55 protein-coding genes, 1 tRNA gene and 2 pseudogenes (1 of these 58 running past the window's edge) are annotated in these 56,081 nt (G+C 68.9%); 17 read left to right on the forward strand and 41 right to left on the reverse strand.

The genetic code is table 11. The annotated features are described in order from the left end of the window. Window positions 1–791 (reverse strand): annotated as a pseudogene (locus KVA01_RS00005) (transposase); the annotation flags it as partial. Between the two features lie 20 nt (window positions 792–811). Here KVA01_RS00005 and KVA01_RS00010 point away from each other — a divergent pair. Further along, the gene (locus KVA01_RS00010; RefSeq protein ID WP_233438708.1) at window positions 812–1,330 is read left to right on the forward strand and encodes a hypothetical protein; all 519 of its coding nucleotides are present in this window, start codon (window positions 812–814) and stop codon (window positions 1,328–1,330) included. A 119-nt stretch (window positions 1,331–1,449) separates the two neighbouring features. On the opposite strand, the gene KVA01_RS00015 is transcribed toward KVA01_RS00010, so the two are convergent. The 5 genes from KVA01_RS00015 to ychF form a co-directional block, all read right to left on the reverse strand. Beyond that, a complete protein-coding gene (locus KVA01_RS00015; RefSeq protein WP_141268358.1) occupies window positions 1,450–2,649 on the reverse strand; it encodes a hypothetical protein in 1,200 nt (399 codons plus the stop codon). 85 nt (window positions 2,650–2,734) lie between these two features. Then, window positions 2,735–6,067: a type I restriction endonuclease subunit R gene (locus KVA01_RS00020; protein ID WP_141268360.1), complete on the reverse strand. Its 3,333-nt coding sequence runs from the start codon at window positions 6,065–6,067 to the stop codon at window positions 2,735–2,737. Next, window positions 6,064–7,290, reverse strand: coding sequence for a restriction endonuclease subunit S (locus tag KVA01_RS00025; protein ID WP_141268362.1), 1,227 nt, complete (start codon window positions 7,288–7,290; stop codon window positions 6,064–6,066). Before KVA01_RS00025 ends, KVA01_RS00020 begins: the two co-directional genes overlap by 4 nt. Next, window positions 7,287–8,837 carry a type I restriction-modification system subunit M gene (locus KVA01_RS00030; protein WP_141268364.1) on the reverse strand — a complete coding sequence of 517 codons (1,551 nt, stop codon included), beginning with the start codon at window positions 8,835–8,837 and terminating at the stop codon, window positions 7,287–7,289. The genes KVA01_RS00025 and KVA01_RS00030 overlap by 4 nt, the downstream gene beginning before the upstream one ends. Further along, entirely contained in the window at window positions 8,834–9,937 is a 1,104-nt protein-coding gene (gene ychF, locus KVA01_RS00035) for a redox-regulated ATPase YchF (protein ID WP_141268366.1), read from the reverse strand. Before ychF ends, KVA01_RS00030 begins: the two co-directional genes overlap by 4 nt. A 136-nt stretch (window positions 9,938–10,073) precedes the next feature. On the opposite strand from ychF, the gene KVA01_RS00040 reads away from it, so the two are divergent. From KVA01_RS00040 to KVA01_RS00060, 5 genes are all read left to right on the forward strand, one after another. Further along, a complete protein-coding gene (locus KVA01_RS00040) occupies window positions 10,074–11,000 on the forward strand; it encodes an ABC transporter ATP-binding protein (RefSeq protein WP_141268368.1) in 927 nt (308 codons plus the stop codon). Between the two features lie 104 nt (window positions 11,001–11,104). Beyond that, window positions 11,105–11,866 (forward strand): ABC transporter permease, encoded by a 762-nt coding sequence (locus KVA01_RS00045; protein WP_141268370.1) that lies wholly within the window; start codon window positions 11,105–11,107, stop codon window positions 11,864–11,866. Continuing rightward, window positions 11,863–13,203, forward strand: a complete 1,341-nt coding sequence (locus tag KVA01_RS00050) for a sensor histidine kinase (protein WP_141268372.1) — start codon at window positions 11,863–11,865, stop codon at window positions 13,201–13,203. Before KVA01_RS00045 ends, KVA01_RS00050 begins: the two co-directional genes overlap by 4 nt. Beyond that, window positions 13,200–13,811 carry a response regulator transcription factor gene (locus KVA01_RS00055; RefSeq protein WP_141268374.1) on the forward strand — a complete coding sequence of 204 codons (612 nt, stop codon included), beginning with the start codon at window positions 13,200–13,202 and terminating at the stop codon, window positions 13,809–13,811. The genes KVA01_RS00050 and KVA01_RS00055 overlap by 4 nt, the downstream gene beginning before the upstream one ends. Window positions 13,812–13,881: 70 nt before the next feature. Continuing rightward, window positions 13,882–15,084 (forward strand): DNA recombination protein RmuC, encoded by a 1,203-nt coding sequence (locus tag KVA01_RS00060; protein WP_233438709.1) that lies wholly within the window; start codon window positions 13,882–13,884, stop codon window positions 15,082–15,084. Between the two features lie 85 nt (window positions 15,085–15,169). Here the strand turns inward: KVA01_RS00060 and KVA01_RS00065 are convergent, their stop codons facing one another. After that, window positions 15,170–16,249, reverse strand: coding sequence for a 4-hydroxy-3-methylbut-2-enyl diphosphate reductase (locus KVA01_RS00065; protein WP_068466934.1), 1,080 nt, complete (start codon window positions 16,247–16,249; stop codon window positions 15,170–15,172). Further along, entirely contained in the window at window positions 16,233–17,159 is a 927-nt protein-coding gene (locus tag KVA01_RS00070) for a hypothetical protein (RefSeq protein ID WP_068466932.1), read from the reverse strand. Before KVA01_RS00070 ends, KVA01_RS00065 begins: the two co-directional genes overlap by 17 nt. Window positions 17,160–17,217: 58 nt before the next feature. Between KVA01_RS00070 and xseA the strand changes: the two genes are divergently transcribed. Together xseA and KVA01_RS00080 are read left to right on the forward strand one after the other, a co-directional pair. After that, window positions 17,218–18,531, forward strand: a complete 1,314-nt coding sequence (gene xseA / locus KVA01_RS00075; RefSeq protein WP_068466930.1) for an exodeoxyribonuclease VII large subunit — start codon at window positions 17,218–17,220, stop codon at window positions 18,529–18,531. 150 nt (window positions 18,532–18,681) lie between these two features. Then, window positions 18,682–18,975, forward strand: coding sequence for an exodeoxyribonuclease VII small subunit (locus KVA01_RS00080; protein WP_141268378.1), 294 nt, complete (start codon window positions 18,682–18,684; stop codon window positions 18,973–18,975). A 114-nt stretch (window positions 18,976–19,089) separates the two neighbouring features. Here KVA01_RS00080 and KVA01_RS00085 read toward each other — a convergent pair whose 3' ends face one another. The 3 genes from KVA01_RS00085 to KVA01_RS00095 all read right to left on the reverse strand — a co-directional run bounded on the left by KVA01_RS00085 (window position 19,090) and on the right by KVA01_RS00095 (window position 21,936). Continuing rightward, complete coding sequence (locus KVA01_RS00085) at window positions 19,090–20,307, reverse strand: pyridoxal phosphate-dependent aminotransferase (RefSeq protein WP_068466926.1); 1,218 nt, start codon at window positions 20,305–20,307, stop codon at window positions 19,090–19,092. A 79-nt stretch (window positions 20,308–20,386) separates the two neighbouring features. Continuing rightward, entirely contained in the window at window positions 20,387–21,415 is a 1,029-nt protein-coding gene (locus tag KVA01_RS00090; RefSeq protein WP_068466924.1) for a glycine betaine ABC transporter substrate-binding protein, read from the reverse strand. Next, window positions 21,412–21,936, reverse strand: coding sequence for an NUDIX hydrolase (locus KVA01_RS00095; RefSeq protein ID WP_141268380.1), 525 nt, complete (start codon window positions 21,934–21,936; stop codon window positions 21,412–21,414). Before KVA01_RS00095 ends, KVA01_RS00090 begins: the two co-directional genes overlap by 4 nt. Window positions 21,937–22,070: 134 nt before the next feature. On the opposite strand from KVA01_RS00095, the gene corA reads away from it, so the two are divergent. Next, entirely contained in the window at window positions 22,071–23,186 is a 1,116-nt protein-coding gene (gene corA, locus KVA01_RS00100) for a magnesium/cobalt transporter CorA (protein ID WP_141268382.1), read from the forward strand. 35 nt (window positions 23,187–23,221) lie between these two features. Then, window positions 23,222–24,301: a mechanosensitive ion channel family protein gene (locus tag KVA01_RS00105; protein ID WP_141268384.1), complete on the forward strand. Its 1,080-nt coding sequence runs from the start codon at window positions 23,222–23,224 to the stop codon at window positions 24,299–24,301. A 106-nt stretch (window positions 24,302–24,407) separates the two neighbouring features. Here the strand turns inward: KVA01_RS00105 and KVA01_RS00110 are convergent, their stop codons facing one another. Next, window positions 24,408–25,457 (reverse strand): LysR substrate-binding domain-containing protein, encoded by a 1,050-nt coding sequence (locus KVA01_RS00110; RefSeq protein ID WP_141268386.1) that lies wholly within the window; start codon window positions 25,455–25,457, stop codon window positions 24,408–24,410. A 122-nt stretch (window positions 25,458–25,579) separates the two neighbouring features. Here KVA01_RS00110 and KVA01_RS00115 point away from each other — a divergent pair. Together KVA01_RS00115 and KVA01_RS00120 are read left to right on the forward strand one after the other, a co-directional pair. Further along, window positions 25,580–25,652: transfer RNA gene (locus KVA01_RS00115), tRNA-Ala, on the forward strand. Window positions 25,653–25,674: 22 nt separating this feature from the next. Further along, a complete protein-coding gene (locus KVA01_RS00120; RefSeq protein WP_141268388.1) occupies window positions 25,675–26,097 on the forward strand; it encodes a hypothetical protein in 423 nt (140 codons plus the stop codon). 354 nt (window positions 26,098–26,451) lie between these two features. Here KVA01_RS00120 and KVA01_RS13185 read toward each other — a convergent pair. The 8 genes and pseudogenes from KVA01_RS13185 to KVA01_RS00160 form a co-directional block, all read right to left on the reverse strand. Continuing rightward, window positions 26,452–27,294: pseudogene (locus tag KVA01_RS13185) on the reverse strand (recombinase family protein); the annotation flags it as partial. 164 nt (window positions 27,295–27,458) lie between these two features. Continuing rightward, window positions 27,459–27,656 carry a hypothetical protein gene (locus KVA01_RS00130; protein ID WP_218023591.1) on the reverse strand — a complete coding sequence of 66 codons (198 nt, stop codon included), beginning with the start codon at window positions 27,654–27,656 and terminating at the stop codon, window positions 27,459–27,461. Window positions 27,657–27,669: 13 nt separating this feature from the next. Then, window positions 27,670–28,263, reverse strand: coding sequence for a hypothetical protein (locus tag KVA01_RS00135; RefSeq protein WP_218023588.1), 594 nt, complete (start codon window positions 28,261–28,263; stop codon window positions 27,670–27,672). Window positions 28,264–28,278: 15 nt separating this feature from the next. Then, the gene (locus KVA01_RS00140) at window positions 28,279–28,758 is read right to left on the reverse strand and encodes a single-stranded DNA-binding protein (RefSeq protein ID WP_141268393.1); all 480 of its coding nucleotides are present in this window, start codon (window positions 28,756–28,758) and stop codon (window positions 28,279–28,281) included. Between the two features lie 87 nt (window positions 28,759–28,845). Continuing rightward, window positions 28,846–30,636 carry a type IV secretory system conjugative DNA transfer family protein gene (locus tag KVA01_RS00145; protein WP_371858557.1) on the reverse strand — a complete coding sequence of 597 codons (1,791 nt, stop codon included), beginning with the start codon at window positions 30,634–30,636 and terminating at the stop codon, window positions 28,846–28,848. Then, the gene (locus KVA01_RS00150) at window positions 30,633–31,103 is read right to left on the reverse strand and encodes a hypothetical protein (protein ID WP_233438711.1); all 471 of its coding nucleotides are present in this window, start codon (window positions 31,101–31,103) and stop codon (window positions 30,633–30,635) included. The genes KVA01_RS00145 and KVA01_RS00150 overlap by 4 nt, the downstream gene beginning before the upstream one ends. Window positions 31,104–31,203: 100 nt before the next feature. After that, complete coding sequence (locus KVA01_RS00155) at window positions 31,204–32,691, reverse strand: putative type IV secretion/conjugal transfer ATPase (RefSeq protein ID WP_141268397.1); 1,488 nt, start codon at window positions 32,689–32,691, stop codon at window positions 31,204–31,206. Beyond that, the gene (locus tag KVA01_RS00160) at window positions 32,688–33,452 is read right to left on the reverse strand and encodes a hypothetical protein (RefSeq protein WP_141268399.1); all 765 of its coding nucleotides are present in this window, start codon (window positions 33,450–33,452) and stop codon (window positions 32,688–32,690) included. Before KVA01_RS00160 ends, KVA01_RS00155 begins: the two co-directional genes overlap by 4 nt. A gap of 104 nt (window positions 33,453–33,556) precedes the next feature. Between KVA01_RS00160 and KVA01_RS00165 the strand changes: the two genes are divergently transcribed. Then, window positions 33,557–34,618 (forward strand): CHAT domain-containing protein, encoded by a 1,062-nt coding sequence (locus tag KVA01_RS00165; protein ID WP_141268401.1) that lies wholly within the window; start codon window positions 33,557–33,559, stop codon window positions 34,616–34,618. Window positions 34,619–34,621: 3 nt separating this feature from the next. On the opposite strand, the gene KVA01_RS00170 is transcribed toward KVA01_RS00165, so the two are convergent. The 14 genes from KVA01_RS00170 to KVA01_RS00235 all read right to left on the reverse strand — a co-directional run bounded on the left by KVA01_RS00170 (window position 34,622) and on the right by KVA01_RS00235 (window position 48,438). Further along, on the reverse strand, window positions 34,622–36,088 hold the full coding sequence (locus KVA01_RS00170; RefSeq protein ID WP_141268403.1) for an SCO6880 family protein: 1,467 nt from the start codon (window positions 36,086–36,088) through the stop codon (window positions 34,622–34,624). A gap of 3 nt (window positions 36,089–36,091) precedes the next feature. Then, window positions 36,092–37,435 (reverse strand): conjugal transfer protein TrbL, encoded by a 1,344-nt coding sequence (locus tag KVA01_RS00175; protein ID WP_141268405.1) that lies wholly within the window; start codon window positions 37,433–37,435, stop codon window positions 36,092–36,094. Window positions 37,436–37,471: 36 nt separating this feature from the next. After that, window positions 37,472–37,741: a DUF6112 family protein gene (locus tag KVA01_RS00180; RefSeq protein WP_094429400.1), complete on the reverse strand. Its 270-nt coding sequence runs from the start codon at window positions 37,739–37,741 to the stop codon at window positions 37,472–37,474. Window positions 37,742–37,879: 138 nt separating this feature from the next. Then, window positions 37,880–38,146, reverse strand: coding sequence for a DUF6112 family protein (locus KVA01_RS00185; RefSeq protein WP_141268407.1), 267 nt, complete (start codon window positions 38,144–38,146; stop codon window positions 37,880–37,882). Continuing rightward, on the reverse strand, window positions 38,146–39,801 hold the full coding sequence (locus KVA01_RS00190; RefSeq protein ID WP_141268409.1) for a M23 family metallopeptidase: 1,656 nt from the start codon (window positions 39,799–39,801) through the stop codon (window positions 38,146–38,148). Before KVA01_RS00190 ends, KVA01_RS00185 begins: the two co-directional genes overlap by 1 nt. A 9-nt stretch (window positions 39,802–39,810) precedes the next feature. Next, on the reverse strand, window positions 39,811–40,479 hold the full coding sequence (locus tag KVA01_RS00195) for a hypothetical protein (RefSeq protein ID WP_141268411.1): 669 nt from the start codon (window positions 40,477–40,479) through the stop codon (window positions 39,811–39,813). Between the two features lie 73 nt (window positions 40,480–40,552). Then, window positions 40,553–41,578 (reverse strand): ParB N-terminal domain-containing protein, encoded by a 1,026-nt coding sequence (locus tag KVA01_RS00200; protein WP_141268413.1) that lies wholly within the window; start codon window positions 41,576–41,578, stop codon window positions 40,553–40,555. Then, the gene (locus tag KVA01_RS00205) at window positions 41,578–42,447 is read right to left on the reverse strand and encodes a hypothetical protein (RefSeq protein ID WP_141268578.1); all 870 of its coding nucleotides are present in this window, start codon (window positions 42,445–42,447) and stop codon (window positions 41,578–41,580) included. The genes KVA01_RS00200 and KVA01_RS00205 overlap by 1 nt, the downstream gene beginning before the upstream one ends. 99 nt (window positions 42,448–42,546) lie before the next feature. Continuing rightward, complete coding sequence (locus KVA01_RS00210; protein WP_141268415.1) at window positions 42,547–42,927, reverse strand: hypothetical protein; 381 nt, start codon at window positions 42,925–42,927, stop codon at window positions 42,547–42,549. Beyond that, the gene (locus tag KVA01_RS00215) at window positions 42,924–43,745 is read right to left on the reverse strand and encodes a DUF2637 domain-containing protein (RefSeq protein WP_174805686.1); all 822 of its coding nucleotides are present in this window, start codon (window positions 43,743–43,745) and stop codon (window positions 42,924–42,926) included. The genes KVA01_RS00210 and KVA01_RS00215 overlap by 4 nt, the downstream gene beginning before the upstream one ends. Further along, complete coding sequence (locus KVA01_RS00220; RefSeq protein ID WP_141268417.1) at window positions 43,742–44,671, reverse strand: bifunctional DNA primase/polymerase; 930 nt, start codon at window positions 44,669–44,671, stop codon at window positions 43,742–43,744. Before KVA01_RS00220 ends, KVA01_RS00215 begins: the two co-directional genes overlap by 4 nt. Continuing rightward, complete coding sequence (locus KVA01_RS00225; RefSeq protein WP_141268419.1) at window positions 44,671–45,750, reverse strand: ArdC-like ssDNA-binding domain-containing protein; 1,080 nt, start codon at window positions 45,748–45,750, stop codon at window positions 44,671–44,673. Before KVA01_RS00225 ends, KVA01_RS00220 begins: the two co-directional genes overlap by 1 nt. Window positions 45,751–45,964: 214 nt before the next feature. Continuing rightward, window positions 45,965–46,819, reverse strand: coding sequence for a helix-turn-helix domain-containing protein (locus KVA01_RS00230; protein ID WP_233438712.1), 855 nt, complete (start codon window positions 46,817–46,819; stop codon window positions 45,965–45,967). Window positions 46,820–46,974: 155 nt separating this feature from the next. Beyond that, window positions 46,975–48,438 (reverse strand): MFS transporter, encoded by a 1,464-nt coding sequence (locus tag KVA01_RS00235; protein WP_141268421.1) that lies wholly within the window; start codon window positions 48,436–48,438, stop codon window positions 46,975–46,977. A 118-nt stretch (window positions 48,439–48,556) separates the two neighbouring features. Here KVA01_RS00235 and KVA01_RS00240 point away from each other — a divergent pair, with 118 nt between their 5' ends. Continuing rightward, entirely contained in the window at window positions 48,557–49,426 is an 870-nt protein-coding gene (locus KVA01_RS00240) for a helix-turn-helix transcriptional regulator (RefSeq protein ID WP_141268423.1), read from the forward strand. 77 nt (window positions 49,427–49,503) lie between these two features. On the opposite strand, the gene KVA01_RS00245 is transcribed toward KVA01_RS00240, so the two are convergent. From KVA01_RS00245 to KVA01_RS00265, 5 genes are read right to left on the reverse strand one after another with little or no spacing between them, the layout of a single operon-like run. Beyond that, a complete protein-coding gene (locus tag KVA01_RS00245; protein WP_141268425.1) occupies window positions 49,504–50,421 on the reverse strand; it encodes an MsnO8 family LLM class oxidoreductase in 918 nt (305 codons plus the stop codon). Then, the gene (locus KVA01_RS00250; protein ID WP_141268427.1) at window positions 50,418–50,939 is read right to left on the reverse strand and encodes a hypothetical protein; all 522 of its coding nucleotides are present in this window, start codon (window positions 50,937–50,939) and stop codon (window positions 50,418–50,420) included. Before KVA01_RS00250 ends, KVA01_RS00245 begins: the two co-directional genes overlap by 4 nt. Next, window positions 50,936–51,754, reverse strand: coding sequence for an alpha/beta hydrolase (locus KVA01_RS00255; protein WP_141268429.1), 819 nt, complete (start codon window positions 51,752–51,754; stop codon window positions 50,936–50,938). The genes KVA01_RS00250 and KVA01_RS00255 overlap by 4 nt, the downstream gene beginning before the upstream one ends. 11 nt (window positions 51,755–51,765) lie before the next feature. After that, the gene (locus KVA01_RS00260; RefSeq protein ID WP_141268431.1) at window positions 51,766–52,551 is read right to left on the reverse strand and encodes an SDR family NAD(P)-dependent oxidoreductase; all 786 of its coding nucleotides are present in this window, start codon (window positions 52,549–52,551) and stop codon (window positions 51,766–51,768) included. A gap of 12 nt (window positions 52,552–52,563) precedes the next feature. After that, window positions 52,564–53,814, reverse strand: coding sequence for an MFS transporter (locus tag KVA01_RS00265; protein WP_141268433.1), 1,251 nt, complete (start codon window positions 53,812–53,814; stop codon window positions 52,564–52,566). A gap of 176 nt (window positions 53,815–53,990) precedes the next feature. On the opposite strand from KVA01_RS00265, the gene KVA01_RS13080 reads away from it, so the two are divergent. From KVA01_RS13080 to KVA01_RS00275, 3 genes are all read left to right on the forward strand, one after another. After that, on the forward strand, window positions 53,991–54,275 hold the full coding sequence (locus tag KVA01_RS13080; RefSeq protein ID WP_267899907.1) for a tetratricopeptide repeat protein: 285 nt from the start codon (window positions 53,991–53,993) through the stop codon (window positions 54,273–54,275). Window positions 54,276–54,279: 4 nt separating this feature from the next. Further along, entirely contained in the window at window positions 54,280–54,468 is a 189-nt protein-coding gene (locus tag KVA01_RS13085; RefSeq protein WP_255314043.1) for a tetratricopeptide repeat protein, read from the forward strand. A 390-nt stretch (window positions 54,469–54,858) separates the two neighbouring features. After that, entirely contained in the window at window positions 54,859–55,560 is a 702-nt protein-coding gene (locus KVA01_RS00275) for a hypothetical protein (protein WP_141268436.1), read from the forward strand. A 78-nt stretch (window positions 55,561–55,638) separates the two neighbouring features. On the opposite strand, the gene KVA01_RS00280 is transcribed toward KVA01_RS00275, so the two are convergent. Together KVA01_RS00280 and KVA01_RS00285 are read right to left on the reverse strand one after the other, a co-directional pair. Next, window positions 55,639–55,833, reverse strand: a complete 195-nt coding sequence (locus KVA01_RS00280) for a hypothetical protein (protein WP_141268438.1) — start codon at window positions 55,831–55,833, stop codon at window positions 55,639–55,641. A gap of 107 nt (window positions 55,834–55,940) precedes the next feature. Further along, on the reverse strand, window positions 55,941–56,081 hold the 3' end of the coding sequence (locus KVA01_RS00285) for a helix-turn-helix domain-containing protein (RefSeq protein ID WP_307723008.1). The gene runs 690 nt beyond the window's last position; the window shows 141 of its 831 coding nt (coding positions 691–831); its start codon lies off the right edge, out of view; its stop codon occupies window positions 55,941–55,943.

Consider the following 56,081-nt stretch of genomic DNA (forward strand, 5'->3'; position numbering starts at 1 on the left):
CGACGCGGCCGGCTGCCCGGTCGGGGTGACGGTAGGCGGAGATCATGCGCTGGTAGATCCCCCAGGTGCACTCGACTTGCACGTGCCGGTCCCCAGCGAAGAGCTTGTCAAGGCGCTCGTGCTGGCGGTCGGTGAGCAGGTCAGCCCCGGTGTGCAGGGTCCGCCGCGCGGTGTAGAGCGGGTCGCCCTTGCGTCCGCGGTGTCCGTGCAGTTCCTGCTGGACTCGGCGGCGGCACTCATCGAGAGCGTCCCCGGCCAACCGGATGACGTGGAAGGGATCCATAACCGTGACGGCGTCCGGCAGCTCCTCGGTGGTGGCGGTCTTGAAGCCCGCGAACCCCTCCATGGCCACGACCTCGATCCCATCGCGCCAAGCCCGGTCCCGCTCGGCCAGCCAGTCCTTCGGCAACTCGGGCCATCGACAGGTGGCCGACGACGATCCCGACCAGACCCCACCGCAGGCCGGCGCGGGAGATCTTGGCCCGCGGCGGCGCCGCAGCGGTGGTGTCCTGACGCCACACGTGCGAGCACTCCTTGCAGCGGTAGCGGCGCACGGTGAGCACCAGCGTGGTAGGGCGCCACCCGAACGGCTCGTGCGCCAACTCCCTGCTCACCGTGTCACGGGGCACGCCCTGGCAGCCGCACCGCCTGCACCAGTCGTCCGGCTCCACGACCCGGCACGCCAGCACGGACCGGTCAGGCTCGAGCAGCTGGCCGGTGACCTCCAGACCGAGGCCGTCGAGGCGGGTGAAGGTAGTCAGGTCAGGGCGCGTGAAGGTAGCGTCAGGCACGTCGAGGTCTTCCGGACGGGTTGTGTGAGAACTCCCATCATCGGAAGACCTCGACCCTCACCCCGACACCGACGCGCCGCCCCAGGTCGCACCACAGCTACACCCTCATCTGTGAAGAGCCGCTAACCCTCAGCTTCCCCGACCTTGCCGAGCACGCAAACCGAGTCCACCCCGAGCTTAAGACGCTCGTTCAGGAATTTTCCGAGGCCGACCGCGCCCGGTTCACAGAGTCAGCGTCACTGTGCGAGATGTGGATTGACCCCGAATTCAAGAAACTACTCAACACTCTTCAACTCGATGGCCGGCTGCCTAACATCGATACAAACATCGACGCCAACAATGATTTCAAGCGCGTCTTGACGTTTACGTTGCCGGAGGGCGGCGAGACTACGGATGTCCGCGATATCATCCAGCATGCATGGGCGGCAACGGTCGACACATACGCGGGCGCCCTCTGCCACCGAGCGAAAGAGATCGCGGCAGGAAACTCGAACTCGAGCTGGACCCCCGACCGAGCCACGAGCGCCCCCACTCTCTAGAGCGTAGGTCCACGTCAGGGCCTATTTCTCTGTCGAAGCGGTGTGAGGGGTAGAGGAGCTCGTCGAGCGCGCAATGGGCAAAGGCAGCGAAGCCGTCTACTCCGACGGCGACGACATGATCAAGCTCTGGCACGCTCAGCCGACGACATGAGCTGGTCGGCGTAGCCGATGAGACTGGTGATCAGCATGAGAACCTGGATGCAGTTGCACTTACTGAACTGACGCGAGGAGACGCCATGCACGCTCGCGTGGCGCGAGTAGTAGTTCGGCACCTTGTCGCCCTTGTGCTTCCAGAACTGCTCGTGGGCGTTCCAGATCGGCAGCCAGACCATCGCCTCGTGGACACCCATCTCGTCGATGGCGGCCGGCACGTCCGCGTCCTTCTTCCGATTCGTGATGAGGCGTCGGGCGGCCTGGTCGGGGTAGAAACGGTAGATGAGCGTGTCGAGCGTAACGGTGAACATCGCCTGGGCCGAGCGGAAGTGTCTAGAACGCATCGCGCCGAGCCCGTCGAGTACGAACTTCAGCTCGTCGCCGACTACGTCGCGGTTCGCCTGCTCAAGAACGGTAGCGCAGTCGTCGGTGATCGACTCGTAACAGTCGCCCAGCACCCGCCGACGGCCCGAGCGGTCCTGTGCCCGGAGCAGGCGGAGCGCTGTGCGGCCGCGAGGCACCAGGTAGAGCGGGATGCCCTCCTGCTCGAGGAACTCATGCACTTGATAGGCCTTGATCTCGTCTGCGTGGCTCCTCAGATTAGGCGGGAGGAGCGCACGGTTGAACCCGCGCAGCATCTGCGGGTCGAAGAGCGGCTTCAGGGAGCCGCGCAGCCCCTCGAGCATCGCGGCCTGCTGGCTCGCGATCTGCTTGAGCATCGGCTCGATCTCTGGGCTGACTCCGATGCCCTTCAGCGCCGAGAAGTCGATCATCGGAGCCGTGAACGTCGGTAGGCTCGCCACGATCGACGCCACCTGCGACTGGACCCGTTCGTTGTATGGCTCGAGCGCATTCTTGACCAGCACGTCGTAGTCAGGCAGCGCCGACTTCATCTGCTCCTGGAGGCGTCGGTTCAGCAGCCCCATGATGTCCCGCGCGTACGCCGAGGTGCCCGGGATCATTGCCTTCATCTGCTCTCGGATGGGCGCGACCATCTTCGCGACGGCGGCATCCATGCTGGGCATCAAAGACTGCGCGAACCTTGGCGGCAGTCGAAGCCTCGCCCCGACGTCCGCAGCAGAGTCTCCGTCTTGCTCGCTCTCCGAGTTGCGTTCCCTCTCTTGGGCAGGCTTGAGATCGTCCTCACGGTCATCGTTGTGTGTCATGACACTCTCCTGGTCGCCACGCTCGCTCGAACCGACGTTGCATCATCGAGACCGTTGTCGGCACTCTCAGAGACTCTTGGGCGCTCTACATCGCTGAGTCGGTGGCACCCAGTTGTGCGGCCACTTGAGAGGCGAAGGTCGGATCGACGTGGATGCGGGCGACGACGTCGTCAGCGATCTTGTCCACATCAAGAGGCACGTCTGGGCCGTCGTACTCCACCGACTGCGCGGGCCAGTGGAAATCGACCCGCGGGGTGTAGGCGCTCTCTCCGTCGTCGCCGTAGGCAGTGAGGACATGATCAAAGACAAGCCGCACCTTCGAGGAGAAGATGTCGAGCGTGTAGGGAGTCTCGGGCAGCTCTTGGTCCAGGACTCGTCGGATCGTGCTATCGACGTCATTCATCACGTCGACCTTGCGTCGCCAGTCTTGGACTAGTTTGTCATGGAGATGTTCCAGCAACTTCTTTGCGCTGGCCTTCACCGTGTCGCGCTCGTCGTCGGTGAGCACCGGATCGGGCTGGGTCAGCAGGTCGAAGATCGCTAGCTCTTCCTCGGTCATTCCCTCACGAGCCGACCGTTCTTCCTCCTCGGTCAGGTTCTGCGACAGCTCGATCAAGCGCCGCAGGTACTCGTCGATGTTCACGCTGCCGGAGTTGTAGTCGTCGATCAGCTGCTCGATCCGCTCGACGAGTTCGTACCGGGTGGGGTTGCGCGTCGCCGAGGCGATGGCCTGTTGGCGTAGCAGTTGCGCCAGTCGGTCCGTCTCGGCTCGCTTGCGACCAGCGAACTTGGTCGCCAGGCCCTCGAAGTCGATCTGTGACAGGTCAATGAGCGGATCGGGTTTGGTCCCCTCGGCAGCGGCTCGGATGACATATTCCTCTGCACCTACGGAGCGGTCGAGCAGTGCGTCCACCGCATCCGTGACCGAACCGAGGTCCGCCTCGGCCGGCCGTGTGACCTCCGCGATGCGCTCGGCGAGCACCCTGATCGCTGCGACGTTGCGTTGCTGCGCAGCAGCCTTGGGGTCGGGCAGGAGGGCCTTGAAGAGCTTGCGCACCTGGCGCGCCTTCTGCTGGAAGTCGGTGCGTGTGTCCTCGTCGACGAGCAGCGCCTCGACAGCTGCGTCGCGCTTGGCGACGTGGTCGAATCCTTCGGCGTCGCGCATCGCAGCAAGGTCGACTCCGACGCCGGTGCAGAAGGCGAACAGGTCGGCCACGGCAGCGTCCAGCTCGGCGGCGAGGGCGTCGATGATTTCGATCGGTGAGTCGCCGGCGTTCGCGGCCCCGTAGATCGCCAACGCCTTCTCCAGGTTCCGGAAGACACCGACGTAGTCGACGATCAACCCGTTGTCCTTCTCCGGGAAGACCCGGTTGGCCCTGGCGATCGTCTGCATCAACGTATGATTACGCATCGGCCGGTCGAGGTAGACCGTCGAGACACTGGGCGCGTCGAAGCCGGTCATCCACATCGCGCAGACGAACACGAGCCGCAGCGGGTCCTGGGCGTCCTTAAACTTCTCGGCCAGGTCCTCGCGGATCATCCGCTCGCGGTGCGGTCGGATGTCGAGGCCCTGTTCGTCAAGCATCTTCAGCTCGTTCTGGCTCTGCGAGACCACGACCGCCATGTCGGTGGTCTCCATGAGCTCGATCCGCGATGCCAGCCACGGACGCTCGAGCTCTGGCAACGCGTCATGCTCCGCCTTCAGGTCAGCCAGATGCTCGGTCCAGGCTTCTCGGACGAGGTTGTACATCCGCACGGCTGCGGCCTTGTCGAGCCCGACGTACATCGCCTTGCCGGTGAAGCCCCGGCCGACGAAGTGGGTCACGAGGTCCTTGGCGATCGTCTTCAGGCGCTCAGGACGTGTCAGCAGCGTGTATTGCGTACCGAACGCCCGAGCGAGCTGGCCCTCGGCGTCCTCGTCGAGCTCGGCCTCCTCGAGGAGTTCGTTGAGTTCCTCGGAGAAATTCTCGTTGACCAGCTGCAGCTCGGGAATGCGGTTCTCGTAGTACAACGGGACCGTCGCGCCGTCCTCGATCGCGTCGCGGAAGTTGTAGACGCTGACGTAGTCGCCGAACTGCTCGCGCGTGGCCTGCTCCTCACCGGCGATCAGCGGTGTGCCGGTGAAGCCCATCATCGAGGCGTTCGGTAGCGCAGTGCGCATGTTCAGGGCGAGTGTGTCGTACTGGCTTCGGTGCGCCTCGTCGGTGATGACGATGACATCCGAACGGGTTGAGAGAACCGGCATCTGCCGCTCCCCCAACGCCTTCGACGGCTGGAACTTGTGGATCAACGTGAACACGTACCGGTGGTCAGCCGCCAGCAGCTCACGCAGGTGCGCCACGGAGTCTGCGTGCACCCTGGCCTCGGGCGAGATCGCCCCGGCGTCGGCGAACTCCCCGTGGAGCTGAGTGTCGAGCTCGGTGCGGTCGGTGACCATGACAAACGTCCACCTGCCCGGCACCCGTCGCAGCACCTTCTGGCTGAACCACAGCATCGACAGCGACTTGCCCGAGCCCTGGGTATGCCAGAAGACTCCCAGGCGCTTGTCCTGCTCAGCACGCGCCCGGTGCAGGTTCTCGATCGCCGCGTTGACTCCGAGGTACTGGTGGGACCGAGCGATCACCTTGATCAGGCCACCGGGACGCTCCATGTAAGCAACGAAGTTTTCCAGCAGGTCCAGCAGCACCGCCGGGTGGCAGGTGCCGCGCAGCGCGGTCTCCAGTGCGACCGCACCGCGGGTGCCGTGGGCGTCGATGACTTTCCAGTCATTGAAGAATTCGAAGGACGAGTACGTGGAGCCGACCTTGGCCACGGAACCGTTGGAGAGCACCACGAAGCAGTTCGGGATGAACAGCTGAGGGATGGTGTCGCGGTAGTCCGTCAGATTGTTGGCGTAAGCCGCCTTGACCGACTCGTTGGGCTCCTTGAACTCCATCAGTACCAACGGGATACCGTTGATGAACAGCACCAGGTCCAGGCGTCGGCTGTGCAGGTTGCCCTTGACCCAGAGCTGCTGCACGGCCAGCAGGTCGTTGTTCGATGAATCCTTGAAGTCGAGGAACCGTAAGGTCTCAATCTGCTTCGTGCCCTGGTCGTCAGTCCACTCCGCCAGATAGCCGTCACGCAGCAGGTCATGGACTTCCCGATTGGCGCGGACCCGGTCCATGGCTGTGCGGTCCTTCGTCAGCACCTCGATCGCCTCGTTGATAGCGATATCGGGCACGTATTCAGAGTTGATCTTGCGCATAGCAAGCCGCAGCCGGTGAACGAGCACGACATCACGTTGGGAGTCGCGCCCCAGGCTGCCCTCGGGTCCCAAGATCTCCTGGAAGGCGTCGACTGGAGTCCAGCCGAGCTCCGCCAGAAGCTCGATGCTCGGCTTCTCGACGTACCAGTATTCCGGGCCCGTGGGAGTCATTGCGCCACCGCGCTCTCTTCGGTTGAGCCCGTCGAAATCACCGCATCAAGATCGAGCGACGACACGTCGATCTGTCCAGTTACCAACTTCGGCAGCAGAAGATCCCGCACCTCTGCGAGTTTCTCGTTCTGCGACATGAGGCCGGTCGCGTGGGATCCGAGGGGATCGACAAGGGCCTGAAATGAGTCAAGCACCTGCACATCCGGGAGCAGGAAAGGTTGCGCATACGCGGCCTCACGGCTGAGTCCCGGGACGGCGGCATGGGAGTTAGTGAATGCCGTCCGGCGCAACTGCTCGGAAACGAACCTCAACGGCAAGTCAGTCTGCACAAAGTAGGCAGTGTCGATGGGCCAGCAGGGTCCGTCGACCCAGTGAACGCTACCGACGTTGCCCTTGCGTCCAACAACGATCGCAGGACCGTCGACGAACGACTCATCGTGCCAGCCCACGACTCCGGCAGAACTCACAACCGCCACGCCGCCTCCACGTCTGGCGCTAGCCTTGAGCGCCTTGCCGTACTTAAGTTCCAGAGCGTCACCTATTGTCGCTGCGCGCCACCCCTCGGGAATCGGTCCGACGACCGAGTCGACCATGGGCACGTCCTCGTGGCCAGGAAAGCGGAACTTCACGAACCACTCACGGTAGATGGCCCGCGCCATCTCCTCCAGCACCTCCACGCGCCGCCGATTGTTTTCGATGAGCTCATCGACAGACGCGAGGATCTCACCGACTGACTGCTGCACTCGGAGGTCCGGGAAGGCAATCCGCACGCGGTAGAGACGCTCGGGCGCGGTGTGTCGAACAGTTGCACCGGTTGCAGTGGCGCGAACCTGGCTTCGTGCCGTGTCCGAAAGCATCGAGTAGTACAGAAATCGCTCGTCCACCTTCGCGCCCGGCTTTATCTGGACAAGGCCGAGTCGCTGGTTGTGAAGCATGGACGGCTTGGCAGGCACGAACGCTGGCGACCCGAGGATGGGAGCGGACTGTGTGAGGTCGGTCATGACGACGACCATGTCGCCAGGCGCTAGTTCAAACTCCGGCGGGTAGGTGCCGGTGTAGTAGTCGTCCTTGCCGGGGCGAAGCTTGAGCCCGCCCCCGATCGGGAAGTTGCCCGGCTTCAGCACGAGTTTGTCGCCGGTCGCGGCAAAGTGCTCGCCCTTGAAGGCATAGCCGTGCTTCACGTGAATCAACTCGCCCAGCGTTGTCGTCGGCCACTCACTCATGCGTCGAGGATCCCTTGAACCGCAGCATCGACCTTCGAACGCAGGACATCACCCTCGTCGCTCAGCGTCGCGAACTCCTCGTACAGCGCCGTAAGGTCGCCTATAAAGTCGACTTCACGCACGTCGACTGCAACAGTGCCGGTGTAGCGGCCGGGGTTCAGGCTCCAGCCTTGTGCTTCTATCTCGGCGCGGGTGGCGATCTTGCACAGGCCTCCGACGTCGACATACTTCCCGTCGGGGAAGTTCTCGGCCAACAGCGCTTCGCTGCCGTCGACGGTCTCGACGTCCTCGCCACGGTAGAGCCGCACCACATTGGCTAGGAACTCGATCTGATCGGCTGTGAAGTCACGGTGGGCGCGGTCGATCTGCCGGAAGATGTGGCGAGCGTCGAGGAACAATACGGTGTCCTCGCGCGGGGTGCCGACCTTGGCCTTGTCAAGGAACCACAATGTCACCGGCAGGGTAACCGTATAGAAGAAGTTGGAACTAATCGCGACCATCACGTCCACGGTGCCGGACTCGATCAGTTGCTTGCGGATCTCCTTCTCAGAGTGGCCCGCGTCGCCTGCGGAGTTCGCCATGACGAAGCCGGCACGGCCGGTCGGGGACAGCGCGGCGTAGAACTGCTGGATCCACAGGAAGTTGCCGTTATCGGCCCTGGGCAGGCCGAACGGGAACCGCCTGTCACCGGCGAGCTGGTCCTTCTTGATCTTGTCTACGTTGAAGGGCGGGTTGGCCATCACGTAGTCGAAAGCACCCACGGCGCTGTGCGGGTCCTCGTAGTAGCTGTTGGCCTGCCGGATGTCCCCGGACAACCCGTGCAATGCCAGGTTCATCTTGGCCAGCGGGACGGTGTCGTCGGTCTTTTCAACACCGAGAATAGAGAGTTGGCGGCTGGCCGATTCGTTGTGGCGCTCGACGAACTTCGCACACTGGACAAACATGCCGCCCGACCCGCAGGCAGGGTCGAACACGCGCCCCTGGAAGGGCTCGAGGATCTCGACGATGAGCCGGACGATGGAGTACGGGGTGAAGTACTCGCCGCCGCCCTTCCCTTCCTGCGCGGCGAAGTTGGACAGGAAGTCCTCGTAGATGAATCCGAAGGCGTCACCCGAGAGCTGGGTGGGCAACGGCGCGAAGAGTCGAAGCAGCTCGATCAAGGTCGAGCGCTCGAGCTTCCGGTACCCGCGCGGCAGGATGTCCTTCAGCTCCGGGTTGGCTGCCTCGATGGCATTGATCGCATCGTCGGTGGCTTTACCGACGTCATCACCCTCGGGAAGATCGACCAGGCTGGACAGCCGTGACTCGTCGGGGACGTAGAGCACCGATCTGGCCTTGTAGTCGGCGGCCGTCGCCGGGTTCCGAGCACTGGCCTTCGACTCGACCACCCCACGCACGGCCTCGAAGCGGTTCTCCGCGTACGCGAGGAAGACAAGCCCCAGGACGGGGTCGCGGTACTGGACGGGGGTGAGCTTGGAGTTGGCGCGCAACTCGTCAGCTGCAGCCCATAGGGTGCTGCGGACCTTGCCGAGGTCGACCGTCTTCACTTCTTTCCTCCAGAGGTTAGTCCGCTACGGAACTCCACCACATCCCCATCCTGCATCACGTACTCCTTGCCCTCCATGCGCACCTTGCCCGCGGCCTTCGCGTCGGCCATGGATCCGGCGGCCACGAGGTCGTCGTAGGAGACGATCTCCGCCTTGATGAAGCCCCGCTCGAAGTCCGAGTGGATCACCCCGGCGGCCTTGGGCGCGGTGTCGCCCTGGTTGATGGTCCACGCGCGGGCCTCCTTGGGGCCGGCGGTGAGGTAGGTCTGCAGGCCCAGGGTGGAGAAGCCCACTCGGGCCAGCTTGTCCAGGCCGGACTCGTCCTGGCCCTCCATCTCCAGCATCTCGCGGGCCTCCTCCTCGGAGAGCTCCACCAGATCCGCTTCCAGCTTGGCGTCCAGGAACACGCACTGCGCGGGCGCCACCAGCGCCTCCAGCTCAGCCTGACGCTCGGGTGAGGACAGCACGCCCTCGTCCGCGTTGAACACGTAGATGAACGGCTTGGCGGTGAGCAGGTTCAGCTCACGCAGGTTGTCGGTGTCGAGCTTCTCGGGCCCGGCAGCCTCGAAGATCGTGCGGCCCTCCGCCAGCACCTTCTCCGCGGCCTGGTACGCCGCGAGCTGCTCGGGCGAGCCCTTCTTGATCTTGACCTGCTTCTCGAGCTTGGGAATGGCGTTCTCGAGGGTCTGCAGATCGGCCAGAATCAGCTCGGTGTTGATGGTCTCGCGGTCCGAGGCCGGGTCGATCTTGCCGTCCACGTGGATCACGTCCGGATCGTCGAACACACGGATGACCTGGGCGATCGCGTGGGCCTCACGGATATTGGCCAGGAACTGGTTGCCCAGCCCCTCCCCCTCGGACGCGCCCTTCACGATGCCCGCGATGTCCACGAAGGACACCGTTGCCGGCACGATCTTCTGCGAGTCGAACAGCTCCGCGAGCTTGTCCAGCCGCTCGTCCGGCAGGTTCACCACGCCCACGTTCGGCTCGATGGTCGCGAACGGATAGTTCGCGGCGAGCACCGTGTTGCGCGTGAGCGCGTTGAACAGGGTTGATTTTCCGACGTTCGGCAGACCGACGATTCCAATAGTAAGAGCCACGGTCCGCCATCTTACCGGGGCCGCCCGACGACGCCGCCACGCGACTCCGCGGCCCATCCCACCCCTGACACATGTCACGCCCCACTCGTGACAATCAACAGTTCAGCGCCGACCCGCCGCACGGGAATCTGGACCCATGAACACCACACACCCACCGCAGCCCCACTCCCCCGCCATCCAGGCGCAGGATGCCGTCAAGACCTTCCGCACACGCTCCGAGACGGTCCGCGCCGTGCAGGGTGTCTCGCTGGAGATCCCGCGCGGCGGCGTCGTCGCCCTGCTGGGGCCGAACGGCGCCGGAAAGACGACCCTGCTGGACATGGTGCTCGGCATGAGCGAGCCCACCTCCGGGGCGGTGAGCGTGTGCGGCGAACGCCCGCGCGCGGCCGTGGCCCACGGGAAGGTGGGCGCGGTGCAGCAGGTGGGCGGGCTGCTCGCGGACCTGAGCGTGCGCGAGACCGTGACCATGATCGCGTCCCTCTACCCGGACCACCTGCCCGTGGACGAGGCGCTGGAACGGGCGGGAGCGGCGTCGTTCGCGCGCCGGAAGGTGTCCAAGTGCTCGGGCGGGCAGCAGCAGCGCGTCCGCTTTGCCCTGGCCCTGCTCCCGCGCCCCGAGCTGCTCGTGCTGGACGAGCCGACCGCGGGCATGGACGTGCAGTCCCGCACCGAGTTCTGGGACGCGATGCGCGCCGAGACCGAGCGCGGGCTCACGGTCGTGTTCGCCACGCACTACCTCCAGGAGGCGGAGGACGTCGCCGAGCGGATCGTCCTCATGGATGCCGGGCGCGTCACGTTCGACGGCTCAGTGGACGAGCTGCGCTCCATGTCTCGGCACCACACCGTCTCCTTCGTGTGGCCACCGGGCGAACCACTGCCCGAGTTCGCGGGCGCCACCGTCTCGCGCCGCTCGGAGTCCCGCGTGCACCTGCGCACCGAGGACGCGGACGCCCTCGCGCGCGAGCTGCTGACCCGCACCCCCGCGAGCGCCCTGGAGATCTCCCGCGGCGGCCTGGACGAGGCGTTCGCGGCGTTGATCCATCGAGACGACGCCGCCGCGTGAGCCCGCGCGCAGCGCACCGCGGGTGACCGCACCGTTCTCCCGCCCCTCCCCGCGCCCCGCAGCTCGCGCGCCCATAACCGCACCCAGACCCCAAGGAGCCCGTCATGTCCCTGACCTACACCGCCCACGACGTGCGGCGGAACCTCCGCTCGATCCCCAACCTGGTGTTCGTGGCCCTGCTGCCCGCCGTGCTGTTCATCCTGTTCGGCGCGGTGCAGGGCTGGTCCGACGCCCGCCTGCCCGGGGGCAACGTCTCCGCGTACGTGATGGTGTCGATGGCCGTGTACGGGGCCGTCACCGCCACCACCGCCATCTCCGCCGGCGCGGCCGTGGAACGGTTGCAGGGCTGGGGCCGGCAGCTCGCCCTGACCCCCATGGGCACGGGCGGCTACGCGGCCACCAAGGTGGCGGTGGCTCTGCTGATCGCCGTGCTGCCCGTGGTCATCGTGTTCCTAGTGGGAGCGTTCACCAACGCCTCGATGGACGACCTCTGGCGCTGGGCGCTGGCCGCCGTGCTGTGCGTGGTGGTCTCCGTGGTGTTCGCGTTCTACGGGCTGGCCGCGGGCCTGATCTTCCGCTCGGACACCGCAGTGGGAGCCGCCACCGGCGCCCTGGTGGTGTTCGCGTTCTTTGGCAACGTGTTCATGCCGCTCTCCGGCGGGATGCTGGCCGTCGCCCGCTTCACCCCCATGTATGGAATCGTGGGCATTGCCCGCTATCCCGTGACCGAAGGTGAGGTGGCCACCATGGGCGGTGCCCCGCAGACCGACAGCCTGCTGTGGCTCGTGGTCAACGCCGTGGCCTGGGCCGCCGTGTTCGGGATCATCGCGCTGCTAGCAGCCCGATCCTCCATGGGCCGCCGATGAGCGCCGCCACGCGGACCGCCCCGCGCCCACGCACCGAGGAACCCGAGCACCATTGGTCCGACCTGCTGTTTGCCACCGTCTGGCTCGTGTTCCTCGTGATGCCCGCCGCGGCACTGCTGCAGAGTGACGAGTCGGTCTGGGCCACTGCCCTGGGACTGCTCGGACTGGTGCTCTTCGCCGGGCTCTACACGCTCTCCTGGATCCGGCAGATCCTGGTCCCGCGCCTGAGCGTGCTGGGCAACGCCGTGCTGTGGTGCGTGGTCCTGCTGGTGCCGCTGACCCTGCTGCTGCCGGCCTCGCCGTGGGGCATGACCTACACGGCCCCGTTCTTCGTGGCCGTGTGCGCGTTCCGGCTGCCCCTGCGCCAGGGCATCCTGGCCTCGCTCCTGATCGAGGTGGCGGCCCTGGTGCCGCTGCTCATGCTGCTCCCCCGGGAGCAGTGGTTCTGGCCGCTGTTCGGCCTGGTCCTGCCCGGGCCGATCATTCTGCTCTCCCGCTTCGCCGTGGAACGCTCCGAGACCCATGAGCGCCTGGCCCGCGAGCTCGCGGTCTCCCGGCAGCGCGAGGCCGTGGGTCGGGACGTGCACGACATCCTGGGCCACTCCCTCACGGTCATCACCGTCAAGACGCAGCTCGCCCAGCGGCTCGTGGAGACGGACCCGCAGCGCGCCGTCGCCGAGCTGAACGACGTCCTGGCCCTGTCCCGCGAAGCCCTCACCGACGTCCGCTCCACGGTGGGCAGGCTGCGCGACCTGGATCTGGGGGTGGAGCTCGTCCAGGCGCGCGCGGCCCTGCGCGCCGCCGGGATCACCCCGCACCTGCCGTCCTCGGTCCCGCCCCTCGACGCCGTCACCCGTTCCGTGTTCGCATGGATCCTGCGCGAGGCCGTGACCAATGTGGTTCGCCACTCGGGCGCCGCTCACTGCCGCGTCACGGTCACCGGTTCGTCGCTGCGCATCGCGGACGACGGCGCACGGGCTGCGGGTGCCCTCACTCACCACTCAGCCCGGACCGACACCGTCGCTCGTCCGGGCGGCGAGGCGCCCTCGACGAGCCCTCCGCGCCCCGACGACGCCGCGGCGGATGTGCCCGACCGGGCCAGTGTGGGGCACGTCGGCCCGGACTCGCCGCGGCCGGTGCGGGCCGGGGACCGCGGTGAGGCGGCGTCGTCGTGCTCCGGACCCGAGGCGAGCACCGGGGGCGGTGCCGCCGAACCGGAGCTGCGAGAGGGCAACGGCATCCGCGGCATGAAGGAGCGGGCTCGGGCTGCGGGATGTGAGGTGACGGTCGCGCGGGATCCCCGGGGCGGCACGATCGTGGAGGTGAGGCGGGCATGACCGAGATCCGAGTGCTGATCGCGGACGACCAGGCCCTCGTGCGCGCCGGACTGGCCGCTCTGCTGGACCTGGAACCGGACATCACCGTGGTGGCCCAGGCCGCCGACGGTGCCGAGGCGGTCGCTATTGCCGGGGAGCTCCCCGTGGACGTGGCCCTGCTGGACATCGAGATGCCCGGCCTCACCGGGCTGGAGGCCACCGAGCGAATCGTGGCTGCCGGGCGCGGGACGCGGTGCCTGATGGTCACCACGTTCGACCGCCCCGGCTACCTGCGGCGCGCGTTCGACGCCGGGGCGTCCGGCTTCGTGGTCAAGGACACCCCCGCTGCGGAGCTCGCGGAGGCCATCCGGAAGGTGCACGCCGGGCTGCGCGTGGTCGACCCGGCGCTGGCCGAGAAGTCCCTGCTGGCCGGGCCGAACCCCCTGACCCCGCGGGAGCAAGACGTGCTGCGCGAGGCGTCCCACGGGGCTTCGGCGGGGCAGATCGGGCGGGCCCTGCACCTCTCCGCGGGGACGGTGCGCAACCACCTGTCCTCGGCGATCGGCAAGACCGGAACAGCCAACCGGACCGAGGCGGTGGCCGTCGCCGCGCGCAACGGGTGGCTGTAGCCCTCCGGATCCGGTGACGAGCCCCGCCGGGGCGCTTATGCGTGTCGGACGGAATTGTCATGGTGAGCGCATGGATGCTTCGGTGATGGCTCAGGTGTGGTGGTTGTGGGCGCTGTTCGCCCTCGTGGTGGGTGTGGTGCTGGGGTACGTGCTGGCCCACCAGAAGTCCACGGCGCTGGAGACCGAGCTGGAGGAGGCCCGGGGGCAGCGGCTCGCCGCCCTGCAGGACGCTGCCTCCGCTCAGGCCGCGGCCGAGCAGCTCGAGCAGCGTGTGGAGTCCCTCGAGGCGCGGGCCGTGCAGGACCAGGACGTCATGCGGGCGCTGGCACCGCTCAACGACCAGCTCTCCTCCGTAGGACGGCACGTGAACCAGCTGGAGCGGGACCGTGCGCAGCAGTTTGGGGCCGTGGCCCAGGCCCTGGAAGCGGCCCGCACCACGGACCAGCAGCTGCTGCACGCCACCACCTCCCTGGAGGGCTCCCTGCGCTCCACCACCGCCCGCGGTGCATGGGGTGAAATGCAGCTGCGCCGCGTGGTGGAGGCGGCAGGCATGACACGCCACGTGGACTTCACGGAGCAGACGGTGCGCTCCACGGAGTCCGGCACCCAGCGCCCGGACATGGTGGTCAACCTGCCCGGCGCGCAGACCGTGGTGGTGGATGCGAAGGCCCCCATGTCCTCCTACCTTGACGCCCAGGCCGTCCCCTCGGACGGCTCCCCCGAGAACGAGCAGCGCCGCGCCCAGCTGCTCGCCGCCCACGCCAAGGCCCTGCGGGCGCACGTGAACACGCTGGGCACCAAGAAGTACTGGTCCGCGGAGGAGAACTCCCCCGAGCTGGTGATGTGCTTCGTCCCGGTCGAGTCCGCCCTCGCGGCCGCGCTGGACGCGGATGCCTCCCTGCTGGATCACGCGGCGCGTGCGAACGTGGCCCTGGTGTCACCGGTGTCCCTGCTCGCGTCCCTGAAGGCCGTGGCGTTCAGCTGGCGTCAGGCCACCCTCACGGACAACGCCCGGGAACTGTACCGGCTCTCCCGGGAGCTCTACGACCGCATGGGCTCGGTGGGCAAGCACCTGTCCGACATGGGCGGTTCGCTGCGGCGCTCGGTGGAGGGCTACAACAAGCTCGTGGGTTCGCTGGAGTCACGAGTGCTGCCCTCGGCGCGCAAGATCGCCGAGCTAGACCCCACGACCACCGACTCCGAGGCACTGGAGACCAGGACCGTGGACTCGGCGCCCCGTCCGGTCACGGCCACGGAGTTCGTGAACGACTGACCGCCGCCCAGGGCAAGGGCCTGACGCCGGGGCTCAACGTGAGGAGTGGGTGCCGGGGCCCCGTAGGAGGGCCCGGCGCCACAGCTCAGCGCGAGGGCTTGGTGCCGCGGCCACCCAGACCGCGGGTGGTGTCCCCGTCCTTCGCGAGCTTGGCGCGCAGCTCCTTGGGCAGGGAGAAAAGGATGTCCTCCTGAGCGGTCACGACCTCCTCCACGGAGCCGTAGCCGTACTCGGCGAGCAGGTCGAGCACCTGCTGCACCAGCACCTCGGGCACGGACGCACCGGAGGTCACACCCACGGTGGCCACGCCCTCGAACCAGGACTCGTCCACCTGGTTCGCGAAGTCCACCCGCTCGGCGCGCGCGGCACCGTACTCCAGCGCCACTTCCTTCAGGCGCACGGAGTTGGAGGAGTTCGCGGATCCCACCACGATCACCAGGTCCGCCTGCGGGGCGATCTCCTTGATGGCCGTCTGGCGGTTGGAGGTCGCGTAGCAGATGTCGTCGCTCGGCGGGTCGATCATGTTGGGGAACTTGGCACGCAGCCGGTTCACCGTCTCCATGGTCTCGTCCACGCTGAGGGTGGTCTGGGACAGCCACACGACCTTGTCCGGGTCCCGCACCTCGAGGGTGTCCACGTCCTCCGGCGAGTTCACGATCTGGATGTGCTCGGGGGCCTCCCCGAACGTGCCCTCGACCTCCTCGTGGCCCACGTGGCCGATCAGGAGGATCTCGTAGTCGTTCTTGGCGAAGCGCACGGCCTCGCGGTGCACCTTAGTCACGAGCGGGCACGTGGCGTCGATGGTGTGGAGGTTGCGGTCGTGGGCGGACTGCACCACCGCCGGGGACACCCCGTGGGCGGAGAACACGACCAGCGCGCCCTCAGGGACCTCGTCGGTCTCCTCCACGAACACGGCGCCGCGTTCCTCGAGCGTCTGCACCACGTGCTTGTTGTGCACGATCTCCTTGCGCACGTACACCGGCGCACCGTAGTGCTCCAGCGCCTTCTCCACGGCGATCACGGCCCGGTCCACGCCCGCGCAGTAGCCGCGTGGCGCGGCCAGCAGCACCTTGCGCCCGCTGACCGGGGCGGCGTCGGCAATCTCCTGGGGAGTGCGACGCACCCGGGGAACGGTGGGCATGGAGAGGTCAACCACGGTGGACATGTCCTCCATCGTAAGTGACCGCACGGACACGCACCACGGCGCCGGTCACACCCACCACCGCCACCCCGGCAGCCCACATCATCGCCTCCACGCAGCGCGTGACGAACGAGTCCCGCAGCAGGGAGAAGATCTGCTCCGTGACCAGGTGGGCCACGGGATCCACGGCGGAGGCGTCCACCACGGTGCGGGTGGCCACGAGTCCCAGGCACAGCAGGATCCCGGCGCACACCACCCCGGCGGCCCCCACACCGGCGAGCGCCGTCCACCGCCGGGGTGCGCAGAGCACGCAGAGCACCGCGGCGGCACCGGCGAACCACGGCAGCACGTAGCGCCACTGGGCGAGCCGCACGAGAGCGTCCACCACCGGGCCGGTGTGCGCGCCGGGGACCGTGATCCGCAGGGCGTGGGCGTCGATGCCCGGGGAGATGCCCACGGTGTCCTGGACCTGGTGGTCCACCGCCCGGCCCAGAGCGCCGAGGTCCACCACGAGCTCGTCAGGAGCGGCACCGGCCGAGGGGGTGAGGGGGACGTTGGCGTCGTGGGTGTCGTTGAGCACCTGGATCCAGGTGCCCTCTTGCTCCGGCGCCGTGAGCCACGTGCGGGCGGCGTCCACCACGGCCGTGCGGAGCCTCTCGACGGCCCGGTCCACGGGGGCGATGCCGGTGTCCGCGTCCTGCAGCACGCCGAGCGTGGCGCGGTCCAGCACGGTGCCCACGAGCTCGTTCTGGAAGGAGGTCTCCGTGATCACGGCGGCGGCCGTGTCCTGGAACCCGGAGGGCGAGAGCACGTGGTCCTGCAGCCACGTGATCCCCAGCCACAGCGCGAATCCCGCCCCGGCCAGCACGGCCAGCAGCGCCGCGGCGAGGCTGCGGAGGGGTGCGGAAACGCGGGGGCGCGCGGAGGAGCTCACCGCTCCACTGTAGAGAGAACACGCTGTGCGTGTCCCCGGCGGGTGATACTCATGGACCATGGACACCTCGTTCCCCCACGACGCCGCGCCGCACGCCCACGGCGCCCCCGGGCAGCAGGAACCGCCCGCTGAGCTGCCCCGGCTGGCCCGGGACACCTCCCCGGAGAATCCCTGGCCGCTGAGCAAGCTCTCGCACGCTCTGCACGGCTGGGTCCAGAAGGCCCCGGACGCGTGGGTCGAGGGGCAGGTGATCGAGGTCAACGAGCGCGCCCGCGTCTGCTACGTGACGCTGCGCGACCTCCAGGAGGAGGCGTCCGTGAGCGTAACCCTCTTCAAGAAGGAGATGGCCCGCCTGGAGCGCCCGCTCGAACGGGGTTCACGCGTGGTCGTGAACCTCCAGGCGGACTTCTACGTCAAGACCGGTCGGCTCTCCATGCTGGGCCGGGACATCCGCCCCGTGGGCCTGGGGGACCTGCTGGAGCGCCTCGAACGGCTGCGCCGCGCCCTCGCGGACGAGGGTCTGTTCGACCCCGCCCGCAAGAAGCCCCTGCCCGTGCTGCCCCACCGCGTGGGCCTGATCACCGGGCGCAACTCGGACGCCGAGAAGGACGTGGTGCGCAACGCCACCAACCGCTGGCCGGGCGTGCAGTTCGAGATCCGTGAGGTCCCCGTCCAGGGCTCAGGCTCGGCACGCGCCGTCATCGGGGCGCTGGAGGAGCTCGACGCCATGGCCGAGGTGGACGTGATCGTGATCGCCCGCGGTGGCGGCGCCTTCGAGGACCTGCTCTCGTTCAGCGAGGAGTCCCTGCTGCGCGCGGTCTTCGCGGCCCGCACCCCGGTGGTCAGCGCGATCGGCCACGAGAACGACCAGCCCCTGCTGGACCACGTGGCGGACGTGCGGGCTTCGACCCCCACGGACGCCGGCAAGCGGATCGTCCCGGACGTCCAGGACGAGCGGCTGCGGATCCTGCAGGCGCGCGCCGCCCTGGACCGCGCCGTGAGCACGCTGATCGACCGGGAGCAGCAGGGCCTCGCCACCATGCGCTCCCGCCCGTCCCTGTCCCAGCCGGACGGCATGATCCTGGTGCGCGAGGAGGACCTGGACCGCTGGCGCTCCCGGGCGTGGTCCGCCGTGAACTCCCAGACACTGCGCGCGCAGGACGCCGTGTCCCAGATGCGGGCGCGCGTGCGGGCCCTGTCCCCGCAGCAGACCCTGGACCGCGGCTACGCGGTGGTGCAGGCCGCGGACGGTTCCGTCCTCACGGACGCGGACGACGCCGCCGCGGGCCAGGCGCTGGCCGTCCGGCTCGCGCGCGGCGAGCTGGGCGTCCAGGTGACCGGGACCAGCACTCGCCAGCCGGGCGAGCACTGAGCCCGGGGCGTCGAACCCGGCGCACAGGGCACAGCGCCCTGAGCCCGAGCACCGACCCCGAACGCTGAGCCCGACCGCACACCCCGAGCACCGGCACCAGCACCAGCACCAAGAACCGACCCCCGAGAACCCCACCGAAAGGAACACACCGTGGCACAGCAGGACCAGACCAGCGGCACGCAGCAGAACTCCCCCGCGACCGGGCCGGACCTCTCGGACGTGGACCACCTCGGCTACGAGCAGGCCCGTGAGCAGCTCGTGGACGTCGTGTCCCGACTCGAGGCCGGCGGCACGACCCTCGAGGAGTCCTTGACCCTCTGGGAGCGCGGCGAGGCCCTGGCCACCCGCTGCGAGCAGTGGCTCGACGGCGCCCGGGAACGGCTCGACGCCGCCCGCGCCCGTCGTGAGGACCGGGAGCAGGCGGCGTCGTCGTCGCAGGACTGAGGCGCACGCACGCCGCGTGACCCGTGAGCGCCGCCGCGTTCCGCGGCGCGCGAATCCCAGCGGCGTTCCACGGCGCCGCGGTGCGAGCGCGGGAGTGCGAGCGCGCGGCGACCCCTACTGCTGGTAGGTGGAGAGGAACTCCCCGAGCCGGTCCAGGGCCGTGTCCAGCATGTCCACGGCCGGCAGGGTGACCAGCCGGAAGTGGTCCGGCCTGCCCCAGTTGAAGGCGCTGCCGTGGCTCAGCAGGATCTTCTGCTCCTTGAGGAGGTCCAGGGCGAAGCGCTCGTCGTCCACGATGCCAAACTTCTCCACGTCCAGCTTGGGGAACAGGTAGAGCGCGCCGTAGGCCTGCTCGCACGTGACGCCGTCGATCTCGTTGAGCTTCCGGTAGGCGATGTCCCGCTGCGCCTTGAGCCGCCCGCCCGGCAGGATGAGGTCGTTGATGGACTGGTATCCGCCCAGCGCCGTCTGGATCGCGTGCTGCGCGGGAACGTTCGCGCACATGCGCATGTTGGCGAGCAGCTTGATGCCCTCCAGGTAGGACTCCGCGCGCCAGTTCGGGCCAGTGATCGCGAGCCACCCGGAGCGGTAGCCGGCCACGCGGTACGCCTTGGAGAGCCCCGAGAAGGTCAGGCAGAGCACGTCCTCGCCCGTGAGGCTGGCGGTGTTGATCATCTCCGCGCCGTCGTACGTGATCTTCTCGTAGATCTCGTCCGAGAACAGGATGAGGTCGTGCTCCTTGGCGAGGTCCACGATCTTCTGCAGGGTCTCGCGCGAGTAGACGGCACCCGTGGGGTTGTTCGGGTTGATGACCACGATGCCCTTGGTGCGCTCCGTGATCTTGGAGGCCATGTCCTCGAGGTCCGGGTTCCACCCGTTCTCCTCGTCGCACAGGTAGTGCACGGGCGTGCCGCCGGACAGCGCCACCGATGCGGTCCACAGCGGGTAGTCCGGGGACGGGATGAGGACCTCGTCCCCCGGGTTGCACAGCGCCTGCAGGGTCATGGTGATCAGCTCGGAGACGCCGTTACCCAGGTAGACGTCGTCCGTGTCCAGGTTCATGATCCCGCGCGTCTGGTAGTACTGCACCACCGCGGTGCGCGCGGAGTAGATGCCCCGGGAGTCCGAGTAGCCCTGCGCGTTGGGCAGGTTCTTGATCATGTCCACGAGGATGGCGTCCGGTGCCTCGAACCCGAAGGGTGCGGGGTTGCCGATGTTCAGGCGCAGGATGCGCTGACCGGCTGCCTCCATCTTCTCCGCCTGCTCCAGGACGGGCCCGCGGATGTCGTAGAGGACGTTCTGCAGTTTGTCGGACTGGTTCACCTTTGCCATGGGCCCAGACTACTCGCGGGTCTCCCGGCATCCGCTGAGCAACGGGGCCCCGCCGCAGGAGTGGGGACGCACCCCGTCCTCAGCGCGGCTGCTCGCGCAGGTAGGTGGCCGTGCGCTCCGGGGTCATGGCGGGGGTCTTTCCCCCGGCCAGGCGCGTGATGGTGGTGAGGTCGGCGGAGGTCAGGTCCGCGGACACCGCGTTGACCTTCGACACGGCGTCGTCGGACAGGGAGTCCGCGGCAATGGCCACCACGCGTTCAGGGCGGAAGAGGTGGTCCGGGTCGTCCAGGGTGACGAGGCCGTCGTCCTCGATCACCGGTTCCGTGGAGTGCAGCACCGCCGCCTGCACCTTGTCCGCCAGCAACGCGTTCACGAGCTCGTCCGTGCTGCCGTACTCGGGGACGGACTTGGGCGTGCAGTCGTAGTAGGCCTTGAGACCCGGCGAGCCCTGGGCGCTCGACGCGTAGCCCGTGGGCACTCCCACGCTCATCGCCCCGCAGTGCTTGCCCAGGGTGTTCATGTCCCCGAGCGAATACTTGGCGCCGGTCACCGTGGTCACCACCACGCGGTCCGTGCGCTGGGCACCGGAGGAGTCGAGCAGCTCGACGCCGCGCGGTAGCACGTCCGGCAGGGCGCGGTAGACGTCGTCGTCCGAGGGCCCGGTCTCGCCGGTGATCCCCAGGAACTGGCCCAGGGAGTCGAGCAGGCCGCGGGGCGTGTCCGAGGTCCCACTGGGGGCCGCGGTTGCGGACGAGCTCGCGCTGGGCTGCGGAGAGGCCGGCGTCTCGTGCTGACGCGCGTAGACGTAGAGGTCGCCGCTGAAGTCCGGGACCATCGTGGCGCGCCCGTCCTGCAGGGCGTCCATGATCTCCGCGCGCGAGGAGCCCACGTCCACCACACTGGCGGCCACGCCGTCCGCGGCGAGGCGCTGCTGGTAGAGGTGGGCGAGCACGCGGGTCTGGGTGTCGACGCCCGTGGCGATCTTCACGGTGCCACCGGAGGACGACGCCGCCGGGTCCGGTGCATCCTGCTCCTGCGCCTGTCCGCAGCCGCCCAGGACGAGCGCTCCCGCGGCGGCCGCAGCCGTGGCCCGCAGCCGCCGGTTCACCGCTCGCCGCCGCGCCCGGGCTCGGTGGACACGTCCTGCTCGGCCACGGTCTCCGGCGGGGTCGGCGCGCCCTCGACCTGCCCCGCCAGACCGGCAAGACGCAGGGCCTGGTCCACGAGATCCAGCCGCTTGGTCCGGCCGATCTGCGTGAGCGGGATCCAGGCGACGTCGTCCGAGGAGCCGTTCTCCTCCACCGCGAGCTCCCCGCCGGTGATGTGCGCCCGGTAGATCACCCGGCACGCGTGGTTGCCGCGCTGCTGCCCGTCCAGGCGCTGCTCGGGGCTCATCCAGTAGCTGTGGACGTTCACCAGCCCGTCCGAGTCCACGTGGAACCCGGTCTCCTCGAAGACCTCCCGGACCATGGTCTGCTCGGGCTGCTCGCCCGGTTCCATGCCGCCGCCGGGCAGCGTCCAGGCCCCCTCGAATCCGGGGTGGCGGGGGTTCCAGTGCGTGAGCAGCAGCTGCTCGTCACGGATGATCAGGGCGTACGCGCCCACGCGGGAGTCGAAGGGCTGAGTCATGGCCGCCAGTCTACTGACGGGCCCCGGTGCCCGCCGGGCAACGCGCAGAGGCTGCGGGCTTTCGCCGTGCCGCACACTCCTGCCCGGTTCCGGGCCCGCGCCAGCGCGTCTGAGCGGGGACCCATAATGGGCGGATGAGCATCGTGGAGAACGCCATTTACCGTGACGGCCGCAGGGTCGAGTCCCCCGGGTCCCTCGAGGACACCTACCGGCTGCTGCAGTCCGTGCTGGACGACGCGCAGCGCGCCTCCGACCAGGCGGCCCCCGCCGCGGCCCCCGCCGCGGACGACGACGCCTCGCACCCGGGCGCCGAGGGCGGCGTCGTCGCCCCGCGCCCCGCGGAGGACACCGTGGTCGCGTGGATCAGCCTCTACCGGCCCTCCCGGGAGGAGATCGCCTCGCTCGCCGAGCACTTCCAGCTCCACGAGCTGGCCGTGGAGGACACCGTCCAGGCCCACCAGCGGCCCAAGATGGAGCGCTACGGGCACACGCTGTTCACCGTGATCCGCCCGGCGGTCTACCAGGACGAGACCGAGACCGTGGAGATCGGGGAGATCCACATCTTCACCGGCCCGAACTTCGTCATCACCATCCGCCACTCCGAGTCCAGCGGCGTGAGCAAGGTGCGCAAGCGGGTCGAGGCGGACCCGGACCTGCTGCGCACGGGCCCGGACGGCATCCTCTACGCGCTGCTCGACCAGATCGTGGACGACTACTTCCCCGTGCTCAGCGGCCTGGAGAACGACATCGACGAGATCGGGGACGCCCTGTTCGCCGGGCAGTCCAACGTCTCCCAGCGCATCTACGAGCTGGGGCGCGAGATCAGCGACTTCCACCGCGGCGTGGCACCCCTGAGCGAGGTGATGCGCCGGTTCTTCGCCGGGTTCAGCAAGTACCGCACGGACGAGGAGCTGCAGCACCGCCTGCGGGACGTGCTCGACCACGTGATCCAGGTGACCGGCAAGCTGGAGTCCATGCGCTCCTCCCTGGGGGACGCCATGAGCCTGGACTCGACCCTCACCACAGCCCGCCAGAACGAGGCCGCCATGGTGCAGAACGAGCAGATGAAGAAGATCTCCTCCTGGGCGGCCATCCTCTTCGCGCCGTCCATCGTGGGTTCCATCTACGGCATGAACTTCAAGAACATGCCCGAGCTGGACTGGGCCCTGGGCTACCCCATGGCGCTCGTGCTCATGGTGCTCGTGGGCGTGGTGCTCTACGTGGTGTTCAAGATCAAGAACTGGCTCTGAGCGGGCTCCCACCCCGGGCGGTTAGCCTGACGGGGATGGACAACCTCGAATTCTGGCTCGACAAACCCCTGCGCGTGCTCATGGTGATCGTGGGCGCGGTGGTGGTCTCCGCCGTCGTGCGCCTGGTCATCCGCAAGGTCACGCGCGGGATCGCCCGCGGCACTCAGTCGCGTATCGTCAAGCGCTTCGACCACGGGCAGGCGCGCTGGGTGCAGGACTCCGGGCTCGCCTCCGAGCGGCAGTCCCTGCGGGCGCGCACGATCGGTGCGGTGCTCTCCTCGGTCTGCTCGCTCGTAGTCTGGGCCATCGCCATCCTCATGATCATCTCGGAGCTCGGCTTCAACATCGGACCGGTGCTCGCCTCCGCCGGGATCGCGGGTGTGGCGCTGTCCTTCGGGGCGCAGTCGCTCGTGAAGGACTACCTCTCCGGCGTGTTCATCGTCGCGGAGGACCAGCTGGGCATCGGCGACTCCGTGGACCTGGGCGAGGCGATCGGCACCGTGGAGAACGTGGGGCTCCGCGTGACCCAGGTGCGCGACGTCAAGGGCACCCTGTGGCACGTGCGCAACGGGGAGATCCTGCGCGTGGGCAACCAGTCCCAGGGCTGGGCCCGCTGCGTGCTGGACATCCCCGTGCCCTACGACACGAACATCGACCTCATCGCGGACATGATCGCCCACGAGGCGCAGATGGTGCGCGACGATCCGGACATCGGCCCCAGCATCGTGGAGGACCCCGAGGTCTGGGGTGTGGAGAGCGTGACCGGCGAGAACGTCACCCTGCGGCTCGCGGTGAAGACCGCCCCGCTGCAGCAGTGGGACGTCGCGCGCGTGATGCGCGTGCGGATCAAGAAGATGCTCGACCGCGAGGGCCTGCGGATCCCGCTGACCAACCAGGTCACCGTCCGCACGGGGTCCGAGCCGGAGCTGCAGGGCGACGCCCCCACCACGTCCTTCCCCATGCCGCGCGTGCCCACCACGGGCAACCTGCGCACCACCCCGGTCCGCCCGTTCGTGGGCGACGAGGACAGCCACACCCCGGACGGACGCACGCCCAGCCGCGACGAGACCGGCGGCGAGGGCACCACCTCCTCGGAGCGCCGCGGGGACGGCTGAGCGCCTGACATCCGAGGCTGGGCGGGCAGAATCCCTGCGGGATGCGGGCGGGCCCGTCTCGCACGGGGTGAAACGTGTCGGGTGGGTACGTCCGAGCAGGACGTGCTCAGCGCCGCTTCTTGGCGCGCCCGTTCTTGACCTTGCGCCCCGGCTTGCGGCGCAGCCCGGGCTTCGTGCTCGCGCCGGCCTTCGCCCAGCCGCTGGACTGGCCCTTGCCCTTCGGGGTCGCGGCGGTCGCCTCCGCCGGCGCGGCTCCGGTTCCGGTTCCGTTCGCAATCTCGGACGACGACGACGCCCGCTCCGGTCTCCCGGCGCGCGTCCGGTCCCCGTTCTTGGCGGTCCGCCCGGATCCATCTCGGCGCGAAACTGTGGCCTCGCCCTGACGAGACGCCGCGGCGTCGTTGCCACGAGAATCCGCGCCGCTGCCCCGGCCGCTGGACTCCTTGCGGCCACGCACGACACCCACGAAGCGCTGCACGGCGTCCTCGACGGCGTCCTCCAAGCCGCGCGGCCACACCAGGGCGACCGGAACGGTCGGGGCGTCGGTGATCTCGCGGGTGGTGACGTCCTTGCGGGCGTGCAGCCGGGCCACGGACATCGGCAGGACCACCGGCCCCACACCGGCGGCTGCGAGCTCCACGGCCATGGCGGCGTCGTCGATGTCCGCGTGGGCCTGCGGCGTGGCCTCCTCGGTGAGCTGCGCGAGGGTGAGGGTGTCCAGGACGCCCAGGACGTCGTCGGTGCTCAGCACGGCAACGCGCAGCTCGTCGTAGAGGGGAACGGCGTGGTGGGTCGTGCGCAAGGACTCGAGGGACGGGCCCGCCGGGTCCCAGCCCAGGCGCACGAAGCACGCCGTGACCTCGCCGCCGTCCAGGGCCTCGCGCCAGCCGGCCGCCGGGACCAGGGCGTCGCGCAGCACGGGCTTCATGCGGCGCTCACGCCAGCGTCCGAACCACTTGCCGGGCATCACACCGGGGACGTAGCCGATGGTCAGGCTGTCCTCCGCGGGCGTTCCGTCCGCTTCCTGCTCGTCCTCCCCCGCTGCCGCGGGCGTCGTGACCTCGGGCGCGGTGTCCTCAGGAGCGGTCACGTCGTCCGGCGCCGCACTCTCCGGGGCGGGCTCGGACAGGGGCGATGTGGGTTCCGCGGCGGTCATCCCCCCACTGTAGATGCCGCGCCGCAGCGACCCGCACACGGGCTGCGCGGTCGCCACGCAGGGGCTCAGCGAGAAGGATGTGCGAAAAACCGCCGGGCGGGCTAGAGTGTTTCCTGTTGTTCGGGGCTTTAGCTCAGTTGGTAGAGCGTTTCGTTCGCAATGAAAAGGTCAGGGGTTCGATTCCCCTAAGCTCCACGTAAAGTTGAACGTTCGAACCTTGCCCCGCCTGATCGCGAGGCAAGGTTCTTTCGTTGTGTGGCCTGGGGATGGCGGCGAGGATCGTCGCGATCGTCTGGGCCGGTTCGAGGGCGGCTTGGTCGTCGTCATCGATGGTGATGCGGTCGAACAGTGCCCGGTTGAGCATCCGCCGTTCGGCGGGTTCGGCCTTCGCGTAAACGTCGCCGATGTCGGTGAGCAGGCCGAGGATCGCGTCGAGCCCGACCTTCGCGTTGTCGTAGGTCGATGTGAGGGTGTCGAGCCGGCCGGTGATGGCGTGGAGGCTCGCGCGGATGCGGTCCTGTTCGGTTTTGAGGAGGTCGATGGGGATCGCGTCGGCGTAGTGGGCTTGGAGGAGCTTGACCTGTTCGGCTTCGAGCTTGACCTTCTGCCCGGCAAGGAGGGTCCGTTCATCGCTGGTTGACTCGGCGAGGGCGTCGAACACCTGCCCGAGGACGGCCTGGATCTGTCCGGCCTCGTCCTCGGTGACGGAGACGTGCTGGTAGCGGGTCTCGATGCTCTGCTCGACGCGGTGGACGAGGGCGGCGGTGCGCTGGCAGTCGTTGCGCTTGAACCGGCGGCCGGTGCAGGTGAAGTAGTCGTAGGCGACGCCCTGGTGGTTGCGGGGCCGTTCGAACATGAGCTTCTTCCCGCAGCCGCAGTAGATCGAGCCTTTGAGGTAGTGGTCGTACTTCTGCGGCTTGTCGCCGGTGACGTGGTTCTGCTGGAGGATCGTCTGTACCTGTTCGAACGTCTCCGGGGTCACGAGTGGCTGATGGGTGCCGGGGTAGGTGACCTCGCGGAACGTGACGATGCCCTGGTAGTAGGGGTTCGTGAGGATCTTGTGCAGCCCCGTGGTCGTGACCGGCTTCGCGGGGAACGTCGGCGTGGGCCGGGTGACAAGGCCGCGGGTCTCCAGCTCCCGGGAGAGCTTCGATACGGACCAGTCGCCGGTGGCGTAGGCGGTGAACGCGAACCGGATCAGGTCGGCCCGGTCGGGATCGAGCTGCACGTCGCGCACTTCGTGCCCGTTCGCATCGGTGAGGCGGACGTTGAGGTAGCCGATGGACGCTTTCTGCACGAGCCCCTTGGTGACCTCTTGGGCGAGGTTCAGGGAGTAGAACTCCGCGATCGAGGCCATGATGCCGTGCATGAGCATCCCGGAGGGCGTCTCGTCGATGTTCTCCATCACCGAGACGAGCGTGACCCCGGCTTGGCGGAGTGTGGCGTGGATGATCGCGTCATCGAGCCGGTTTCGGGCGATCCGGTCGACCTTGTTGATGATGCAGTACCGGACGGGATGCTCGGCGAGGTAGTCCAGCATCTCCTGGAGGGCTTTGCGGCGGGCGGTCTTGCCGGACTCGCCGGGCTCGATGAACTCCGCGACGATGACCGCACCGAGCTGGTCGGCCTTGCGGGCGGCGGCCTCGCGCTGCGCGGGGATGGACAGGCCTTCTTCGAGGCCGTTGCGGGTGGCTTGGTCCTTGGTGGAGACCCGCAGGTAGGAGATCGCCGGCACTTTCCCATCGGGAAGGGTGACGTCGAGGGCCTGGGTCGCGGGGCCGGCGAGGGAACGCAGGGCGCTGAGGTCGAGGCCGGCAGGAAGGTCGAGGAGCGTCATGGTCGTGACTGCCTTTCGGGCGCTCACCCATTCCCAGAAGGGATGGGTGCGGGCGCCGTCGGGCTGTCACGACACAGATGGGGAGGCCTGCCGAACCGCGACGGGTTCGGGCAACAAAGGGTAAGCCGGTAGCGCCCTGATGGACGTACTACGTACCAGGGATTCTACCGCTCGCTGCTCAGCAGCGCCCGGAGTCGGGTGCCGGCCTGCCCGGCCTTCGTGCCGGTGCCGGCTTCTCGCAGGGCGACGCGGATGAGGACTTCGGCGACCTTCTCCACGTCGATCTGCTCGCGCCGGGTGAAGGTGACGCGCAGGTTCCGGTCCGCGGAGGGCCGCTGGGTCTTGCGTTGATAATTCCGCACCACCGCTCGTCACCTACCCATCGTCTGAGCGCGCGGCATCATCGAGGCGGGCGAAGACGGCGTCTTCGGCGGCCTTGCGGCGGGCGACCTGCGCGATCACGAACGCCACGAAGTCCGCGCGGCGGTCGGTGATCGGGGTGTCCTCGACCGGCGGGGCGGGTGGTTCGCCGGGCCAGGCGGTCTGTCGGGAGGGCCGGTCGCGGTCCAGGCGGGTGCCGGAGGCGGCGACCCAGTCGCGGAGGCGCTGGCGGGCGGCGGTGAAGTCGCGGTGCCAGCCGATCGCGGCGGAGGCGTTCTGTTCGGGGTCGTAGGCGCCGAGCCAGTGCAGGTGCAGAGCGGACAGCTCCCATTGGAGCTCGGGGTGGCGGTGCCAGTAGGGCGGGATCACCGACGCGGGCAGCGCGTAGGTTCGCCTCAGCCATTCGACCCACCGGTTGAGGGCGAGCCATTCCTGTTCCAGGTCGTGAGAGAGCAGCAGGTTCCAGTTCACCGGACGAGGCGGCCCCGGGATGTCATCGTCAGGGTCGAGCCGCCCGAAGTCCTCCTCCTCCCATTCCTCGGGTTCGGAGCCCATGTCGTCGGGTGGGAGCGTGGCGTCGTCGTTCATCATGCTTCGCCCCTCTCACATGGCCCGTGCGGGCTGCTCATAGTCGGGCTGGTCCTGCACGGGCGGCTCGAACGCGACCTGCCGCGCCGGTCGTTGACGGTCCGGGGACTCCATCTGGGAGCGGCGACGCGGGGTGCCGACCTCGGTGTTCATGCGGGCGAGGTCGTGTCCGAACCGGCTTGCGATGAACTCCGTCGATTCGACGCCGGTTTTGGGGTTCGTGCTTGTCTGCGTGCGACCGATCGCGAGGAACCAGTCGCCCTTGGCGAGCTTCACTTCGCCGCTCTCGGCAGCGCCTCGGAACGCCACCACATCGTGGAAGGTCGTGGGGAGCTTGATCCGGGACCCATCGGCTGCGAAGTCGTAGTGCTCCTGCCCGGCCTTGAAATACAGACGTTTCTTGCCCTCGCTGCCTGACGGCTGCGGATCGGAAGCGACGAACCCATAGAAGGCCGTGTCCAGCTCCGGGTCCGGGTCGCGTGGCTGCTCGTTCATCGTGTGCTCCTGACGGTCTGCTCAGGCGGCCACCACTCGTCGGGGCCGCTGCGGCAGGCAGGTGCACTCGCCCTCCCGTCCACCGGGTCAGTCCCAGTGGGCGTCGTGGAGGAGGCGTTCGACCTCGGCCCGGTCGGCTTTGAGCTGGGCGCCGTCGGGGCGGTTGGGCCAGGCGCGCAGGTCGGTGATGATCGGTGGCGCCGAGCGGAGCAGGGTGACGGCGGTGCCGAACGGGAGGGTCCTGATCCGGTCCGGGGGGAGGATCGCGACCCGGCGGACGGAGCGTTGGTTGGAGCGGGAGCCGTAGTCGCCGACCGTGGTCGAGTCTGTCAGCTCGTCGCGTTCCCCGATCAGTGTGGAGAGGTCTTGGAGGTCGCGGCTGTTGGAGGCTCCTCCGAGGAGGATCTTCACGATCGAGGCGTCCCAGATCGCTCCGGCCTGGTGCTCGTTCCACTTGTCCCGCGCCTGCGCGAGCGACTGCAACACCGCGAGCGTCGTGATCCCGGTTCCGCCGCCCTCGGCCATCAACGTCGGCAGGCTCGGCAGCGGGGCGAGGTTGCCGATCTCGTCCAGGGCGAGGAGCATCGGTGGGTCGAGGCGGGCGCCTGTGGAGCGGGCGGCGAGGCGGCGGGCGGTCTCGACCAGATCCTCCACCAGCGCCGCCACCAGGGCGGCACTGTTCCCGGCTCCGGCGCCGGTGGCGAGGAGAAACAGGGTGCCCCGCTGTCGGATGAACGCTTCCGGATCGAACTCCTCGCCCTCTCCCGGGGAGACGGCGTCGAGCACTCGCGGGTCAGCGAGGGCTGCGAGTGAGAGGGAGACGCCTTGCCAGATGGAGTCGCGGGTGCGGGGGTCGGCGTCGATCATCGACGCGAGCGAGTCCGCCCACCCGGTCGCCGCGTCCGGATGGTTGGTGAGGATCGCGACCGCATCCGCCGCGCTCGTGGGGTCGAGCGTCCACCGGAACAGCTCAGTCGGGGTGCGCCGGTCCAGGGCGGCGGCGTGCAGCAGCGCTTGGAGCGCGGCACGGGTTTTCCCTTCCCAGAAGTCGCCGCCTTCGACGCCACCCGCGGACAGTCCGGTGGCCGAGGCGAGGCCGGCGGCGCGGATCATCGCGGTCTGCGGCGACTCGCACCCCCGGATCGGCGACCAGCGGAGCCCGGCGGGCAGTCCTTCGGCGAGGTGCTGTGGATCGAACACCGCCACCGGGCCGATGCGCTTCCTCGCGCGCAGGCAGGCGGTGACGTTATCGGGACGCGTGCTGGTCGTGACCACCGCGCCGGGGGCGTCGAGGATCGCCGGGATCACGAGGAACAGGCCCTTGCCGCTTCTCGGTGCGCCGACGAGGAGGATCGAGTCCTCGATGGAGGCCCAGACCTCGTGCCGGTGCGCGGTGCCGAGCCGGTAACCGACATCCCGGGGTACGGGGCTGTCGAGTGTGGGGCGCAGGGTGCTGGCGCGGCGCATCAACGCTTTGGTGGAGGCGGTCTGGGCGATCTCGTGGCGGGTGGCGGTGCCCTCCTGCCGGTGCGGATCCAGTGCGGCCTGACGCATTGTGCGACGGATCAGACCCCACGCCCAGAACCCGGCCGTGACGAGAGCGCCGAGCATGAGGAGGGCGATCACCCAGTAGACGAAGGGGTTCAGGCCGTCGGCGCCGAGCTGCCCGCCGGGATCACCCGGGTTGAAGAACACCGCGACCCCGCCGGCCGCTCCGGCGGTGGGTTGCGGGGTGCCGCTGAGGAACGCCGCCACGCTACCGGCGGCGCGGAGGACGAACGCGACGCCGAGGAGGCCGCCGACGGCGATGAGGATCAGGTTGGTGAGCTCGTCGCCCATCTGCCCGCTGCCGCCGGGGCGGCCCTGCGGCCCGATCACGACAGGCTCCTGACGGCGATCGTGCCGGAGACCCGCCCGACCAGCACCACCTCGCCCGCCTTCGCCGCCGCGACGAGCGCCGGGTCGAGCAGGGCGCGTGCGCACCCGTCCGGGGTCGCGTCGGTGTGTGCGGTGATGAGGGCGACGGCGACGTCTTCCCCGGCGATGAACCCGTCGCCGCCGTCCACGGAGATCGGATCAGCCGCCCGCTGGCGCTTCACCGCCCGCCGCGGCTCGGACTTCTCCTCGGGCTCGGGGGCCGGGGCGGGGCGTTTCGCGGCGGGAAGGATGTCGGTGAACGTGGTGCCGTCGCTCTCGTGGACGGTCACCCTGACGGCGATGGTCCGGTCGCCCGTGGCGTGGTCGATGATCTGCGCGAACATGGCCCGCCGCCACGCGCCCGCCCCGTCGGGCGGGTCGACGGGGCGGGTGTCGAGGGTGGCGGTGAGGGTGCCGTCGTCGTGCACGTCGAGCACGAGATGCGGCACCGACACCGGAACAGACGAAGGAACAGCGGCAGAAGCAGGGGCGTGTCTCATGCCGCCAGGTGCACCACCCGACCCCGGCCTATGTGCGCGCGGCGGCGCGCGAGCTGGTGTCGAAGAGCCGATTTTCGGCGGGATGGAGCTGGTGCTGGACCACGTAGGAGGAGCCCTTGATCTTCCACAGACCCTGCCCGACCCCGAGCGTCGGCAGTAGCCCCTGCTCAGTGCCCGTCAACCCGAGAGCTGCGGAGGTGGGGCCGAGCTGATCGGATTCCTGCCGGTAGATCACCCGCGTCTCCGCATTCGCGAGAAGCGAGTTGGCGAGGCCGCGCATGGCCGATCCCTGATCGCCCACATTGTCGAGATCGCTGATCTTGTGGAAGATCATCGCGTTCGCGATCCCGTACGCCCGCGCGAGCCGCCAGTGCGCATCCATCCGCCGCAACAACGCCGGCTGGGACATCAGCCGCCAGGCCTCGTCGTAGATGCACCAGCGCTGCCCACCGGCCGGGTCCAGGAGCGCCGCTTCCATCCACGCCGACGAACACGTCATCAGCGCCGAGATCAGCGTGGAGTTCTCGGTGACCTGGGACAGGTCGAGGGAGATCATCGGCAACGACGGATCGAACACCTCCGTCGACGGGCCGTCGAAGAGACCGGCGAGGTCGCCGTGCACTAGACGACGCAGCGCATGCCCGACCATGCGACCGTCCTCCCGGAGGCGGCCGTCGGGGTCGTCGGCGGGGTCGAGGAGGTGGTCGACGACCATCGGCAGGATCGGCACGTCGTTGTCCCGCATCGTCACCGCCAGCGCCGTGTCGATCGCGGTGTGCTCCAACGGCGACATCGGCCGCGCCAGCACCGTCTCCGTGAGGGCGCCGATGAGGTCGCGGCGTCGGGAGATGACCGTCGCGGTCCACTGCTGGTCACTCATCCCGGCCGGCCGGTACCCCTCATCGAGCGGGTTCAACCGGGTCGAGAGGCCGTGGCCGAGCTTGATCGCCCGACCCCCGACCGCCTCCGCGACCGCCGTGTGCTCGCCTTTCGGGTCGCCGGGGATGTAGACGCGCCGCCCGAACCCCAGCGAGCGGGTGTAGAGGGCTTTCGCGAGCGATGATTTCCCGCTGCCGACGATGCCGGCCACCACAATGTTTGGGGCGGTGATGATCCCGTTCGCGTACAGCACCCATGGGTCGTAGACGAAGCTGCCGCCGGAGTAGAGGTCTTGGCCGATGAATACGCCTTGGGAGCCGAGGCCGCCTTCGGCGAGGAACGGATACGCACCAGCCAACATGGCGGAGGTGTCCTGATGCCGCGGCAACCGGAACCGGCCCGGTGACCTGAGCGCGGCGGGGCCGGGTTCGCCGGCGGCGGGCAGATACCGGGTCGCCTTCCGCTCCGCCCGGTCCGCCGTCTTCTTCGCTTTCGCTTCGGCCAGCTCGCGTTGGCGTTGTTCGGCGAGGAGCCGGGCGGCGGCCTGCCGGCGCTGTGTGCGCAGGCGGCGGCGTTCTTTCGACGGGGCGACGAGGACGGCGGTGTGCAGGCGCTCGGCCTCCGGCTGCCGGGTCACAGGTACAGCCCTCGCGAGTCGGCGACCTCCACGATCGCATCCGGCAGGAACCACGACGAGCCATCTGGGCGCTCTGCCCCGCGATGCTGCCCCGCACCCCGCCCCACGGCGGTGTCATTGACCGGCTCGGGTTCGGGGGTGTCGATGCGGCGGGACAGGCCGACGTAGTTCAGGTCGGGGCTGTAGGTGAGGGCGTAGTCGCCGTCGGTGACGAGCCGATCCGCGGGAGTCTGCGGGGCGGTCTCGTAGACGTACCCGTTCTCCAGCGCAGCGCTCACCGTCTCCTCGCCGTAGTCGAAGGCGGCGAGGTATGCGATCGCGGCATCCGGACCCTGCCGGTCGATGATCTCCATCACCGGCTCCGCCTCACTCCCTTGGAGGAACACGACGCTCACCCACCGGTGCTGCGGCTCGTCGGGTCGCCAGGCGATCTGCCCGGCCCGGTTCGTCGCCCGGTCGAGTACCGTGTCGGCCTGCCCGATGTGCGCCGCCGCCTCGTGCAGCGCGGCGGCGGCTTCGAAGGTGAGCTGGCTGCCCGCCTCCCGGTCACCGGAATCGGTCATCGCTCGTCCGGTGTGCTGCTGCTGGGCGCGGGCGAGCTGGTCGAGCACCTGAGACAGGTTCCGTGTGGTCGCCATGAGTTCGCCGATCACCGGATACAGCACCTCGGGGTTCTCGATGCGCTGGGTGGCGTGGGCGAGCCCGCGGATCGCCTCAGAGGCTTCGCGGGCATCGGCGGCAGGGTCGTTGAACGTGGGCATGGTGGACCTCCGTGATCGTCGTGACGAAGGCCAGGTGCTCGCGGACTCTCGGTGTCAGTGGTGCCGGTTACCGTTATCTCGCAGGCAGATCGAGAGGAACCGAGTTGGGATCACAGCAGTACCGGGGCGAGTTGGAGCGCAAGCGGAAGCAGCGCGTGGACGCGGAGAAGAAGGCCGGCGAGTACCGGAACAAGGAGTCGAAGAAGCGCGCCGAGGCCGCCAAAGCTCGTCAAGAGGCTGCGAAGACCAGCAGCGCCACGACGGCCAAGACGAAGCTGAGCCGAGCCAGTCAGCGCGACAAGGAAGCTGCCTCCGCTGGGAGCGAGGCGAACAGATGGCAGACCAAGGCATCCGGATATGCGAAGCAGGAAGCTGACATCCAAGCCAAGTTGGCGAAGGCCGAACGCTCGGAAGCTGTCGCGGCCGAGCAGAAGCGCAAACGAGAGCAGGCCGCCGCTGAACGGCGTGCGGCAGCCGAGCGCGCCGAGACCGACGCTCGATTCAGCCGCACCGAGCACAGCGTCGGAGAAGCCCTGCGGGAACTGCGGGCGCCCAAGCCTGAAAAGCTCCGCGTCCTGCTGCTGGGAGCATCCTCAGAGGGCGACCTGCGCGTCGGACGGGAGCAGAAGCGCATCCGTGCTGCGGTCGAGTCCGCCTTGCACCGGGATCTGATCGAGCTCGATGTGCGTCCCGCCGCGACGGCCAGTGATCTGCTGGATGGCATCACGAAGTTCCGCCCGCACGTCGTGCACTTCTCCGGCCACAGCAACGAAGACTTGATCGTCTTCGAGTACGAGAATGACGATCCGCATGAGGGACACCGCGTCCCTGCTCGTGCTTTCGCTCGGGCCATCGCGGCGACCGACGACCCGCCGCTGCTGGTGCTCCTCAACGCCTGCAAGTCCGCTGGTCAGATCGACAAGCTCGTGGAGGATGTTGTGCCGTTCGCGATCGGCATGGCCGACAGCATCGCCGACGGTGACGCGATCAACTACGCAGCCCAGTTCTATGCCTCGATCGCGAACGGACAATCGGTCCGCTCAGCACATCTGGCCGGACAAGTCGCACTGGAGATGGCCGGACTCGACGGTGCTGAACTGCCCACCCTCGCTTCTGCCGCGGACGTCGACCCCGCCACCGCGATCCTCGTGAAGCCCGCCGCCTGATCGTCAGATACGACGGGCGAGCGGCAGGGCGGCGGCGGTGAACGCGACGGCCTGCTGACCGACCAGCAGCCGGGTTTCGCAGGAGGCCTGGATCGCGGCCTGCTCGATCGCGGCGACCGCCGTATCCAGCTCCTCCACCGTCGGCGCGGTGACCGCGATCAGGCCGGTGTACCGGAGGACGCCGTGGCCGGCGGTGAGGTCGACTTCTTGGCGGAGCACGTCTTCGTACTCGGCGGTCTGGGAGGCGTCCTGGATTTGCCCGATCCGCCGTCGTTGCGCCTGGTCGGAGATGTGCTCGACCTTCTTCTTGCGGATGTCGCGCACGGCCTGGTCGGTGCGCAGCGGGGTGCAGATCAGCGAGATCGACCGCTGAATCCCCGTCGACAGGGCGACCGGGGCGAGGAACCCCGGATACACCATCGACCGCGGCCACTCGCTGATCCAGAGGACGGCGTGGTGGCCGGAGTCGGTGCGCAGCCGATCCCACGTCTCGGTTACCGCGACGGGGCCGGCGGTTGCGAGGTCCTGCCCGAGCTGGCCGTGGCGTTCCAGGGTGGGGCCGATCGCGGGGTCGTAGGCCGTGCGCAGCATCACCGCGATCTCACCCGTGGACAGCCACCCCGACGGGGTCAGGTCTGCGGCCCGGAGCGCGGCGAGCAGGGTCGCCATCTCCTGCCGGAGCACGTTCGCCGCGCCTTTCAGGCCGCCGCCGGCGGTGCGGATCTGCCGGGCCGCCGCCCGCATATCCAGGCTCAGGCTGAGCGTGGTGGCGTGGCGTTCGCCGGCGGGGCCGGCCCGCTCGATGAGCTCGGCGTAGGTGGTCGAGGCCCAGGAGCCGTCATGGGTGCCGTGCTCGGCCCACCACTCCGCCAGCCCCTGCCCGGAATCCGGCAGCGTCCGCTCCAACACCTGGAGCGCGGAGATCCGTCCGGAGCGGCAGATCGTGGCGAGCACCCGCCCCCAGGCGGTGACGCGGCGGTTCTGCTCCGACGGGTCCAGGAGCACGAACGCCGGATGCGTGACCCCGACGGCGACAGTGAGCGTGTTTCCGGTCGGGTCGTGGATCATGCCCGCCCCGGTCTCCGGGTCCGCGTACTCGCGGAGCCGGGCCAGGTCGCCGGGCAGGGCGAGCGTGCCCGCTGGTCTGGGGGCGACGATTCGTCGCCGGTAGAGGAGCTGCCCGCCGGTGGTGCGCCACAGCCACCACGAGCAGACGGGGAGCCATTCGATCAGTGCTCGCCCGCCGATCCTCACCCAGACGAGGGTGATGGCGAGCAGCCAGATGGGTGCGGAGTAGAGGACGAGGATGCCGCCGCCGGCGTAGAGCGCCCCGACCAGAGAGACGCCGCCGATGCCGAGGGCGATCATCTGCGACAGGGACAGGCCCAGGATGAGGCCGCGGCGGGTGAGCCGGGAGAACTTCACCGGGACCAGCTCGCCCCCGGTCTTCGTCGTGTCCGTGCGAGACATGAACTACTCCTTCCCGGTAGGCGGGGCCGGGTTCGGATCGGGCGGGGTGTTCGGCACCGGCGGCGACGGCGGAGGCAGCGCCCCACCCGAACCTCCATCACCGGGGTTGCTGTCGCCGGGGGTGGTGTTGCCGGTGTTCTGTGCGCCGCTGGCGGCAGCATCGGCCTGCTGCCCGACCTCGTTACCTGCCTCCGGACCGGCTTCGGCGGCTTCTTTGACGACGACCGCGCCGGCCACGACCGGGGCGGCGGGACCCGCCCCGGCGGCGGCCTCGGTACCCGCCTCCGCGCCGGCGGCCTCGGTCCCCGCGGGCGGTGGCGTGGTCGGCGGTGTCCCACCACCGCCATCTCCGCCGCTGGAGCCCTCATCGCCGCTGCCGCTGTCGAGGATCTTCCGGGGGCCGTCGCCGCTGGGCTTATTGGGGATCGGGAGGGGCCGGTTCATCGCGCTCTTCGCGTCCTGCTCGGCACCCATCGAGTTGTAGAGGTCGAAGCCGATGAAGCTGATCAGCCGGTAGACCATGTACGGCGCAAACGCCGCAATGCCGAGGAGGACGATGCCGGCGATGGGTTCGGTCACGGCGGTCAGACCCGAGTCGATCGGTGTCGCGACCTGCGTAATCGCCACCAGGAACACGACAACCAGGACGAGCTTGGAGACGATGAGCGCGATCAGGAACGTCGCCCATTTCCCGATCCATCCCTTCGTGACATCCCAAGAGGCGCCGGAGAGGGCGAGCGGGGCGAGGACGACGGTGACGAGGATCAAGGCCTTCCGGATCAACAGGCTGAACCAGACGATGCCGATGGCGGCGATCATGAGACCGGCGAGGAAGATCGAGACGATCGCACCGACCCCTGGGGAGGCGATGTTCAGCCCGGCCAGTGCCTGGCTGAGGAGTAGGAGTTGGTTGCCCATCGACTCGGTGGTCTCGCCGGCGGCTTGGATGAGGCCGATGCAGAGCTGGTCGACGATCTCCAGCAGCACCGTCGTCAGCGTGATGACCACGAACGATCCGAGGATCGACTTTCCCGCCCCGAGCGCGGCGCGGGAGAGGGCGGTCGGGTCGCGGTGGATCATCCCGGTGATGAGCTGGAGGAAGAAGAAGATCGCCACGATGAACAGGGCGATCCCGAACAGCAGGTTGTAGACGGACACGAACCCTGGCTGGGTGAGGTCGACCAGGGTGGTGGTGTCGAAGACGGTCCACATGGTCTCCATCAGCCAGGCCGCCGCCCCGGCCATCGAGGAGGCGAGCCAGTCGAACGGAGCAGCGATCAGGGACGCGGTGCCCTCGCCGACCGCATCGCACACGTTGGAGATGACGGGGATGTCGCACACGCTCACGGCGAACCCCTCCTTTCACACGCAGAAGGGATGAGGTCAGACCTGCTGGCCGACGCCCCAGAAGAAGTTGATGAGCGCGACCGATCCGCCGCAGATGATCGCTGCGCCGCAGGAGATCAGCAGGCCGGTCTTCCCCTTCCCCGCAAGGTGCGGGTTCGAGGAGTTGGAGCCGTAGGCCCAGATGATCGCGGAGATGATCAGGGCGAGGACGGACAGGATGAGGCCGACGGTCATCACGGCGCCGACGATCGTGCGCAGCTGCTCGATGCCCGGAAGTCCGGAGGAGTTGGGGTCGATGTCAATCACGATGAATGCCCTTTCAGAAGACGGAAGACAGTTCCGACCGCCAGGTGCACCCCGCCCCCATCGGGCACAAAAAGGAGGCCCGCCCCGGGGTGCCGAAGCACCCGGAGACGAGCCCAGAGAACGAAGCGGAGCGGGTCGTTAGAGTTGTCTGCCGATGGTGATGAGCCAGTTCAGCCAGGCGACCCCTGCGCCTGCGAGGATCGCGCCGCCGAGGGCGACGAACACGCCGATGCGGCCCTTTGTCGCGACCTGGTAGTTGCCGTTCGCGGCACCGATGGCCCAGCAGATCGCGGACACGATCAGCATCAGCACCGCCACCACGAGCACGAACATGAGCAGCGCGCCGGCGACCTCGCGCAGTTCGCTGATGCCGGAGAGACCGTCGAAGTCCGGGAACACGTCCATCACGCCTCACCCGCTTTCACGGTGATGTGGAGGTGGTCGTAGTGGCCGCCGGTGACATCAGTGGGGTCGTGCATCCCGCCGCCGGTGTAGTCGCGCCATCCCTCGTCGGCGCGGGCGAGGGACCAGATCTTGCCCTGCCAGATCAGGTACTCCACCCCCAGCACCTCGGCGTGGTTTTGCAGCCAGTTCGTGACCTGCCACCCGTACTCGAGCTGCCCGGGGGTCGGGTGCTGGCCGATCGCGTTCCCGAATGCCACATCACAGGCGCGACCGATCGGGTGCTCAGACTTCGAGCCGGGCCGGGGCGAGTAGCACGCCCATGTCGACTCCGGAAACCCCGTAGAGGTCTGTTCGTAGACGCTGAGCATCCGCACCGTGATCTGCCCATCCGACGTCGGGTCGTCCACCAGTTCATCCGGGTCGCCCTCCACCGGTACCGGATCACCCGGCGACCCCGTCTCGGTGTCGCAGCCTTCTTGCCTGGGTGGAGGGATGTCGCTTTCGGGGAGGTCGGCGGCGTCGTGGTCGTTGAGCCACTTCGCGGGGTCGATGTAGTCGCCGTCGGTGCCGCCCTGGCGGACCTCGAAATGCAGATGCGGCCCCGTCGACATCCCGCTGGAGCCGGCGTCGGCGATGTGCTGCCCGGCCCGCACCTGGTCGCCGGTCTGGACGTGGATACCGTCCTCCCACGAGTGCGCATACGCCGTCGCAACCGTGCCCCCGTCGATCTGGTGTTCGATGACGACGAGGCCGCCGTACCCGCCGGAGAACTCCGACACCGTCACCGTGCCGTCGGCGGCGGCAAGGATCGGCGTCCCGTCCGGGGCGGAGAAATCCGCGCCCGTGTGGAAGGACTCTTCCTCGCCCGTGATGGGGTGCGTGCGCGGTCCGAACGGGCTGGTGGCGACCCAGGTGCCCTCGGGCAGCGGGAACACCACCCGCGACGACTCTGTCACCGGCCCCGCGGCGAGCACCGGTACCGGGTCGGCAGTCACCGGGCTGCCAGTGCCGGTGCCTGTGAGGGTGGTGAGGATCTGTTCGGCGACGGGTTCGTAGTTGTCGTACCGCTCCGGATACGCGCTCACTTCCACGGCCTGGGCGGCTTCGCCCTTGCCCATCTGCTCCCACCCCGGAATATCCAGCAGCCCCCGCGGCGAGCCCTCATTCGGCCCGCCGGGGCCGCCGTAGAACGCGGCGGCTTGGTAGTCGGGGTCCATGAGCTCGGCGACCGTGCCCCACCCCGCCTGCGGGCGCATCTGGAACAACCCCAGGCTGTCGTTATCGCTGCCGTTGCCGTCGTTGGGATAGTCGCCGCTCTCGGGGTAGGCGCTCGTGTTGGCGAGCATCCGCATGCGCGACTCGGTGAGCGCGGCCATCAGCGCGATCAGGATGCCGTCGCGCCCTACCCCATCGATGCCCGAGCCGGTCTCGATGATCGTGGCGGCATGGGTGAGCTCGGCACGGCCGAGTGTGATCGTCTCCCCGTTCCGCGTCGTCGCCGTCAACTCCTCCGGCACGTCGCCGACCTGGAACCGGCCGGCGGGGGCGGCGCAGGAGACGGTGGCCGGGTTCATGAGCAGCCCGACCGACACCAGCCCGACCAAAGGGGCCAGCAGGACGAGGGCGGCGAGTGCCGCGATGACCTTCCGCATCATGGCCTCCCGTTAGCGGAGGGGCTGGTCGAGGATCGACAGCCGCAGCAGATAGCAGGGGTCGCTGTCGGGCGGGCAGGTCAGGAAGATCGTGAACGCCACCTCATGCGCACTGGTCGTGGGTTCGTCGTTCCAGACCCCGGCGCGGTGGCGGATACCCTCGATCGTGTACGCGGTGGTGCCCGGCTGCAGCTGCCCCGGCTGCGCCTGCTCCACGGCGTCCGCCCACGCCTCCGGCACGAACACCTCCGTGATCTCCAGGCGCTGGGTCGTGCTGTATTTGCGGAGTTCAGTCCAGGAGTCGCGGGTCGGGAGGTAGCCGACGATATCGGAGGCGAGGCCGGCTTGCTCGATCCCGGTCGGGTCTGCGACCTCCAGCAGCACGCTCGTGTAGTCCAACGGCATCAACCCGCTGGCGGTATCCCACGCGAACAGCGCCGTCGCGACGGAGCGGGCGAACTCCTCCGGATCATCCGTCTCCGGAATCGGGGCCAGATCGCGCGGGTCGCCGCCGGGAGTGACCGGCGCGGATGGCGACGGCGTGGCGGGTGGCGGGTCGGGAGTGCGGGGGCCGGTGACCAGGCCGTAGACGCCGACGCCGACGAGGATCAGCACGAGGGTGGCGGCCGTGACGATCACGACCAGGCGGCGACGGGAACGAGAAGCATCTGTCGGGTTCATGCCACCAGGTGCACCAGACACACATCCGCCCCGACACCCACGCAGGGTCCGGGGCGGCGAACAACCAGAGAGATCAGAGGGCGCGCAGGTGCCGCACCCCACCCTCCCCATCCGCATCTTCGGCGGGATCGGCAGCATCGCTGGGCTCGGTGTTGCGGGCGGCGGTGAGAGCGCCGGCGAACGCGGTCGTGCCGGCGGCGATCGTCAGGAACATCTCGATCTGCTCATCGGTGAGATCCTGTGCGAGCTGGGCGGGGTCGTAGTGCGTCCACCAATCGGTGAGTTCGCCCCAGATCACCAGGAACGACCGCGTGGTCCACACCGCCGGCCCCGCCACCGGAGCCGGTCCGGTCTTGCGGCGCGGCGGCTTGGCCTTGGCGCGGGCGATCGCCACTTTCGCCAACTCGTCCAACTGCGCATCCCGCGACACCCCCGGATCACCGACCAGGCTCCGGACTTCCTCGAAGATCGGATGCACCGGCGCGCCGGCCTCGATCCGTGCGAGCGCGTCCGCGACCTGGGTGCGGGTGTCGTCAGGGAGGTCGTCGCGGGCGGCGGCCTGCTGGACGTACTCGATCTTGTCCAACGTCCGATAGGACGCGGCGCCGGGGATCATCGCTGCCGCCTGCTGCCTGGCCTCACCCGCAGGCGACGAGGACGGTGCCGGAAAATTTCCGCCACCGTCGGGAGACGCATCGGCGGGCTGGTGGTCGCTGGTGAACCGCGACTGGGCCTGGCGGCGGGCCGCGTCCTCGGCCAGGAGGGCTTTGAGTTCGCGGTAGAGGCTGGCGGCTTCCAGCGGGGTGAGGGCTTTGTGCAGCAGGTTGTCGTCCTGCTCCGCGAGCAGATGCCCGAGCCGGTCGGAGATCCCTTGCCGCACCCAGACGTTCACCACCCGCCAGTTCAGCTTCTGGATCGCGGCCAATCTGCGCCGCCCGCAGACGAGCACGCCTTCTGGGGTGATCGTCGGGGGCTGGAGCAGTCCGTCGCGGTCGATGGACGCGGCCAGGGCGTCGATGTCGCCCAGGTCGGTGCGGTGCCGGGTGCCGATGATGATCGAGGACACCGCCCGCTCCAGCTCGATATGCCCGCCAGTCATCACTGACCGCCCCGGTGTTTCGGGGCCGCGAGGGACACGGTGAGGACGAGGTCGTCGTCGTGCAGCAGCACCGGCAGCGTCTCACCGATCAGCAGTCGCAGCAGGATGCCCCGGCCCGCGCTCGTCGCGGACAGGCCCGGTGCGGGGTTGCCGAGCAGGACTCGCAGGAGCGCTGTCCAGGAGGTGCCGGGGAGGTCGAGGAGGGCGCGGGAGTGTTGGTCGCGGCGCAGCACCTCGAACGCCGATTGCCTGGACCCCGCCCGAGCCAGCGCCTGGCAGACGTGCTCGACCGCGGCGCGGGCGGTCTGCGGCGGCCACCCCAGCACGGTGATGAACGCGATCGCATCCTCCACCGCACCCGCCGCCGACGGCCGCACCTCCGCAGGCCTCGCCTCCGTTTCCGCATCCTCTTCGTCCGAGTTGGTGCTGGGGTCGGTGGTGTGGAACGCGGGGTGGTAGTCATCGAGGGGGTTCTCGCGGTCGGAGAGGCGTTCGGCGTCGTGGAAGACCGAGTAGTGCGGGCGGCGGGCCTGATGCGTCGAACAGAGCAGGCCTTGGCCGCGTTCCTCGGCGATGCAGGTGATCCGCACCGCGTGCGTGACCACCGCCCACGGGTCCTCCGCCTCCCGCGCCGAGCGGGTGCGCATCACATCGAATGCCGCAGACGCCGCCTCCCACGGATCAAGCCCATGCTTCCGCGCCAGAGCCGCGTACTTGTCGGCCGCGTAGGTCATGAGCCGTGCGGCGGTCGGGTCGGTGCGCCACGCACCCTGCCCTTCCTTGTGCAGCCGGCCCAGCAGCGCGCGGAGCCCTTCACCGGTCGTGTAGTCCTCACCGCCGGGATCGGCGGTCATCGTGTGCGGAATCATCACGGCACCTCCTGACAGACAGATGCACCGCGCCTCCCACGAGCGGCGGAGCGGTCAGGGAACGCACGTCGGATCGTGTGCATGATCGATCACCCCGTCTCATTCCCGGCCCAGGGTTCGCGTCTCGACCGCGGGGTCTTCCCGGCCGAACGCGGACAGCGGCGGCAACCGCTTCGCGGACGCGACCAGGTGCTCGGCACCCGAGGCGATACCGGCCCGGGCTCGGTGGGACAGGTCGGCTTGGAGGTCGATCCCGCGCCGCGACAGGGCGCCGCCGGCTCGCGGCATCAGTTCCGAGGGGCGCACCCAGTCGACCCCACGGGTCGGCTTCTCCGTGTCGAGCTCGGCTTGCTGGTCGCGGTCGACGTCGGCGGCCTGGATCGCCTCCGGCGCCATCCCCGCCGACGCCTCGGGCCGTTCCGGCGTCGGGGACGGATCGGGCGTCCGCTGCGGGTCGTGCGGATGCTGTTCGGCGTTCATGATGATTCCTCCTCAGAGCGTTCGGATGGGATGCCGACCCCTGTCGGGTCGGACGACGCAGACGACCCCTGCGAGTCGGGATCGAGTTCGGGGTCAGGTGGGCGCGGCAGCCACCGGCCCACGGTCGAGGGATGCACGCCCATGGCGCGGGCGATCTGCTTGTTCGACCACCCCTCACCCCGCAACCGCGCCGCACGCTCACGCCGCCCCGTGCTGGCCTCCACCACCGGCGGCGTATCGGCCTCGGATAGTTCGGGCGCGACTGGGTCAAGCGGCACCGGGGCGCCGAGCTCCGCCAGGCGCTCAACCAGAGCCGGGGCTTCCAGAGACTCCGGTACGGGACCTTCGGCGTCGGAGCTGGTTGCCGCGGGCAGGATGGGCGCCGGCGACTCCGCGGCCGATGTGTCGGCGGTGCGGGTGGAGCGGATCAGAACGACCGTGAGGTGGGTGGATGCCAGGAGCACCAGGGGTGGGACGGCGGCGACCGTCGCGGCGAGCACCCCGGGCACGGTCACCTCGGCGGTGACGAGGGCGTGGGCCGCGTTCGCGGTCACCGACACCAACGCACCGGCGATCAGCAGCGCCCAGGGATACCAGGCGGCCCGGTGCCCGTCGAGGGCGACGACGGCGACCGTGGCGACCACGATCAGCCCGTCCACCAGCAGCGGCCAGATCCACGCCTGCCCAGCCGCGATGCCCGACCGCATGGCGAGATCGGCCAGCGCGGTGAAGCTCAACCAGAACGCACCCGCCCCGATGAGCACGGTGCCCGACGCAGCCGTGACCACCGCCCACCCGCGACGATGCACCGGGTTCATCGCAGCCCCCTCGACGGGACATGACCCTCAGGGATCGCATCGAGATCGTGTACGGGGCCGGCCCGCGCGGTGCCGGCTTCTCTGGGGCGGGGCGTGTCGACGTGGATGCGCTTGTAACCGGAGGCGACGGTGCGGGCGATCTCGCGCTGCCCGAAGTCGGGCTGGGAGACGGTGAGCATCGCATCGAGCGCATCCCGGTAGGGCACGCCCTCCTCGGCGAGCACGCAGGACGCCCAGAACAACTTGTGGTTGCGATCCGTATGCTCACCGCCCAGCCACTTCGCGAGCTTCAACGGATCAGTCCGCCCCGCCGAGGAGCCCCGCTCCGGGAGCCGGCGCGGCGGGCGCGGCGGGTCCAAGAACGTCCGCAGCGCTGACGCATCCAATGCCCGGCCCGGCGTCGGACTCAGCGACGCCAGGCGATACAGGCTCGTCTCGCCGTCGATGATGCGGCGCGAGGGCGGCACGATGATGTAGCCGCGATCCCCACGGAAGTCGATCCCCACACGCCCGGCCTGCCACGACGGCTGCTCACTCGCCAGGGAGGCTGGGTAGTAGACGTGCAGGCCACCGGTCGGTGAGCGCACCAGCGCCTCCCACCCATTCACCAGCCCGGCCCGGCGCGCTTGGCGGAAGGCGTCGTAGCCGTTGACGCCGTGCACATCGACGTCCACGACCACCACGCCGGAGGCGGCGCCGGTGGGCATTCCGATGTTCGCCGCCGGGAACCGTCGCCACCACGACTCCACCTGGCCGGGGCTCGTGGTCGCGTCGTGGAAGCCATGCTCGGTGAGCGGGTTCTTCCCGCCCGGCGCGCACGGGAACACCGGCACCCCGGCCTGCGCGAACAGGCGCGCGGTGACCGGCAACGGCGCGTCCTCACCGAGCCCGGCGAGGGCGGTGGCGAATGCGGTCCGGGCAGCCATCACAGCCTCCGTGCACTCGCCGGCTCCGGGGCTCGGCTGTGCTCTGGTTCGGCCACGGTCGCGGCGGTGCGCTCTTTCGGTCGCGCGGGCCGTGGCGCGTCGCGGTCAAGGCCGGGCGGGGCGCCGTCGGGCACCTGAGCGGTGTCGAGCTGATCGAGAATCCCGGCGGCGGTCTTCCGCACCCGCTCACCGGTCGCTTTGACGACGTCGACGGGTTCCTTGCCGTCGACGTTCGCGGCCCACCCGGCCACGTACGGGATCGTGTAACCGGTGGTGTCCATTCCGTGGGCGGCGCCGATCATCAGCGCGACGGACTCGGCTTCGACCTCCCCGATCCCGCGATGCAGGCGGGCATCCTCCCGGTCCGGGTCGTGCATCAGCACATGCACAAGCTCGTGGGCGAGGGTCTTGACCTGGGCGGCGGGGTCCATGTTCTCCCGCACCGCGACCGTCTTCGCCTCGAAATCAGTCAGGCCGTTCGCGCCGTGGATCATCCCCTCATGCGGCACCCGCAGCAGCTCGTACCCGGCCGCCCGTACCTGCTGCGCGAGCCCGTCCCACAGCCCGTCGGGGGCTTCGCCCTCCAACAAGGTCGGCGACGGCGGTTCCGGGATCGGCTCCCCGGCGGTCTGCGAGACGTCCCAGACGTAGGCGGGGCGCACTCCGACCATCTGCGAGCGCACCACCTCGCCCGGCTTCGGTTTCTCACCCCGGCCCAGCCGGTACCAGGAGGCCAGGTCCGAGGGATTCGCGGACGCAAACCGGCCCGTGACCGGGGCGAGGATCTGATATCCGGGCTGGCCCTTCTCGACCTGCCGGCCGAGCTGCTGCCACTGCTTGTACCCGGCGACATAGGTCGGGAACGGTTCAGACACCCGGCCCTGCTCGAACGCCGCCTGATGCTGTTCCCAAATCAGCAGGACATTGTTGAACGAGCGCGATCGGAACCGGGCGGCGAAGCGCAGCGCGTCGGCCCAGTCCTCGCCCGTGACGAGCTGCTCGACCGCACCGGTGAGCTTCTCGTGCAGCTCATCGAGCCTCTCTTCCCGCTTCTGGCGGGCCTCTTCCCTCGTCGCCATCGTTCGGCCTCCTCCCGGTAGACCAGCCACCAGGGGTGTGGGCGGCTGGTCTTGCACCTGCGAGGTGAGCCAGGTGCATCCGGAGAGTGTCGAGACGGTCAGCGAACGAATGGAGCGGTAAGTTGGCCGTCAGGAACACGGAGGCACCTGACGTAGAACAACGGCCTACCAGCGAACCCGCGCCCGCGGGCGCGTCGCTCCGGGATGGGGTCGTTTAGGTGGGCACCGATGTCTCATTCATGTGCATGCTGCTGCCCGCGAAGCGCATCGCTCGATACCGGCTCGGCGTGATCCCGACGCACTCCCGGAACGCCGCCGACGCCCGGTTGCGGGACCGCCAGCCGACCCGTCGCCCGGCCTGCTCGATCGTCACGTCGGTCTCGCGCAGCAGTCGGGCCATCTCCTCGACCCGCAGCATCGTCAGATACGTCAACGGCGTCTTCCCGTAGGCGTCCACGAACACCCGACTGAGTTGCTTCGTGGACAGATGCACCATGCCCGCCAGCTCCGGCAGCCCCCAATTGCGGGCGATGTCACTGCGTAGAGCGTCGCGTACCTGCCTGACTTCGGCCCGTAGCGGCGTGAACCGGCGATCCCGAGGCAGGGCCGGTCTGATCCGTGCCCGCTGGTGCGGCGAGGCCCGGTATGGCGAGATACGGATGAACGGCGCGATCTGGTCGATGACCGCGTGCCACAACGCCTGTATCCGATGAAATCGCTCCCTGTAATGCCCGTCGACGCTGAGAGCGACGAGCTCATCCAACCAGGGCATCAACATTCCAGAGCGGTCTTCCCCGAGACGGAGGATCTGGGCTGGTTCGGTGTAGATGGTGTCGGCGAACCCCTGCGCGTCGAGACGATCCTGGAGCACATCAGCGTACTGCCAGAACAACTGATCGAGCAGGAAATCCGGGTCGGCGTAGATCGTTGTGACCGTGACGCACCCTTCCGGCTCCGACCCGCACAGCACGTTCGCGCCCAGCAACACCACGTCACCGGGCTTCACCGGTCGCTCACCGAACTCGCTGAACAGGATCGCGGACCCATCGCGCACGATGATGAGCTTCACGCAGTCATAGGCGACCGGACCAACAGGGCGATGGATCGTGCTGGTTCGCGCAAGAACGGACTCGAACACCGCGATCAGTCCGGCAACAAGCGGACGCCCCGCGAGCTTCCAGTGAGGGTAGGAACTCGCGGGGCGTCCATGATGAGGGAAGGGTGTTAGACGGTCATGTCGGCCGGTTCCGGTGTTGCGACCGGTGCGACTGCCTTGGGTAGACGCAGGAACACCGCGATGAGGATCGCCGCACCGATCGCGATCACAGCGTTGACACCGATCGCGAGCTGCAGCCCGGGCAGCAACGTCGCGGCGACCATGCCGGTCGCGATCGCCGACATGACCGGGGTGCCGAGGGCGATGCCGACCTGCTGGCTCATCGTGACCAGGCCTGTCGCCAGGCCCTGCTGGTTCGCAGGGACGCCGGAGGTGGAGGCGACGACGTAGCCGACGATCGCGACAAGGTTCGCGATCCCGCCGACGAAGGTGAGGATCAGCACCGGTACCAGCCACGCGCGGGTGTCGCCCGCGAACGCGAGCGGCGCCGTGGCGGCGGCCTGCACGATGAGGCCGGCGACGATCGCGGTCTTGGCGCTGGTCTTGCCGATGATCTTCGGGGCGACGAGGCCGCCGATGACCGTGCCGATGCCGAGCACCCCGAGGATCAGGCCCGCGGTGATGGCGCTGTAGCCGAGGATCTGCTGGAGGTACAGCGTCAGCAGGAACACGAGCGAGGTGAAGGTGCCGAACGCAAGGAGCCCGGCGGTGTTGCCCCAGCCAATATTCGAGCGCTTCAGCAGCCCAGGTGCAACGAGGGGCTCGGTGACGCGACCCTCGATCTTCAAGAACACGGCGAACAGGATCAGCGCGCCCAGGATCGGCCCCCAGGTGCCCGGGTGGGTCCACCCGTTGTGGCCTGCGGTGTCGATCCCGAACACGAGCGCCACCAGCGCGAGGGTGATCGTGACCGCGCCGGGAACATCGAGCTTGGGGCGCGGGCCGCGGGCGGGCTCGCGGAGCACGAACGGGGCGATGAGGATCACGGCGAGGGCGACGACGACGTTGATGAAGAACGCCCACCGCCACGACATCGCTCCGGTAAGGAGTCCGCCGAGCACGGCGCCGGCGGTGAAGCCGGCGGCCATGAGCGCTCCGTTCAGCCCGAGGGCTCGGGAGCGGGCCGGGCCTTCGGGGAACATCGTGGTCATGAGCGACAGCGCGGCGGGAGTGACCATCGCGGTCGCGATGCCCTGCCCGACACGGGCGACGAGCAGCAGCACGGGCTCGGTGGCGAGCCCGCCCGCGAGGGAGGAGACGCCGAGCAGCACGATCCCGATCATGAACAGGCGCTTGCGGCCGAACAGGTCGGCCACGCGCCCGAAGAAGAGCGTGAACCCAGCCGCGCAGAGCGCGAAGGAGGTGACGATCCACTGCAGCGCGGAGGTCGCGAAGCCGAGCTCGGTGCCAATGTGCGGCAGGGCGACGTTGAGGATCGAGAAATCGACTGCGAGGGTGAAGTTCGCCGTCAGCAGGACCGCCATCGCGATCTTCTGCGCCGCGGTGAACCGCTCCGCCGGAACAGGTGTCGATGCGGTACTGGGTGGTGGTGAGGTGTCTGTGTGGCTCATGCCATCCAGACTCGGACGATGCGACAGAGGTAGCCAGATCCCCGGTTTGCGTGGCCTGCGGTTGCCTAGCACTGACAGGGTCAGGCTCCGCCGGTACGCGTGCGGGACAATAGATGGCATGGCACTACCGCAGCCCACTGATACCGATGGCCCGGTCACCGAGCTGGGCGAGTTCCTCCGCTCGCGCCGCGACCGGATCACCCCGGACGAGGCCGGCGTGAACAGCTACGGTCGCCGCCGGGTTCCCGGCCTGCGTCGCGAGGAGCTCGCGCAGCTGGCCGGAGTGTCGGTGACGTATCTGACCCGGCTGGAGCAGGGGCAGTCGCAGAACGCCTCGGATGCCATCATCGATGCGCTCGCCCGTGCCCTCCAGCTCGACGACGACGAACGGGCGCATCTGTACGCGCTCGCGCACCCGGCCCCGCCGAAGCGACCGCAGGCGTCGAAACCGGAGATCGCCAAGCCCGGCGCGAAGCAACTGTTGCACTCGATGGGCGATGTGCCCGCGGTGCTGCTGGGACGGTTCAACGACATCCTCGCCTGGAACCGCGCCGGCCACCTCCTACTCGCCGGGCATCTCGACTGCGATGCGCCCTCATGGGTGGAGGATCGTCCGAACCAGTTGAAGCTGCTGTTCCTGGACGAGCACACCCGCGACCTCTACGTCGACTGGACCGACGAGGCCGCCCTTGCCGTCGCCTCTTTGCGCTACGTCGCGGCGCAGTTCGCCGACGACCTGCGCCTGGCCGAACTGGTCGGGGAGCTGAGCATGAACAGCCCTGAGTTCGCCCGCCTGTGGGCCGGCCACGACGTACGGCTCTGCACGAGCGGAGCGAAGCGATTCCGCCACCCCGAGGTCGGGGAGCTGGAGCTGGGCTACGAGGTGCTGCACCTGCCCGAGGGCAACGGGCAGCGCATCCTCACCCACACCGCCGAGCCCGGCAGCGCGTCGTTCGCCGCGCTGCGGCTACTGACCTCGGCCTCGTAACCGGTCGCCCGACGCACAGTGAAGAAGCGCTCCCAGGATGATCCTGGGAGCGCTTCTTCGTGTGGTGACCGCGACGATCACTCCATGAGGCGCTCGGCCAGCAGCCGGTACGAGGCCAGCCGTTCGTCCGGGTCGCTGGTGAGGGTGTTGATCATGACCTCGTCCGCGCTGTGCGCCTCGGCCAGTGTCGTCAGCTCGGTGCTCACCTGGTCGGGGGTTCCGGCGATGATCGCTTGGGATCGGGCTTTCGCGCGGGTGCGCTCGGCATCGGTCCACTCGTGCCGTGCCGTGGTCTCGGCCGACGGGATCGGCCCGTCGAAACCGAGGTCTTTGCGTGCCCGCCACAGCAGCATCGCATCCGCCAACTGCTGGGCGCGTTCGCGCGTCTCGGCGGTGATCACGCGCATGGCCAGCACCGTATGCGCGCCATGACCATGCTCGGTGGCCGTTGCACGGTAGGCGGCGGTCGCGGCTTCGCCGCCGCGGGGCACGAAGAAGTGCCCGTGTGCATATCCGGCGCCGGCGAGGCCGGCCAGGGGTGCGGCGGAGCCGCCCGCGCCGAGCACCCAGACCCGGCCGTCCGGCTCACCCGCCCTCGACGGGTGCTGGGTGCCGAGGGCGTGGGCGAGGGCGGCGATCTTCTCCCCGTAGTCCGGGTCGTCCAGCGCGGCCCGGCCCACGCCGGCATCGACGCGGTCGCCATGCACCTGCCCAAGCAAGCTCATCACCTCGATGACCTTCTGCACCGGATACAGCGGCAGGAGGACGCCGCCGGTGCCGACCCGGATCGTTCGAGTGCGTTCCAGGGCGAGGGCGGTCATCATCTCCGGTGCGGTGCTGGCGAACGAGGCCGAGCGGTGGTGCTCGGCGAACCAGATCCGGTGATACCCCAGCGCTTCGGCCTCCTGGGCGAGGCGGAGGCCGCTCTGCACGGCCTCCGCTCTGGTCGGGGTGTGTTCGGTGAGCGGTACCTGGTCGAGGATCGAGACCCTCATGCCGACTGCTTCTCGGCGTTTGCGGGGTGGAGGGCGGGGATGATGCGCCAGTCGCCGCCGACCTGGAACACGAGGTTGTGGATATCGGCGCCCGCGATCGTGCGCAGCACCGGCACCAACTCCTCGGCGTGCTCGGGCTCGGCGACGTTCAGCGGCCACTCGCCGATGGTCGCGCCGCGCAGGTGCGGGTGGTGGAACCCGGCCCCGTACGTCGCGATCAGGCTGATGGGGGCAAGGTTCGCGGCGCGCTGCTCGGGCCAGGTCAGCAGCCAGGACGCGATGAGCCCGCCACGCTGATCCCGATGCAGACCGGTCACCTCGATCTTCCCCGTGCCGGCAAGGAGATGCTCGTTGAACTCTGCCAGCACCTGTCGGGCCGGGCCGTCGAGCAGTTGAACAGCCTCTCCGAAGGCGGTCTCCTTGCCGGTGCGGGTGACGTGGCCGAAGTGGTTGCCGTCGCGCAGGTCGATGAAGTGACGGGTCAGCGCCTCCAGCGGCGCGGGAGTGGTGGTGGTCATGATGGGGTTCCTTCCATGTGTGTCGGTTGAGGTCTCGGAGTGGATAGTTCGGACAGGGATGGTTCGGACAGGGCTGCTGCCACCGCCGCGAGCGCGCGGCTACGAGGACTGAGCAGGTCGGCGTGCCCGACGCCGGGCAGCACCTCCAAGGTCGTGGGGATGCCATCGGCGCGGAGCCGCGTGGCGTAGGCGATCACATCGTCACGAACCGGATCGTCGCTGCCGACGACCAGGGACACCGGGGCCAGCCCGGCAAGACTCGGAGCCTCCAGTGGGGTGGGCAGGATCGTCGGGGCGGGAGTGCTGTCGAGCCAGAGTCGCCACGCCGCACGCAGGTCGGCCCGGTTCGGAAACGCGCCAGACCCGGCGCGATAGGAGGGGCGGGCGCAATCGGGGTCGAGCGGTGGATACGTCAACACCTGGGCCGGCACCCGGTCGCCGGCATCGCGCCGGGTGAGCGCGGCGGAGGCGGCGATCGTGCCGCCGGCGCTGTCGCCCCCGACGACCACCGGCAACCCGTCGGATCGACGGTTGGCCCAGGCGAGTGCCGCGAGCACGTCGAGCACCGCGGCCGGGAACCGGTGAGCCGGGGCGAGACGGTACTCGACGGAGACGACCGCCCACCCCGACCGGGACGCGAGCCCGCCGGTGACGGGCGCCCAGGCGGCAGCGGAGCCGTGCTGCCAGGAACCGCCGTGCGCCCAGACGATCCAGCCGCGCGGGTTCGCCGGTCGGTGCACGAGGAGCGGAACCGGCGCGCCATCGGATGCGACAGCATTAGAGAGCGTCGTTTCAGGGGCAGTGATCGTGGTCATGATGGGTCCGGTCAGATCTGGCGCAGGGCGCCGCCGTCGACCGACCACTCCGCACCCGTCACCTGACCGGCGCGCGGCGAGAGCAGGTAGGCGATCACCCCGGCGACGTCCTGCGGCCTGCCGATTCGGCCGGTGGGCAGGCGGCGCTCCTCGCGGATGAAGCGATCGACCGCGGTGTCGGGGTCGGTGCCGAAGCGTGCGGCGAGCTGTTCGGCGAACCCGCCCGACGCGTCGAACAGCGCGGTGCGGGTCGGGCCGGGTGACACGACGTTCGAGCGGATGCCCGCCGGGCCGTACTCGATGGCCAGCGACTTCGACAGCGACAGCACTGCTGCCTTCGACGCGGCGTAGGCGGCCATCGTCGGATCGGGCATCCGGGCGGCCTCGCTGCCCAGGTGCACGATGCTTCCGCCGCCCGCGTCCCGCATGGCCGGGATCACGGCGCGGGTGAGGCGGGCGAGGGCGAACAGATTCACCTCGAACGTCGCCTCCCACAGCTCGTCATCGATCGCCTCGAACGAGTCGCGGGTGTCGAACAGGGCGGCGTTGTTCACCAGCCCATCGATACGGCCGTGCCGCTCGACGGTCTTCGCCACGACCCGGGCCGCCGCGTCCGGTGCTGCCAGATCCGCGGCGACGAAGTGCGCCGATGCGGGCAGCACGCCGTCGCCGGGATCGCGGCGGGCGACCGCCACGACTTTCACCCCTTCGCCTGCGAGTTCGTGGGCGGTGGCGAGGCCGATACCGCTGGTGCCGCCGGTGACGATGACAACGCGGCCGTCGAGGTCGAGATGCATGAGAGAGCCTTCCTAAATGGTCGAGGTGGGCTGCGTAAGCGCGGTCTTGCGCCGGGCAGAAACGCGGGCGACCACGATGAGACCGAGCCCGGCGAGAGTGAGCCCTGCGCCGACGACGGTGGGGCTGATCAGCCCGTAGCCGGCGGCGATCGCTGCACCGGCGAGGCTGACGCCGATGGTGTTGCCGAGGTTGAACGCGGCGATGTTCGTCGCCGACGCCAGGGTCGCAGCGCCCTGCGCGTGCCGCATCACCCGCGCCTGCAGGCCGGGCACGGTGGCGAAGCCGACCAGGCCGAGCAGGAACAGCCCGATCGCGACCGGCACCGGCATCCCGGCGACCGCGCCCAGGGCCAGGATCACGATCGGCAGCAGGATCGACAGGACCAGTACCGCGTTGTCCGCGTTCCTGTCCGCGGCCTTGCCGCCGAGGATGTTGCCCGCGAACAGGCCGGCCCCGAAGATCACGAGCAGCCACGGGATCGCTGTGGCCGAGTATCCGGTGACTTCGCGCAGCAGCGGCTCGATGTAGGTGAACACGCCGAACATGCCGCCGAACACCAGCGCGGTGGTCAGCAGCGAGGCGAGCACCTGTGGGCGGGCCAGGGCCTTGAACTGCTGGGCGACGGGCAGCTGATCCCGCTCCGGCTCCGTCTTCGGTACGAGAGCGATCAACCCGGCCAGCGCGATCAGGCCGAGCGCGCTGATGATCCAGAACACCACCCGCCACCCGTACTGCTGGCCTACGAGCGCTCCGGCGGGCACGCCGAGGACGTTCGCGATCGTGAGGCCGGCGAACAGAGCCGCCACGGCCGATGCCCGCTTCGAGGGGGGCACGAGGGAGGCGGCTAGCACGGCGCCGATGCCGAAGTAGCCGCCGTGCGCGAGCGCGGCCACGATCCTTCCCGCGAGCATCACCTCATACGTCGGCGCCCACGCCGAGAGCAGATTCCCCACGACGAAGAACGCGAGCAGCACCGCGAGCGCGTACTTCGGGGGTCGCCGCATGAGAAAAGGGGTGATGAGCAAAGCGCCGGGCACGACCGCGAGCGCATAGACGCCGACCAGATGCCCGGCCTGGCTGATCGTGACACCCAGATCCGTGCCGACCTCGGTGAGGAGGCCCGCGATGACAAACTCGGTCAGCCCAATCCCGAACCCGCCGACACTCAGCGCGAACAGCGCGAGTGCCGCCTTCCGTCGCGTCAAGGCAGCCGATGGTTGGCCGACCTCAGCATCAGGTGCGGGACGGACAGTGGTCGTCATACGGCGCTTCCCTCCTCGAAACATCTGGCGGTACCAACCAGCAGCAGAGCGGGCGAACCGGTCATGCATCCACCCTGCTCGGGCTACAGCGGGGTAGCCAGAACCCCGAGTTGCCTAGCACTGACAGGGACAGGCTGACCGCCGCGCGAGCATCGACTGCGCGAGATCCTGACGTGATGGATGCCGACTGGGATGCCCGGATCGCGTCGTTCTGGGAATCGGTAGACGACACCGCACCCGACACGATGCTCGACCACATGCAAGCCCTGGTCGCAGAGCGCGCCGACGACGATCCAGGCGCCCTGTACGAGTGGGCGTCCGTCCACGACTACCTCGGCAAGGAACACGAAGCTGTTTCTCTCTACCGGGCCGCCCTCGACCGCGGACTCTCCGAGCCCAGACGGGCGCAAGGAATGATGCAGCTCGCCAACTCACTGCGGAACGCCGAAGGCCGTAGTTGATCTCCTGAGGAATCAGCCGGGCTACGAGACCACGGGCGATGCCGCGCAGACGTTTCTCGCGCTCGCGCTTCGAGACGCTGGACGGCCCGACGAGGCGTTGCGCGTAGCCCTCACGGCTCGCTCAGACTCTCCCGCTGTACTCACGCGTCATCGCGAACTCGCCACAAATAGGTCGTTCATATTGACGTATTAACTCGTGGAGGAAAGCACCCCGACTTCAAGCTAGCCGCGACTGAGCCTCCCAGTCCGGTGAGCGCACCCCTCGTGACGTCCCTCGCCGGGAAGATCACCTGCCCGGTGTACGACGACCGTCATTCACAGCGCCCAGCCGGCGCGGCCCATCGCCTGATCGTCGTCGGCCAGACGTCTGTTCCGCGAGCAGACCCGCCTGAGTCAACCCCAGCCCGGAGCGCCTCATGAGCTGCCACACGTCTTTCAAGCGAGGTGCGACGATGACGAATCGCATCAGACGCGGAATCTCGATCGCGCCTTCACGCGCGCTCGGCGGGATCTGCTGAGCGTTCGCCGGATCACCTGACCGGTAGCTCGCGACCTGGAGTGCGCGAGCAGAAGGGAGCTTGACGTGCCCGAGGAGACGTTGTTGACCCTGACCGGGACGGAGCGGGTGGCCGTTGCTCACGAGCTGCGTCGCTACGGCGAGTACCGGGAACATGAAGGCACCGAGCTGCTGGACGCCCACGTGTACGGAGAGCCGGGCGAGCCGATCCATTCGGGTTTGACGCCGGAGATCGAGAGAATGGCCGGCGCGCACTACGAGGTGATGAACGAGTGTGAAGATCTGGCCGCCGCCTTCGAGGGAGACGAGCCGATCACGCTGTCATCAGAAGCGATCGATCTCCTCGGCGAGGCGATGGACAACGCCTTCGCGGACGAGTTCCCACCCGAGGTCGCCCGCACCGCGATGTTCGCCCGGATCGCGCAACGCCGACTGTCCGGGTTCGGCGTCCTGGACCCGGACGAGGCCGGCGACTTCCTCGTCGTCCATGCCGAGACGCAATCCGCCGCAACCCCCGAGATTGCGCAGGTCGTGAGCGCGAGCGGTCTGCAACGTCTCCTCAGCGAGCACGCGCAACTCCGGGCACAGGTCGTGCAACTGAGCGAACGAGTTGACGACCTCACCGCCCAGGTCGAGGCGCAGCGCGATCAGGTCGGCGCCTCGCCGGGGCAGGGTGTGCGGCGGCGGTTGCTTCCGAATCTGTTCGCTGCATCCGCAGACGCCACCGACCAGCCGCCCGCACTTCTTGATCGCGGGCGCGGCCTGTAGACGAGGCCGGTCGGACGCGGGAAGGCACCACGATCGTATGATCCTGGTGCCTTCTGATTGGGTGGCGTCAGCGCCGCATCATGGCAGTTCTCGACTGGAGAGGATCTGGCGGTACGCTTCGGTGTTCTCGTCGCCGTAGTCGATCACATCCTCGAACGACATGGTGCTGCGCACATGCCGGACCGCCTCGGTCTGACTCATGGGGCCTTCGTCGCCCCAGCCGTTCTCGTTCTGGTCCACCGTGACGATCTCAGCGGCCTTCTTAAAGTCCATCCTTCTCCTCCTGTTCCTGCTGAGGCAGACATCTTCTGAACCGCAGCGTCACCAACCGGGTGCACTACGGGAGCCCGGCAGTCCGCCGCGAGGGCGGTGAAACACTCTCAGACAGGATGCTGGTTCTCGGTCACCCGCATGGCTCGGTAACGGCTCGGAGTCAGCCCGGTCGCCTGTTGGAATGCTGAGGTGGCACGGTTGCGCGAGTGCCAGCCGACCCGGCGGCCGACCTGCTCGATCGTGAGGTC

Source organism: Kocuria varians (genome assembly GCF_006539885.1).
GTDB lineage: Bacteria > Actinomycetota > Actinomycetes > Actinomycetales > Micrococcaceae > Kocuria > Kocuria varians.

Excerpts from the sequence above, each read along its gene's own strand:
- KVA01_RS00015 (WP_141268358.1), bottom strand. The coding sequence starts at position 2,649 with ATGACACACAACGATGACCGTGAGGACGATCTCAAGCCTGCCCAAGAG.
- KVA01_RS00020 (WP_141268360.1), bottom strand. The coding sequence starts at position 6,067 with ATGACTCCCACGGGCCCGGAATACTGGTACGTCGAGAAGCCGAGCATC.
- KVA01_RS00025 (WP_141268362.1), bottom strand. The coding sequence starts at position 7,290 with ATGAGTGAGTGGCCGACGACAACGCTGGGCGAGTTGATTCACGTGAAG.
- KVA01_RS00040 (WP_141268368.1), top strand. The coding sequence starts at position 10,074 with ATGAACACCACACACCCACCGCAGCCCCACTCCCCCGCCATCCAGGCG.
- KVA01_RS00045 (WP_141268370.1), top strand. The coding sequence starts at position 11,105 with ATGTCCCTGACCTACACCGCCCACGACGTGCGGCGGAACCTCCGCTCG.
- KVA01_RS00050 (WP_141268372.1), top strand. The coding sequence starts at position 11,863 with ATGAGCGCCGCCACGCGGACCGCCCCGCGCCCACGCACCGAGGAACCC.
- KVA01_RS00055 (WP_141268374.1), top strand. The coding sequence starts at position 13,200 with ATGACCGAGATCCGAGTGCTGATCGCGGACGACCAGGCCCTCGTGCGC.
- KVA01_RS00060 (WP_233438709.1), top strand. The coding sequence starts at position 13,882 with ATGGATGCTTCGGTGATGGCTCAGGTGTGGTGGTTGTGGGCGCTGTTC.
- KVA01_RS00065 (WP_068466934.1), bottom strand. The coding sequence starts at position 16,249 with ATGTCCACCGTGGTTGACCTCTCCATGCCCACCGTTCCCCGGGTGCGT.
- xseA (WP_068466930.1), top strand. The coding sequence starts at position 17,218 with ATGGACACCTCGTTCCCCCACGACGCCGCGCCGCACGCCCACGGCGCC.
- KVA01_RS00085 (WP_068466926.1), bottom strand. The coding sequence starts at position 20,307 with ATGGCAAAGGTGAACCAGTCCGACAAACTGCAGAACGTCCTCTACGAC.
- KVA01_RS00095 (WP_141268380.1), bottom strand. The coding sequence starts at position 21,936 with ATGACTCAGCCCTTCGACTCCCGCGTGGGCGCGTACGCCCTGATCATC.
- corA (WP_141268382.1), top strand. The coding sequence starts at position 22,071 with ATGAGCATCGTGGAGAACGCCATTTACCGTGACGGCCGCAGGGTCGAG.
- KVA01_RS00105 (WP_141268384.1), top strand. The coding sequence starts at position 23,222 with ATGGACAACCTCGAATTCTGGCTCGACAAACCCCTGCGCGTGCTCATG.
- KVA01_RS00110 (WP_141268386.1), bottom strand. The coding sequence starts at position 25,457 with ATGACCGCCGCGGAACCCACATCGCCCCTGTCCGAGCCCGCCCCGGAG.
- KVA01_RS00135 (WP_218023588.1), bottom strand. The coding sequence starts at position 28,263 with ATGAACGACGACGCCACGCTCCCACCCGACGACATGGGCTCCGAACCC.
- KVA01_RS00140 (WP_141268393.1), bottom strand. The coding sequence starts at position 28,758 with ATGAACGAGCAGCCACGCGACCCGGACCCGGAGCTGGACACGGCCTTC.
- KVA01_RS00160 (WP_141268399.1), bottom strand. The coding sequence starts at position 33,452 with ATGCCCACGTTCAACGACCCTGCCGCCGATGCCCGCGAAGCCTCTGAG.
- KVA01_RS00170 (WP_141268403.1), bottom strand. The coding sequence starts at position 36,088 with ATGTCTCGCACGGACACGACGAAGACCGGGGGCGAGCTGGTCCCGGTG.
- KVA01_RS00185 (WP_141268407.1), bottom strand. The coding sequence starts at position 38,146 with ATGGACGTGTTCCCGGACTTCGACGGTCTCTCCGGCATCAGCGAACTG.
- KVA01_RS00190 (WP_141268409.1), bottom strand. The coding sequence starts at position 39,801 with ATGATGCGGAAGGTCATCGCGGCACTCGCCGCCCTCGTCCTGCTGGCC.
- KVA01_RS00195 (WP_141268411.1), bottom strand. The coding sequence starts at position 40,479 with ATGAACCCGACAGATGCTTCTCGTTCCCGTCGCCGCCTGGTCGTGATC.
- KVA01_RS00200 (WP_141268413.1), bottom strand. The coding sequence starts at position 41,578 with ATGACTGGCGGGCATATCGAGCTGGAGCGGGCGGTGTCCTCGATCATC.
- KVA01_RS00205 (WP_141268578.1), bottom strand. The coding sequence starts at position 42,447 with ATGATTCCGCACACGATGACCGCCGATCCCGGCGGTGAGGACTACACG.
- KVA01_RS00210 (WP_141268415.1), bottom strand. The coding sequence starts at position 42,927 with ATGAACGCCGAACAGCATCCGCACGACCCGCAGCGGACGCCCGATCCG.
- KVA01_RS00215 (WP_174805686.1), bottom strand. The coding sequence starts at position 43,745 with ATGAACCCGGTGCATCGTCGCGGGTGGGCGGTGGTCACGGCTGCGTCG.
- KVA01_RS00220 (WP_141268417.1), bottom strand. The coding sequence starts at position 44,671 with ATGGCTGCCCGGACCGCATTCGCCACCGCCCTCGCCGGGCTCGGTGAG.
- KVA01_RS00225 (WP_141268419.1), bottom strand. The coding sequence starts at position 45,750 with ATGGCGACGAGGGAAGAGGCCCGCCAGAAGCGGGAAGAGAGGCTCGAT.
- KVA01_RS00235 (WP_141268421.1), bottom strand. The coding sequence starts at position 48,438 with ATGAGCCACACAGACACCTCACCACCACCCAGTACCGCATCGACACCT.
- KVA01_RS00240 (WP_141268423.1), top strand. The coding sequence starts at position 48,557 with ATGGCACTACCGCAGCCCACTGATACCGATGGCCCGGTCACCGAGCTG.
- KVA01_RS00245 (WP_141268425.1), bottom strand. The coding sequence starts at position 50,421 with ATGAGGGTCTCGATCCTCGACCAGGTACCGCTCACCGAACACACCCCG.
- KVA01_RS00250 (WP_141268427.1), bottom strand. The coding sequence starts at position 50,939 with ATGACCACCACCACTCCCGCGCCGCTGGAGGCGCTGACCCGTCACTTC.
- KVA01_RS00255 (WP_141268429.1), bottom strand. The coding sequence starts at position 51,754 with ATGACCACGATCACTGCCCCTGAAACGACGCTCTCTAATGCTGTCGCA.
- KVA01_RS00260 (WP_141268431.1), bottom strand. The coding sequence starts at position 52,551 with ATGCATCTCGACCTCGACGGCCGCGTTGTCATCGTCACCGGCGGCACC.
- KVA01_RS00265 (WP_141268433.1), bottom strand. The coding sequence starts at position 53,814 with ATGACGACCACTGTCCGTCCCGCACCTGATGCTGAGGTCGGCCAACCA.
- KVA01_RS13080 (WP_267899907.1), top strand. The coding sequence starts at position 53,991 with ATGGATGCCGACTGGGATGCCCGGATCGCGTCGTTCTGGGAATCGGTA.
- KVA01_RS00280 (WP_141268438.1), bottom strand. The coding sequence starts at position 55,833 with ATGGACTTTAAGAAGGCCGCTGAGATCGTCACGGTGGACCAGAACGAG.